The following is a 56,863-nucleotide window of genomic DNA, read 5'->3' as shown; positions in this document are numbered from 1 at the left end:
GAGCGGCGGTCTCCGCTCCCCCGCCGGTGTCACCCCACTGAGAAGAGTGAGGGTTGAGACCCAGGACGAGCGTCATCTGCATGACGTCCATGACGTGCTGCTTCGCCTCATCGTACCGGCCGGCGTCCAGCAGCGCATTCCCCGACCGGATGCTGGTGTGGATCGCCGCGAGCGCCCGGGGAACCGAGAGGTCGTCGTCCATCGCTTCGACGAATTCCTCGGGCAGCCCCTCCTTCGCCTCGGGCCATCCCGGCTGCACGTGGCGACGAGCCCGATCGAGGAACGTGCGGATGCGCCCGAGCGCGGTCTCGGCCTCGGCCCACGACGCCTCGCTCAGGTCGAGGTTCGAGCGATAGTGCGCCGCGGCGAGGGCGTAGCGCACCACGAGAGGGTCATGAGCCTCGAGGACGTCGGCCGCGAGGGTGAAGTTGCCTAGGGACTTCGACATCTTCTGGCCGTCGACCGTCACGAGGCCGTTGTGCACCCAGTAGCGGGCGAAGGCGTCGCCCGCGGCGGTCGACTGCGCGATCTCGTTCTCGTGGTGGGGGAAGCGCAGGTCGAGACCGCCGCCGTGGATGTCGAACTCGGCACCGAGGTAGCGGCGCGACATCGCCGAGCACTCGATGTGCCACCCCGGCCGACCCTCGCCCCACGGGGAGGCCCAGGTCGCCGACGCTGGCTCTCCCGCCTTCGCGCTCTTCCACAGGGCGAAGTCGCGGGGATCGCGCTTGCCCCGGGGATCCGCGTCGGCCGCGGGCTCCATGGCATCCAGGCTCTGTCTCGTGAGCTCGCCGTAGGCGGGCCACGAGCGCACGTCGAAGTACACGTCGCCGGCCGCCGCGTAGGCGTGTCCGCGCTCGATGAGCTCGGCGATGAGCTCCTGCATCTGCGTCACCGACGCCGTCGCGCGGGGTTCGTAGGTGGGGGGAAGGATGCCGACGGCGTCATACGCACGCGAGAACTCGAGCTCCATGCGATAGGCCAGCGCCCACCACGGCTCCCTCTCGGTGGCGTTCGCGAGCACCTTGTCGTCGATGTCGGTGACGTTGCGCACGAAAGTGACCCGGCCGTACCGGTGCGTGAGCCAGCGACGCAGGAGGTCGAAGGCGAGGGCGGCGCGGACGTGGCCGATGTGCGGGCCCGACTGGACGGTCGGACCGCAGACGTAGACCGTGACGTTCGAGGGGTCGAGGGGGACGAAGTCGCGGAGTCCCTGCGTCTTCGTGTCGTACAGCCGAACAGTCACCGCCCCAGCCTACCGGCCGGTCTTCGACGCGACCCGTGCGTGAAACATGGGGTCGTTAGGGTGCGGGGGTGCCTCTTCTGATCCGCCCCGACGACCTCTCCGCAGACGCCACGCGCGCCCTCGTCGCCGCCCACCTCGCGGGCATGCTCGAGAACACCCCCGCCGAGAGCGTGCACGCCCTCGACGTCGATCGGCTCACCTCCGACGGCGTCACCGTGTGGTCCGCCTGGGTCGACGACGAGCTGGCCGGCATCGGCGCCTGCAAAGACCTCGACGCCGGTCGGGCCGAGCTGAAGTCGATGCGGGTCGTTCAGGAGTTTTTGGGCCAGGGCATCGGGCGGGCCGTTCTGCGGCACATCATGGACGACGCGCGGGAGCGCGGTATCCGGAGCCTGTGGCTCGAGACGGGCAGCACCGACGACTTCGTGCCGGCCCGGCGCCTGTACGCGAGCGAGGGGTTCGTGGAGTGCCCGGCGTTCGCGCCCTACGCGCCCGATCCGCTGTCGACGTTCATGACGCGCGAGCTCTAGGCCGGCAGCACGAGAGCCGTCGCGAAAGCGGCGACGCCCTCGCTGCGGCCGGTGAAGCCAAGACCGTCGGTCGTCGTCGCGCTCACCGAGACGGGGGCGCCGCCGAGGGCCGCGGACAGGGCCTGCTCCGCCTCGACGCGGCGCGAGGCGAACCGCGGACGGTTCGCCTGGACCTGCACCGACACGTTGCCGATGCGCCATCCCGCCGCCGACAGCAGCCCGACGGTGTGCGCGAGGAAGGCGGCCGCGTGCGCTCCGGCGAACTCGGGCCGGTCGGTGCCGAAGTGCGTGCCGATGTCGCCGAGACCCGCCGCGGCCAGCAGCGCGTCGACGATCGCGTGCGCGACGGCGTCTCCGTCGGAGTGGCCCGACAGGGCCTGCTCCCCCGGCCATTCCAGACCCGCGAGCCACAGGGTGCCCTCTCCCCCGAAGCCGTGCACGTCGGTGCCGATGCCCACGCGTGGTGCCGAGCGGGCCGGCGGGGCGAAGACGGATGCCACGGCGCCCGCCGTGAGAAGAGCGCGAGCGCGGTCGAGGTCGGGGCCGGTCGTGATCTTGAACGCCACGGCATCACCCTCGACCGTGACCACGGAATGCCCGGCCGCGGCGACGACGGCCGCGTCGTCGGTGTGGTCGGCACCGGCGGACGCGAGGGCGGTCTCCAAGACGGTGCGGCGGAAGCCCTGCGGGGTCTGGGCAGCCGCCAGCTCCGAGCGGTCGACGGGAGCGACCACACGCCCCTGGTCGTCGACGCGCTTGATCGTGTCGACGACGGGCAGAACGGGGATGACGGCAGCGGCTCCCGCGTCGACGGCCGCGACCACCCGGTCGAACACCGCGGGCGGGGTCAGGGCTCGCGCCGCGTCGTGCACCAGCACGGTCTCGACGTCGGCCCAGAGCGCACCGAGGCCCGCGGCGACGGACTCCTGCCGGCTCGCCCCGCCGACCACGACCGTGACGAGGTCGGCGCGATCGCCCGCGGCATCCCTCGCGTCGGTCAGCGCCTCGCCCTCGTACCCCTCGGGCACCACGACGACCACCTGCGCACTGGTCGCGGCGAAGACCCCGCGCAGCGCGTGGTGCAGGATCGACCGGTCGTCGATGCCGACGAACGCCTTTGGCGCGCCACCCTTCAAGCGGGTGCCGGAGCCGGCGGCGACGACGATGACCGCGAGACGCGGGACGGGGGTGAGAGTCACCCGTTCACGCTAGCGCGCCGCCGAAGCGGCGACGCGCCGAGCGGGATCAGGACGCGAGGACCTCGTCGAGCACGACGCTCGCGCGGTCTTCGTCGGTCTTCTCGGCCAGAGCGAGCTCCGACACCAGGATCTGACGGGCCTTCGCCAGCATGCGCTTCTCGCCCGCGGACAGACCACGGTCCTGATCCCGGCGCCACAGGTCGCGGACGACCTCGCTGACCTTGATCACGTCGCCCGAGGCGAGCTTCTCGAGGTTCGCCTTGTAGCGGCGCGACCAGTTGGTCGGTTCCTCGGTGAAGGGTGCGCGCAGCACCTCGAACACGCGGTCGAGACCCTCTTTGCCGATCACGTCGCGAACGCCGACGAGGTCGACGTTGTCAGCCGGGACCTCGATGACGAGGTCTCCCTGGGTGACGTTGAGCTTCAGGTACTTCTTCGTCTCGCCCTTGATAACGCGTTCTTTGACCTCGATGATCGTGGCCGCGCCATGGTGCGGGTAAACGACGGTCTCGCCAACCTCAAAAAGCATGGAGTTATGTCCTTTCGGCAACATCCAGGATACCACAGGCCCGCATGCGCTAAGGTTCCGCCCTCCCCCGGCGCCCTCGCGCGCGCGAGGGCGCGCCGGAAGGCGGTGACGCACCCCGTAGGATGAGGAGGGAATGCCGTCCGTCGATCTTGGAGGATCCGTGAAAACGCGCCTGATCGCGTCCGTCGCCCTGGGTGCCGCTGTCCTGTTGGGCACGACGGGGTGCAACCTCATCGCTCCCCAGGCGACGACCATCGACTACTCGGCCTCCGACGGCGTGAACGTGCCCGCCTCGGCCGGCCCGCTCTCGGTGCGCAACGCCCTCATCGTCGCCAACGACGACGGCACCACCGGCAACTTCGTCGCCGCGATCGTCAACGACACCACCGAGCAGCTGACGCTGAACATCGAGGTCGGCGAGGGCACCTCGGCCGTCCGTGAGACGGTCACCGTGCCGGCCAACCGCACCCTCAGCCTCGGCGACCTGGCCAACGACGTCGAGCCGCTGCGCCTGTCCGACATCGACGCCGTGCCCGGCAGCACCGTCCCCGTGTACTTCCAGTCCGGCGACGGCGAGGGCTCGCTCATGCAGGTGCCCGTGCTCGACGGCGCCCTCGAGTACCTCGCTCCCCTCGCGCCCACGCCCGAGGCGACGGTCACGATCACCTCGACCCCGACGCCCGTCGCGACCCCGAGCCCCACCGCGACGCCCGCGGGCTGACGCCCACACGACGAAGGCGCCGACGATGATCGTCGGCGCCTTCGTCGTTCCCGGCGGCGTCAGGCCTCGAAGCGGTAGCCGAGCCCCCGGACGGTGACCAGCATGCTCGGCTCGCTCGGGTTCTGCTCGATGCGCGAGCGGATGCGCTTGATGTGGACGTCGAGCGTCTTGGTGTCGCCGAAGTAGTCGGTCCCCCACACGCGGTCGATGAGCTGGCCCCGCGTCAGCACGCGACCGGCGTTACGCATGAGCACCTCGAGCAGCTCGAACTCCTTGAGGGGGATGCCGATCTCCGCCCCGTCCACGGCGACCGTGTGACGGTCGATGTCGAGGACGACCCGGCCGCCCGAGAGGACGCGCTCGTCGAGATCGCCGTCCTCGGGGGTGCGCCGGCGCAGCACCGCCCGCATCCGGGCGAGCAGCTCGCGCGTCGAGTAGGGCTTCGTCACGTAGTCGTCGGCACCGAGCTCGAGACCCACGACGATGTCGACCTCGGAGTCCTTCGCGGTCAGCATGATGATCGGGACCTGCGAGGTCAGGCGCAGCTGACGGCACACCTCCGTGCCGGGCATGCCGGGCAGCATGAGGTCGAGCAGGAGGATGTCCGCACCGCGCTCGCGGAAGGCGGTCAGGGCGAGGGCGCCGTCTTCGGCGATCTCGACCTCGTAGCCCTCCCGGCGCAGCAGGTAGGCCAGCGGGTCGGCCAGATCGGGCTCGTCCTCGACGATCAGAACGCGGGTCATGCGGTGTCTCCCTTCGCGGGTACGGGGGTCGTCGCGGAGCTCTTGCGGCCCTTGCGGCGGGGTTTGGGGCGGACGCTCTCGAGATCGGGAGCCTCCGACATCGGCAGGCGGATGGTGAAGGTCGAGCCGCGATCGGGACGCGACCACAGCCGCACCTCGCCGCCGTGGCGCTGCACGGCGTGCTTGACGATCGACAGCCCCAGGCCCGTGCCGCCGGTCCGCCGGGAGCGCGCTTGGTCGGCACGGTAGAAGCGCTCGAAGACACGGTGCTGGTCGCCCTCGGGGATGCCGATGCCGCGGTCGGTCACCGCGATCTCGACCACGGTGTCGTCGAGCTTGACCCCGACGCCGACCTTCGATCCCTCCGGGGAGTAGGCGATGGCGTTGGCCACGAGGTTGCCGACGGCCTCGGTGAGGATCTGGGGCTCCCCGCGCACCCACAGGCCCTTCGTACCGCCGCGGACGACCGTGACCTGGGCCGCATCGGCCTGGACCGCGTACCCCTCGACGGCCGCCGCGACCACCTCGTCGATCGAGACGTCTCGCACGTCGCGCAGTTCGTCGGAGGCCTGCAGACGCGACAGACTCAGGATGCGATTGACCAGGGCGGCCAAGCGCGTCACCTCGGCCTGCAGCCGGGTGGAGAAATGGCGGACCTGGGCGGGGTCGTCGGCGGCGGACTCGATCGCCTCGGCGAGCAGGCTCACCGCTCCCACCGGCGTCTTCAGCTCGTGGCTGGTGTTCGCCACGAAGTCGCGCCGCATCTCCTCCACCCGCTCGCGCTCGGTGATGTCGCGCAGGACGAGGAGCGTCAGGCGGCCGGAGATGGGCGTCGCGCGCACGGCGACGAGGCGCGGCTCGGCGGGAGCAGCTCCCCGGCGCAGGCGCAGGTTCTCCGCGATGCCGGCCCCGGTGTCGCGCGCCACGCGGGCCACCCGCTTGAGCTCTTCGCTGGCGATGACCTCTCCGGACTGGACGCCGAACACCTCGGCGGCCGGCGAGAGCGCCAGCACCGTCGAGGAGGTGTCGCACACGAAGGCGGGGTCGTCCATCGCCCCCAGCATGGCCTCGACACCCTCCGGCACCTCCGCGGAGGTCTGGGCCAGGGAGCGGTCGCGAGCGCGTAGGGCTGCGACCACGAGGCCGACCACCGCCGCCCCGACCAGGAGTCCTGCGAGGAGCGCGAGCAGCACGAGCTGCGGTTGTTCCATGCCTCCAGCGTAGGGGCGCCCCTCGGGCGTCACCGGCCGTTCACCCCCGGGAGAGCGGCAGCAGCGGCTACTATTCACTGTCACAGCACCACTCGTTAACCTTCGCTGGGAAGAATCCCGGAGGGTTGCGGGACACCTATGTGCCGTGCCGCCGACGAGGAAGGTACCCGCCATGCGCGAAGTATTCCACCAGTCCCTCGAGGACGTTCAGAGCCGACTGGTCGAGATCGCCGACCTCGTGACCATCGCCATCGACCGCGCGACGCGCGCCTTCGGGACGAGCGACGTCGCCCTGGCCGAAGAGGTCATCGAAGCCGACGCCATCATCGACGAGAAGGCCGTCGAGCTCGACGAGCTCGCGATCGAGATCCTCGCCCGCCAGCAGCCGGTCGCGCGCGACCTGCGTATCGTCGTCACCGCCCTGCGCGTCAGCGCCTCGCTCGAGCGCATGGGCGACATGGCCGAGCACATCGCGCAGCTCGCCCGGTCGCGCTTCCCGGAGCGCGCCGTCCCCAAGGGGCTGAAGACCACGTTCACCCGCATGGGCGAACTCGACGTCGAGGTGGCCCGCCGTCTGGCCGAGCTGCTGCGCACGCAGGACCTGCGCATCGCAGAGTCGATCCGCGACGCCGACGACGACATCGACGAACTGCACGTCAGCGTGTTCGAGAAGGTCCTCGGCGACTCGTGGAAGGGCGAGGCCACAGCGACCGTCGACGCGACCCTGGCCAGCCGTTACCACGAGCGCTTCGCCGACCACGCCGTCTCGGTGGCCAAGAAGGTCATGTACCTCGCCACCGGCGACTGGGCCGGTGCCGACGACGAGACCGCGCACGAGCCCAGCCCGGTCATCTGACCGCACCGCGCAGAAGAGGGGTGGATGCCGACCGGCATCCACCCCTCTTCTCGTCTCGGTGTCAGTGCTTGTTGCCCTGGGCGGCCACGGCCGCGGCTCCGGCGGCGGCGGCCTCGGGGTCGAGGTACTCGCCCGGACCGAGCGGCTTGAGCTCGTCGTCGAGGCGGTACACCAGCGGGATGCCGGTGGGGATGTTGAGCTCCGCGATGTCGGCGTCGCTGATGCCCTCGAGGTGCTTCACGAGGCCCCGCAGCGAGTTGCCGTGCGCGGTGACCAGGACCGTCTTGCCGGCCTGCAGGTCGGGGACGATGTCGCTGTGCCAGTACGGCAGCATGCGGTCGATCACGATGGCGAGCGACTCGGTGTCGGGCACCTCGCCGTCGATGCCCGCGTAGCGGGGGTCGCCGACTTGGCTGAACTCGTCGTCGGCGGGCAGCGGCGGCGGCGGCACGTCGAAGGAGCGACGCCAGAGCATGAACTGCTCGTTACCGAACTCCTCGAGGGTCTGCGCCTTGTCCTTGCCCTGCAGGGCGCCGTAGTGGCGCTCGTTGAGGCGCCACGAACGCTTGACGGGGATCCACAGGCGGTCGGCCGCGTCGAGCGCGATGTTGGCGGTCTGGATGGCACGGCTGAGCACCGAGGTGTGCAGCACGTCGGGGAGGACGCCCGACTCGGCGAGCAGCTCGCCGCCGCGCTTCGCCTCCGCCTTGCCCTGGTCGGTGAGTCGCACGTCGACCCAGCCGGTGAACTGGTTGGTCTTGTTCCACTCGCTCTGCCCGTGGCGGAGGAGGATCAGCGTGTGAGGCATGACTCCATGCTATCGACGCGACGACCGCCCGCCCGAGCCGCACCTGGCATCATGTCGGGGTGAGCTCCTCCCCCGTCGGCCGCCCCACGCGCGGTACGACCGGGGTCAACCGCCTCCGCCGGATCGACCGCTGGATCGCTCGGCATCCGGTCCTCCGGCGCACCGATGACCCCCTCGTGGTCGACCTCGGCTTCGGGGCGAGCGCGGTCACGCCCCTCGAATTGCTCTCTCGACTGCGAAGGCAGAGACCGGATGCCGAGGTCCTCGGCCTCGAGATCGACCCCGACCGCGTCGCGCGGGCGCGCGAGCAGGCCGCGGGCGTGGCGGGGGTCTCCTTCGCACGCGGCGGCTTCGAGGTACCGGTCGCCGGTGGGCGACGGCCCGCCGTCATCCGCGCGATGAACGTGCTGCGACAGTACGACGAAGACGACGTCGCCGGCGCGTGGGCTCAGATGTGCGACCGCCTGCAGCCCGGCGGCATCCTGGTCGAGGGCACCTGCGACGAGATCGGACGGGTGGCCACCTGGGTGGAGGTGGGGGCGGATGCCGTGGCGCTCAGCCTCACCGTCTCGCTCCGGCTGGCCGAGCTCGACTCCCCCGCGATCGCCGCCGAGCGTCTGCCCAAAGCCCTGATCCATCGCAACGTCGAGGGCGAGCGCGTGCACGCGTTCCTGGCATCCGTGGACCGGGAGTGGACGCGGGCGGCGGCCCTCGCGCCCTTCGGTGCGGTGCACCGCTGGCGCACGGCGATGCAGGCCCTCGATGACGCCGGGTGGCCGCTGGTCCGGCGCGAGCGCTGGCGGCTCGGGGAGGTCGGCGTGGCCTGGGGCGCCGTAGCGCCGGGCTAGATCAGAACGGAGAGCCCGCCCGGCGGGCCTGGGACGCGATCGGGCCGGCCTGGACGCGACCCACGCCCCGCGTCCGGTCAGATGCGCGGGAGCAGGGCGCGGGCGTCGGCCGACGGCATCCCCGCGGCGACCAGCAGATCGACCGCGAGTGGGCGCAGCGCGGCGATGAGATTGAGTTCGCCGACCCTGCCGTCGGGCAGGATCGCCGCCGGGTCGAGGCGGCGGGTGATGGCAGCGAGGGTGTCGCGCGCCACGGGTTCGAGGGAGATGTCGTCGAGACCGTCGCGGACCAGCTGCGCACCGCGGGAGAGCTCGGCGAGCAGATCGGCCGGGACGGGACGGCTCTCGCCGTCGGCGCACAGATACGCCGCGCGGCGGGCCACCACCCGGAGGTTTCGTGTGGCCAGGTCCAACGCCGCGCGGACGCGCTCGTGCCGCTGCAGTTCGGTGCGCTGCCGACGCAGGAACGGCGAGATGCGCGCCACCTCCCGTCCGGACTCGAGAGAGCCGCTCCACGCGTCGACGTAGGTCTGCAGCGAGCGGGCCCGCTCCAGTCCGCGCTCGGCGCGCGCCCTGTCCCCGCGCCGCAGCGCCCGCACGATCGTCTCGACGGCGACGTCGAAGGCGTCGAAGAGCTCGTCGGCGTCGCGCAGCTCGGTGCGGCGCAGCGTCCGCGGGATGAGCGCGGTGACGATGAGCGCCGCCACGCCGCCGATCGCACCGTCGGCGAGGCGCAGGAACGGAGCGCCCGTGACCACCACCAGCGCGATGAGCGACTGCACCACCGCGGCGAGGGCGAAGCCCGGTTGCGGGGAGAGGAACCGCGCGATCACGAGCGTCACCGTCATCGCCACCGCGATCTGCCACCAGCCGCTGCCGACGGTGACGAGCACGACCTCGGCGATCAGGATGCCGACGAGCATCCCCACGACCGTCTCGGCGACGCGCCACGGGCGGGCGTCACGGACCAACCCGAGACTCGACACCGTGACCGTCGCCGCGAGCAACGGCACCGGGTGCCCGAGCACGAAATGCGCGAAGGCGTACGCCGCGGTGGCGGCCACCACGATCTGGGCGATCGCCGGGATGGATTCGCGCACGCGCACGACGCGACGCGACAGCGTCGACCTCAGTCGCGATCGCGGGACGACGACCCCGACGGTCGTCGAGGACTCGTCGTTCGTCATTCCGCGGCGCGGCGGCGGCCGAGGCGCGGCAGGCGCGGCACGGCGGCGGTGGCGCCCGCATCGGCGGGGACCACCGTCTCGGCGGCGGCGGCGAGCGGGCCGTCGGCGGTGTCGACCACCAGCGGCACTCCCTCGGGCGCGGTGCGCTTGACGAGCGCGAGGGCGATCGGCCCCTCCTCATGATGCACGGCGACCGACGTGACGGCGCCGATCACGGTGTCGCCGGCGCGGACCTCGTCGCCCCGGGCCGGCAGCACGTTGTCGCTGCCGTCGAGCTGCAGAGCGACGACCCGGCGTGGCGGGTGGCCCAGATTGTGCACCTTGGCGACGGTCTCCTGACCGCGGTAGCAGCCCTTCGACAGGTGCACGGCGGTGCGCAGCCAATCCATCTCATGCGGAAGGAGGCGCTCGTCGGCGTCGACCCCGACGCGGGGACGCCAGGCGGCGACGCGGAGCGCCTCGACGGCGTCGAGACCGGCGAGAGCCGTCTCTCCGCGTACCGCCGCATCGATCAGACGCCCGAACTCCTCGGCATCCACGATCGCCTCGGCCCAGTCGCGGTCCGCACCCGGGTGCGGATCGACGCGGGCGTAGGCCCACCCTCCGGGGCTGACGTCCGGCCACGGATCGATCCAGACCGGGGCCGCGGTGCGAAGCGCGGCCACCGCCGCGCGGGTGCCCCCGACGACGAAGAGCTCGCCGGAGCGGTCGCGGACCTCGACGCGCAGGCGGAAGCGCATGCGCGTCAGCCAGCCGACCAGTCCGTCGGCGTCGGTCGCGTCGACGATCAGCCAGGCCGTCTCGCCGTCGTCGACGATGGATGCCGCGTGCTCGACGCGCCCCTGCGGATCGAGGATGAGCAGCTCGGTCGACACCCCCGGCGGGAGGCGGGTCAGTGCCTGGGAGGAGAGTGAGTCGAGCCAGCTCAGACGGTCTTCGCCGCCGACCGACACGACGCGCCGATCGCCGAGCGGGGCGACGGCGGTGCCTGCTGCCAGGCGTCTCTGCTCGGCGACGGGTGAGCCGACGTGACGCAGGCCGCGGTCGTCGACGACCGCTCCGGGGACGTCGGTGAGGGCGGCCACGGTCACTCCGCCCGGGCGAGACGAGCCGAGGCGTGCGAGCCGAGCTCGCGCCCGAGAGCCGCGATGTCCCAGGCCCACAACAGGTGGTTGTCGACGAGACCGTACAGACGCGTCGCCGCGGTGTAGGGCTTGGCGCCGGCGGTACGGACGACCGCGTCGGTCGCCAGGTCGATGCGCGGCCCCTTCACCTGTCCGACGTACAGCTCGAGGACGCCGTCGGCGTGGACCAGGCTCACCTCGATGTCGAAGCCGCCGTCGGCGTTGCGCAGCGCCTCGACGTCGTCGGCGGTGCGCACGACCGCGGGGGCCGTCGCCGGCAGCAGCGCAGGGCCCGCGTCGGCGTCGCCGACCGGGCGCGCGAGGCGCCAGTAACCGATCTCCGAGACGAGCGGACGCCGCTCGTCACCGTCGAGCAGCCAAGCGTCGGCGGAGTAGTTGAGGAACCCGCCCCCGTCGTGGCTGAAGCTCACGCGGTGCGCAAACTCGCCCGAGAAGGATCGGCCGTCGGCCTCGTAGTCGATGACCCCGGTGCCCTCCCAGACCCCGACGAGCCAGGAGAGCGGGACGAGGTCGGCCGGGAGGTCGGTCGGAATCTCGATCACGACGCGCTCAGCGCTGGCCGCGGTAGAGGTTCCAGACGACTGTTCCCGACACGAAGGCGATCGCCAGCGAGGCGAGGCCGAGAAGTCCTACGAAGAACATTTCGAGCGCGAAAAGGTCCATGCCGTTACTCTAGCCCGCCAGCAGCGCCGCCAGCCCGAACCCGGCCGTGATCACGCCGAGGACGACGAGGGCGCCCAGCGTCGACAGCGCCATGCGCTGGATGAACGCCTGCGACCGGCCGTACCAGAGCTGGACGGCGAACGAGAGGATCAGGCACGCCCCCATCGCGACGGTGATCCACTGCGCCCGCCACCCCGCGGGGACGAACACACCGATGACGACCCCGGCGACGGCCGCCAGCACCCAGACGGCGACGATGCCGCCGAACGTGCGGCGCGGAGCGAGGTCGGGGGTCGACATGCCCCCATCATCGCCCAGGAGGACGTGCGCGCGCACGCGAAGCGCCGCGAATCGAGGCGGGCGGCGCCTCGCCCTAAGATGATCGGTGCGCGGCAGGACTGCGCTTGGAGGTCGATGTGGCTCAGCTTCTGGTACTCAGCTCCGCCCCCGGCGGCGGCGCGGCGCTGCCCGCGCTCGAATTGCTGAGCCACCGCGTGCGGCAGATCCCTGCCGAAGCCGCACAGCTGGTGAACGCCCCGAGCGCCGACGTCATCTTCGTCGACGCCCGCTTCGACCTGGTCGGGGCCAAATCGCTGTGCAAGATCATGTCGACCACGGGGGTCGAGGCCCCCCTGGTGCTCGTGGTGACCGAGGGCGGGCTCACCGCGGTGTCGACCGACTGGGGCATCGACGACGTCGTGCTCGTCGGGGCGGGCCCCGCCGAGATCGACGCCCGCATCCGTCTGGCCATGGGTCGCCGCACCGTCGACCAGGTGTCGACCCGCATCCAGACCTCCGGCATCACGATCGACGAGTCGTCGTACTCCGCGAAGGTGCACGGCAAGCCCCTCGACCTCACCTACAAGGAGTTCCAGCTCCTCCACTTCTTCGCGACGCACCCGTCGCGGGTGTTCACGCGCGAGCAGCTGCTCAGCGAGGTGTGGGGCTACGACTACTTCGGCGGCACCCGCACCGTCGACGTGCACGTGCGGCGCCTCCGCGCGAAGCTCGGCGACCTCGAGCAGCTCATCGGCACCGTGCGCAACGTCGGCTACCGCTTCAACGTCTACGAGGACGATGCGGCGCCGGCAGCGGCATCCACCCCCTCCTGAGGGCGCGCGCACGACGAGTTCACTCGCGTGTCACCGACCCCTGCAATGATGTGGGAATGATCGAACACGACGCGCTGGATGCCGGCCTCGGCGATGCCGACGACGACGACTTCGACGAGGCTGTCGAGGCGGCGGACGACCAGCTGCCCGATCACCGCTACCTCGACCGCGAGCTGAGCTGGCTGGCGTTCAACCAGCGGGTGCTGGAGCTCGCCGAAGACCCCACCGTCCCGGTCCTGGAGCGCGCGAACTTCCTGGCCATCTTCGCCAGCAACCTCGACGAGTTCTTCATGGTGCGCGTCGCCGGTCTCAAGCGCCGCATCGTGACGGGCCTGGCCGTCCCCACCAATGTGGGCCGCGCCCCGCTCGACGTGCTCGCCGACATCTCGGCCGAAGCGCACCGCCTGCAGCTGCGCCACGCCGCGGCCTGGACCGAGAAGGTCCGCCCCGCCCTCGCCGAGGCGGGCATCGAGGTCGTCTCGTGGGACTCGCTCGACGCCGACACGGCGGCACGGCTCACCGAGTACTTCCAGCGCAACGTCTTCCCCGTGCTCATGCCGCTCGCGGTCGACCCCGCGCACCCGTTCCCCTACATCTCGGGGCTGTCGCTGAATCTGGCGATCCGCATCCGCAACGCCCGCACCGGGCGCCAGGAGTTCGCGCGCTTGAAGGTGCCGCCCATGCTGCCGCGCTTCGTCGAGGTCGCCGGAGACGGGCCGGGGGTCCGCTACCTGCCGCTCGAAGAGCTCATCTCGAACCACCTCGAAGACCTCTTCCCCGGGATGGAGGTGCTCGATCACCACGCCTTCCGCCTCACCCGCAACGAAGACATGACGATCGAGGAGGACGAGACCGAGAACCTCATCCAGGCGCTCGAGGCCGAACTGCTGCGCCGGCGCTTCGGTCCGCCGATCCGCCTCGAGATCACCGACGACATGGACGACGTCACGCGCGCGCTCCTGCTGAGCGAGCTCGACATCACCGAGCAGGAGGTCTACCGTCTCCCCGGCTCCCTCGACCTGCGCGGCCTGTTCGATCTGTCGCGCATCGACCGGCCCGACCTGCACTACCCGCCGCACGTGCCCAAGACCGCGCTGGCGTTCCAGCCGCCCGAGCAGAACGGCCGCGCCGACCTGTTCGGGGCGATCCGCAAGGCCGACGTGCTCGTGCACCACCCCTACGAGTCGTTCGCGACGAGCGTCCAGGCCTTCCTCGAGCAGGCCGCGCGCGACCCGCACGTGCTCGCCATCAAGCAGACGCTGTACCGTACGTCGGGCGACAGCCCCATCGTGCAGGCACTGATCGATGCGGCCGAGGCCGGCAAGCAGGTGCTCGCCCTCGTCGAGGTGAAGGCCCGCTTCGACGAAGCCAACAACATCGTCTGGGCGCGCAAGCTCGAGAAGGCCGGGGTGCACGTCGTCTACGGACTCGTCGGGCTCAAGACGCACTGCAAGCTCGCCCTCGTCATCCGTGAGGAAGAGGGGCGGCTGCGCCACTACAGCCACGTCGGCACGGGCAACTACAACCCCAAGACGAGCCGTATCTACGAGGACTTCGGGCTCTTCACCGTCGACGACCAGGTCGGCCGCGACCTCACCCGCCTGTTCAACGAGCTCAGCGGGTACGCGATCGAGAAGAAGTTCAAGCGCCTGCTCGTCGCTCCCCTGCACCTGCGCAAGGGTCTGCTGCGCCACATCGACAAGGAGCGCCGTCATGCCCTCGAGGGCAAGCCCTCGGGAGTGCGCATCAAGGTCAACTCCATGGTCGACGAGCAGATCATCGACGCGCTGTACCGCGCCAGCCAGGCGGGCGTCCCCGTCGAGGTGTGGGTGCGCGGCATCTGCTCCATCAAACCGGGTGTTCCGGGCATGAGCGAGAACATCACGGTGCGCTCGATCCTCGGTCGTTACCTCGAGCACTCGCGCATCTTCTCTTTCGCGAACGACGGCGACCCGCAGATCTTCATCGGCAGCGCCGACATGATGCACCGCAACCTCGACCGTCGCGTCGAGGCGCTCGTCCGCGTCGTCGACGAGAACCAGCTGCGCGAGCTGACCGCGCTGTTCGACCTCGCCATGGACGACGGCACCAGCTCGTGGCACCTCGGCCCCGAGGGCGAGTGGACGCGCCACAGCGTCGACGCCGCGGGCGCCCCGCTCATCGACCTGCAGGAGCACACCATGGCGCAGGTTCAGCGGCGTCGACGCACGCGGACGGCCCGGTGACGCCTCATGCGGGTGGCGCGGTCATGATCCGCGAAGACGGCGAGGTGACCGCCTCCGGCAAGGAGACGGCCGTCTACGCCGCGGGCGGTGTGGTCTGGCGACGGGTCGACGGCAAGCTCCGCGTGCTGATCATCCACCGCACGAAGTACCGCGACCTCACCCTGCCCAAGGGCAAGGTCGACCCCGGCGAGACGCTGGCCGAGACCGCCGTGCGCGAGATCCGCGAAGAGACCGGCATCCGTGTCGCCCTCGGGGTGCCGGTCGGAGTCTCTCGGTACCGGATGCCGAACTCGCGCACGAAGATCGTGCACTACTGGGCCGCCGAGGCCACCGACGCCGCGGTGCGCACCTCCTCGTTCGTCCCGAACAAAGAGGTCGCCGCGATCGAGTGGATGAGCCTGAAGAAGGCGCGCAAGCACCTCAGCTACCCCGTCGACATCGAGATCCTCGACGAGTTCACGCGGATCGTCGAGGAGGACGCGCTTCCGACCTTCCCCATCGTGGTGCTCCGCCACGGCAAGGCGCTCTCCCGCGACGACTGGGACGGCGCCGACGGCGCGCGCCCGCTCACCCCCCGCGGACGCCGGCAAGCGGCATCCATCGTCGGCCCGCTCCTCGCCTTCGGCGTGCGACGGGTGTACTCCAGCCCCGCCGAACGGTGCGTGCGCACGGCCACCCCGATCGCCCAGGCGCTCGGACAGCGCCTGCACCTCTGCCCCGAGATCAGCCAGGACGCCTGGGAAGACGGACGCGCCGATGCGCGCACGGTCGTCGGACAGCGCGTGCGCGCCCGCAAACCCGTCGTGCTCACCAGCCACGGCCCGGTGCTGCCCGACATCCTCCACGAGCTCGCCCTGGCCACCGGGACCATGAGCGGCTCGTACCTCGGCAGCGCGTCGGCGTTGTCGCCCGGCGCGTTCTCGGTCGTGCACGTACCGGTCGAGCACCCCGGTGCCGGAATCGTCGCGATCGAGACGCACGAGCCACGGGTGTGACCCCGCCCGCCGGGATCCGCGTCGCGTGGCGTCGGATCCCGCCGGCGACCGCGCGTCGCGAGACGTCTCGCGCTCTGCTCGCCGAGCTGTTGCCCGGCGCCGACATGGTCTCGCGCTGCCCGGCGTGCGGAGGCGAACACGGCCGCATTCGGGTGCGTGGCGGGGATGCCGCCGTGTCCGTCTCGTACGCCGGAGGATGGGCCGTGGCCGCGGTGTCGACCGTCGCAGGACGAGGCATCGGGGTGGATGCCGTTCCTCTCGGCGCCATCGGCTTGGATCGCGTGCTGGGCTCCGCCGTCTCTGAACGCGCCTGGGCTCGAGTGGAGGCGGTCCTGAAGGCGGACGGGCGCGGACTGACGGTCGATCCGCGGCGGGTCGAGGTGCACGACGGCACGGACGGATGGACCGCCGCGATCGATGGGGTCGGCGGATGGGCCGGCTGGGACGTCGACGGACCGGAGGGCGTTGTGATCGCCGTGGCGGTGGATCAGGGGGTCGCTTCGGGTGAGGGGTGAGGGCTGGGTGTTCGCGTTCAGTCGGGTGACCGGGGTGGGTGGACGCCTGGGGCGCGGGGCTTGATGCATGGGGGTGGGGCGTGGGGTTTGGGGCGAAGGGCATGGGGGTGGAGCGAAGCGCGCGAGGCGTGGCACATGGACACTGGGTGGGGCACGGGGCGTTCGGCGCGCGGATCGTTGAGCGGTGAAAGGCGCCAGGGGCGGGACGTAAGACGCGGGGCGCGGGGCTGAAGCGAACGGCGCGGGGCGCGGGGCGTGGGGCGCGGGGCGTGGGGCGTGGGGCGTGGGGCTGAGGCGAGCTGCGCCGGGGTGAGGTGGGAGGCGCGCCAAAGGGATCCGGTTTCGCGCGCCATACGTGGCGGCGACGGCTTCTCCACAGTCGCCTTTCCGCTCGGCTTATGCACAGAAAGCCCCGGTCAGCGCCCCAATGTCGGAGGTGTGGGCTAGCATGCCTGCATGAGCTTTCCGACACCTCCGCCACCACCAGCCGACGAGCGCGACCCGCTTGCTGTCGTGCTTGCCGAGGTGCTCGACGCGGATGCCGCACTCGCGGCCGCCGAAGCCCGCAAGACGCGAGCGCTGGCCCGCGCGGGACGTCTCGCTCTCGACGTCATGGCGGGGCAGCGGGCGTCGTCTCGGGAGGCGGAGATGGCGCTGCGGGAGGTGGCGTCGGAGATCGCGGCCGCGGGGTGCCTGTCGGATCGGAGCGTGCAAGCGCAGATTGGGCGAGCGCTGACGCTCGTCGACCATTTCCCGGCGACCGTTGACGCGTGGGAGGCGGGGGCGTTGTCGCGGGCGCATGTCCAGGCGATCGTGGATGCCGGCACCCCGGTGCCGCTCGACAAGCGCGGGGAGTTCGATGTTCTCGCCGTCACCACCGCGGAGGGGTTGAGTCCCGGGCGGCTGCGTGCACGGTTGGCGACTCTGGCGGAGCGGTTGCAGCCCACCACCATCACCGAACGTCACCGGCGGGGCCGTGAGGAACGATGCGTTCGGGTGGTGCGGGGCGAGAACGGCATGTCGGATCTGATCGCGACGCTTCCGACGGTGCTCGCGGTGGGGATCTATGACCGGTTGACGCAGCAGTCGCGGGTGTTGATCGATGCGCGGCAGGACATCGACGCGCCACCGCCTGTATCGGAAGTGCCGGGCAGCCCGGTTCCCAGCGGGGGGAGGAGCTGCGATGCCGAGCCGGATACTCGCAGCGCGGATCAGGTGCGCGCCGACATCCTCGCCGACCTGCTCCTGACTGCCGCGCCCGACGCCGACCCCACCCGCACCGAGGACGGCCCCGGCGCACTCGGCGCCATCCGCGCGCGTGTGCAGGTCGTCGTCCCGGCGCTGTCCGTCCTGAATCCCGAGCGGGAGAACATCGACCCCGCCGAACTCGTCGGACATGGCCCCATCGATATCGACACAGCCCGGCGCCTCGCCGAGGCGACGAGGGTGCCCTGGGATCGGGTACTCACGAACCCCGTCACCGGCGCGGTGCTGTGCACCGACACGTACCAGCGCACCGCCGCGATCGACCGGTACCTCCGCGCCCGCGACCGACACTGCCGGTGGCCCGGCTGCACGGCCCCCGCCATCCGGTGCGAGGTCGACCACAACCTCGATCACGCCCTCGGCGGCAAAACCCACGTGTGCAACCTCTGCCACTTCTGCCAAAGACACCACACCCAGAAGCAATTCACCCGATGGCAAGTCCGACAACTCCCCGGCGGGGTCATCGAGTTCACCTCACCCACCGGACGCACCTACACCGACCACCCCCTCCCGTACTCACCCGCCGTCCGCTTCGTCGGTGACGATTCCCCTCCGTCCGGGATCCCCGGACGACAACCCGCACCCTTCTGAGATGGGGAGGCCGCCTTTCGGGTGCGCGGGCACGGCCAGTACGTTGCTTCGAAAACGCCCTTGCGCGGCCATCTGCACTCCGCTCGGCGCGGAGGACGCGGCGCGACCTCCACAAAGCACCGACCCGCGTCGCCACCTCGACTCACCACGCCCCGTGCTTCGCCCATCCGGTCGCGCTGATCTCGGTGGGCCAGCCCGCCGACCCGGGCCCGCAGCCCAGGCCGGGGACCAAGCCCGCCAACCCACGCCCTCAGCCCGCGGCCCCGGCCACCAGCCCAGCCCGCCAACCCACGCCCTCAGCCCGCCCAGCCCGCCAGCCCAGCCCGCCGGCTCTGCCGGCCCGCCTGCCGCGCCCCGAACCCCTGCCGCTCAGACGCGCGGGGGCAGCTCGACGTGATCGATCCAGGTCGAGAGCAGCGCCATGGCATCCTCTCCCCCGGCTCGTCCCACGGCGGAGCGGAAGTCGTCCGTCGTCACGAGGCCATGCCGATGCTCGGCCACCCACGAGCGCAGCAGCGCGAAGAACGCCACGTCACCGAGGTGCCCGCGCAGCGCGTGCAGGGTCAGCGCACCACGCTTGTACACCCGGTCGTCGAACATGTCGTCGGGTCCGGGATCGACCACGCGCAGGTCCTGTGGTTGCGCGGCCACCCGCCCGTAGTGGCTTGCCGCGCATGCGTCGACGGTCATCCCGCCCGACGCCTCCGACCACAGCCATTCGGCGTAGCAGGCGAAACCCTCGTTGAGCCAGATGTCGCTCCACCGACCGATGCCGACGCTGTTGCCGAACCACTGGTGCGCCAGCTCATGCGCGACCAGGCGCTGCGCGGCGGGCACGAGGTGGTTCATCCCGAATACGGCGAGTCCCTGTGCCTCGAGGGGGATCTCGAGTTCGTCGGCGGTCACCACGAGCGTGCAGGCCTCCTGCGGGTAGGCGCCGAAGGCTCGGTCGAACAGCCGCAGCATGTCGGGCACCGCGGCGAAGGCACGATCCGCACCGGGCGTCAGGGCGGGCGGCGCCGTGACGTGCACCGGGGGCACCACGTCCACTCCGCTCCCCGCGAGCGCACGGGTGCGATACCGCCCGACGTGCACCGCCGCGAGATACGTCGCCGTCGGCACCTCCGACGTGAACGTCGTCGCCGTCCGTCCCCCGCGCCGCGTCACCCCGGACGCGACGCCCGTGGCCGCCACGGTGTAGCCGTCGTCCACGGTGATCTCCATGCGCATCCGCGCCCGGTTGTCGGGCCGGTCGTTGCAGGGGAACCACGTCGGGGCACCGATCGGCTGTCCGGCGACGAGCGCTCCGTCGGTCAGCTCCTCCCAGCCCACCGTGCCCCAGCGGGAGCGCCGCGGCGAGGGAGCCCCCGCGTACGTCACCTCGACCTCGAAGCGGTCGCCGGCGACGAGCGCCCGAGCCGGAGTCACCCGCAGAATGCGCGGACCGGCCGCGAATCGCGCGACCTCTCCGTCGACACGCACCCGCGACGTGCGCAACCCGACGAGGTCGAGGGCGAACGAGGTCGCCGACTCGCGCGCGACCGCCGTGATCCGGGCCACGCCCTCGAGACGGTTCGTGCGCACCCGGTAGCTCAGGGACAGATCGTACGATTCGACGTCGTACGACGTGTCGCCGCTCTGCGGGGCGTAGGGATCGGCCGCGCTCACGTCGTCGACTGGTACGCGCGCACTTTGACCGCGCGCCACGGGCCGATGGGGTTGCCGCTCCAGCGCGAGCCGACCGGCACGGTCTCACCGCGCATGACGAGCGACGCGGGCCCGACGGTGGCGTGCGCTCCGAGCGTGGATGCCGGCAGCACCACGCTGTGCGGACCGAGGGTGGCGCCCGGCTCGAGCTCGACGGTGTCCATGCTCATGATTCGATCATGGAACAGGTGCGTCTGCACGACGCACCCCCGGTTGACGGTCGACGCGTCGCCGAGCGTGACGAGATCGGGCTCGGGCAGCCAGTAGCTCTCGCACCACACGCCGCGACCGATCCTCGCCCCGAGCGAGCGCAGCCACACGGCGAGCGCCGGAGTCCCCGCGGCAGCTCGCGCGAACCACGGCGCCGCGACCATCTCGGTGAAGGTGTCGGACACCTCGGTGCGCCACACGAAGCTCGACCACAGCGGCTGCTCCCCGGCGCGGATGACACCGACGATCGCCCACTTCGCCGCGGTGGACACGCCCGCCGCGACCGCACCCGCGGCCAGCATCACGATCCCCGACAGCAGCAGCGCCCACACCGGCCCCCACGCCGACCAGAGCGCGGCGAGGGTGAAGAGCACGCCGAGCCCGATACCGCAGGTCACCACGACCGGCACGAACCGGCAGAGCTCCCACACCGTGCGCGCGAGACGCAGCGAGGCGCTGGGGCGATACGTGCGCGACTCGTCGCCCTCGGCCGACAGGCGGCGCAGGCGCACGGCGGGCGAACCGAGCCAGGACGACCCGGGCTTCGCCTTCGCCGGCGCCGCCGACAGCACGGCGACCAGGCCGTCACGGGGAACGCGATGGCCCGGAGCCGCCATCCCGGAGTTGCCGAGGAACGCGCGTTTGCCGATCCGCACGGGACCGATCCGCATCCATCCGGCGTGCAGCTCGTACGAGGCGACCATGGTGTCGTCGGCGAGGAACGCGCCGTCCTCGATACGCGTCATCGACGGCAGGAGCAGAACCGTCGACGCCTCGACGTCGCGTCCGACGCGCGCACCGAGCAGACGCAACCACACGGGGGTGAACAACGAGGAGTACAGCGGGAACAGGATCGTGCGCGCAGCGTCGAGCAGGCGCTCGATCGTCCACGCCTGCCACGCGACCCGGCTGCGCACCGGGTGGGTGCCCTCGACGAGACCGATCGACAGCGCCCGCACGAGAAGCACGACGGATGCCGCGAACACGAGGCCCGTGACCGCGACGGCCGGCACGAGCCAGACGAACCCCGTCCCGACGGCCCCGGCGAGAGAGGCGGCGCCGCGCATCCCCTGCGCCAGGACGAGACCGCCCACCGTGAACGCGGCGAGCGGCAGCAGAGCGAGCACCACGGCCGACGCGGCGTACGCCCACAGCCAGCGGGTCGGCGCAGCGGGACGCTCCGCGGGCCATCCTCCCGTCGCCCCTCCCACGCGCACCGCCGGCGACCCGGCCCACGACTGATCGGCTTTGACACGACCGAAGACGGCGGAGCCGGGCGCGATCTCGGCGCGACGGCCGATGCGCGTCCCGGGTGCGAGCGTCGAACGGGACCCGACGGTGGCCTCGGCGCCGATGCGCACCTCGCCGATGCGCACGAGATCACCGTCGATCCACCAGCCGGTCAGGTCGACCTCCGGCTCGATCGACGCCCCGTCCCCCACGACGAGCATGCCCGTCACCGGGGGCAGGGCGTGGAGGTCCACGTTGCGCCCGATCCGCGCACCCAACGCGCGGGCGTAGTACGACACCCAGGGCGCTCCGGCGAGGCCGACGGCATCCACCTGATCCGCGATCTGCTCGGCGAGCCACAGGCGCACGTGCACCCACCCGCCGCGCGGGTAATCCCCGGGTCGCACCCCGCCCAGGAGCAGACGAGCGGATGCCACGGCGATGGCCATGCGTCCGAACGGCGTCGCGAAGACCAGGAGCCCGAGCACGAGCACAGCCGGGGACACCGCCGGCAGAACGTCGAACCCCGGCATCAGGCGCAGGATCGCCGACGCGGTCAGCAGGTACAGCAGCCAGCGCACGCCCGAGAGGATGAACAGCGGCGCACCGAGCAGGGTCTGCACCCACTGCGTCGCGCGCGGGGTCGGCGCGGCACGATGGAACGTCGCCGGCGTGTCCTCGCGCAGCTGCGGCCCGAGGGCCTTCGCCATCGCGCCGAGGCGCGGCACGTCGTAGATGTCGGCCACGGAGAACTCCGGCACCCGCGCCCGGATGCGCGACACGAGCTGTGCGGCGGCGAGCGATCCCCCGCCGAGGTCGAAGAAGTCGGCCTTCCTCTCGGTCACGCTCAGGCCGAGGACCGCCTGCCACTGCTCGGCCAACCACGCCTCGTCGGGTGAGAAGTCGGTCGCGGCGGGAATGTCGGCGCCCGGCAACGGCCACGGGAGCGCATCCCGGTCGACCTTTCCCGACGTGCGCACGGGAAGGGCGTCCACCACCCCGAGAAGGGGGATGGTCGCGGCGGGCAGACGCTCCGCCAGCGCCGCCCGGGCCGCGTGCCGGTCCAGCTCGACACCGTCGTCCATCACGAGGTATCCCACGAGCACGGGCACCCCGGCGTCGGTGGTGCGCACCGCGACGGTCGCCGCGCTCACCCGGTCGAGGTCCTGCAGCGCCGACTCCACCTCGCCGAGCTCGATGCGCCGCCCGCCGACCTTCACCTGGTCGTCGGCGCGTCCCTGGAACACCAGTCCCGCGGAGTCGAAGCGCACGAGGTCGCCGGAGCGGTACGCCCGCTCCCACCCGAGGGAGAGCATGGGCGCGTACTTCTCGGCATCCTTCGCCGGATCGAGGTACCGGGCCAGCCCCACGCCGCCGATGATGAGCTCGCCGACCTCGCCCTCGGCCACCGGTGAGCCGTCCGCGTCGACGACGGCCAAGGCCCACCCGTCGAGCGGCAGACCGATGCGCACCGGGAGGGAACCGTCCAACGGCGCAGCGCACGCGACGACGGTCGCCTCGGTGGGGCCGTACGTGTTCCACACCTCACGTCCCTCGGCCACCAGACGCGCCGCGAGCTCGGGAGGACACGCCTCGCCTCCGAAGATCAGCAGACGCACGTTCTCGATCGCCTCGGCCGGCCACATCGCCGCGAGCGTCGGAACGGTCGAGACGACGCTGATCCCCTGCCGCAGCAGCCAAGGGGCGAGGTCCTCGCCCGAGCGCACGAGGGAGCGCGGAGCCGGCACGAGGCACGCCCCGTGCCCCCAGGCGAGCCACATCTCCTCGCACGACGCGTCGAAGGCGACGGACAGTCCGGCCAGCACGCGATCACCCGGACCGAGCGGCTCGCCCTGAAGGAAGATGCGCCCCTCGGCCTCGACGAACGCCGCGGCCGAGCGGTGCGTGACGGCCACACCCTTCGGCACACCCGTCGACCCGGAGGTGAAGATGATCCACGCGTCGTCATCGATGGTGGGCGGAGCGACGATCGGCACCGCGTTCGTGCTCGGGTGGGGCGCCGCACCGTCGTAGAGGGGGACGAGGTCGGCATCCGGATCACGGGGGACGTACTCGCCCGCACCCGCGATGATGCCACGCACCCCGGCCTCGCCGAAGACGAGACGCGCCCGCTCGTCGGGATCGTCGGCGTCGACGGGGACGTACGCGGCTCCGGCGGCCATCACGGCGAGGATCGAGACGTACAGCTCCTTCGATCCCGAGGGCATCCGCACCCCCACACGGTCGCCCCGACGCACCCCGGCCTCGTGCAGGGCCGCCGCGGTCCGCCACACGCGTGCCAGCAGCTCCCGGTAGCTGAGAGCCCCGGATCCATCGTCGATCGCGGACGCTTCCGGATGCCGTGCGGCCACTCCCGCGAGGAGGTCGATGAGCGTGCGCGCGGGCGGCGCGGCATCCGTCCGATCCAAGGGAGCCTGCGCGCGAGAAGCAGAGGTCGTCACGGGGGTGAACAGTACAACGCCCAGGAAAACACCCCGGAACGGCCGCCCCGGTTCACCTTCCGTTCACCCGTGCAACGCAGACTCTTAAGAGTCGATGTTTAGCGTTCCGGTCGAGCCCTGCACCGGGTTCCGTCCCCAAACATGCGAAGGATTCACATCGTGAAGCTCTCCCGACTCGCCCAGCTGGGCACCTTGGCCGCCGTGGCCTCCCTGACTCTCGCCGGCTGCGCCGGCCCCTCGGGCTCCGGCGACGCCGCGGGTTCGTCCTCGTCGCCCTCGTCGTCCGACGTGGCGTTCGCGATCGACCCCAACCTGTCGGGCACGATCACCGCCGGCGGCTCCAGCGCCCAGTCCAACGCGCAGGCCGCGTGGACCAGCGCCTACAACGCTCAGGCCAAGGGCGTCACGATCAACTACGACAAGTCGCAGGGCTCCGGCGGCGGTGTCACCAACTTCCTCAGCGGCGCGTACGACTTCGCCGGCTCCGACGCCCCCCTGAACGCCGACCAGACCACGCAGTCGGCCGCGCTGTGCACCGAGGGCGGCGTCAACATCCCCGTCTACCTCGACGGTGTCGCCATCATCTTCAACATCCCCGGCGTGACCGAGCTGAAGCTCTCGGGCGAGACCATCGCGAAGATATTCGCGCTGCAGATCACCGACTGGTCCGACCCGGCCATCACCGCCGACAACGGCACCGAGCTGCCCGCCGGCGCCATCACCACCGTCGCGCGTTCGGACGGCTCGGGCACCACCCAGAACCTCACCAACTACCTCGCTGCGACCCAGTCGTCGGTGTGGACCGCCCCCGCGGGCAAGGACTGGCCCATCGAGGGCAACGTCTCGAAGCAGAAGGGCGGCTCGGGCGTCGTCGAGGCCGTCAAGGCCGGCTCCGGCACGATCGGCTACGCCGACCACTCCGCCATCGGCGACCTCAACGCCGCCGCGATCGTGACCGACGGCACCGCCGTCCCCTACAGCGCCGAGGCCGTCACCGCGACGTTCGAGGCCGCCGCGGTCGACGCCAGCAACGGCGTCGCGGGCGACCTGTCGAAGAAGTTCGACTACTCGAAGCTGACCGCCGAGTCCTACCCGATCCCGCTGGTGTCGTACGCGATCACCTGCTCGACGTTCAAGGACGCGGCCCAGGCGGAGCTCGTGAAGTCGTACCTCGGCTTCGTCACCAGCACCCTCGGCCAGCAGGTCGCGGCGAAGAACGCCGGTTCGGCCCCGCTGCCGGACTCGGTGCTCGAGGCCGCCGCCGAGACCCTCTCGGCCATCAAGTAAACATCTCTTCGGACTCGACGCGACCCGCACGCACCGTGCGGGTCGCGTCGGGCTGATCGGAACGGTCGACCACCGTCGAACGCTCCGCTGAGCCGAATTCCTCAGAGAACACCCGATCGAGGAGCATCCATGACACGTGCCGAGCGCGAGGTCCCCCGTGACTGACACCGTCGCTGACACCGAGACCGCCCCGTCGTCTCCGCCCCCCGCCCGCACGAGCATCGTCGGGAAGCGTCGCGTCGGCGACAGCGTCTTCCTCGGTCTGTCGACCACCGCCGCCGTGTCGATCATGATCATCCTCGCCGGCGTCGCCATCTTCCTGATCCTGCGGGGCCTGCCGGCCATCACGGCGAACTGGAGCGAGGGCGACCTCGCCGGCTACCAGAACGGCAACTGGTCGAGCTTCTGGGAGTACGTCGGTCCGCTGCTGTTCGGCAGCATCTGGGCGGCGCTCATCGCCATGGTGATCGGCACGCCGATCGCCATCGGCATCGCGCTGTTCATCTCGCACTACGCCCCGCGCCGCATCGCCGGAGCGCTCGGCTACATCGTCGACCTGCTGGCCGCGGTCCCCTCGATCGTCTTCGGCCTGTGGGGCATCATCGTGATGCGCCCGCTGCTGCTGCCGGTGAGCCAGTTCCTCAACGACTACCTCGGCTGGATCCCGCTCTTCCAGGGCCCCGTCTCCACGACCGGATCGACGATGTTCACCGGTGGCGTCGTGCTCGCCGTCATGATCCTCCCGATCGTCACGTCGATCACCCGCGAGATCTTCCTGCAGACGCCCCGTCTGCACGAGGAGGCCGCGCTGGCGCTCGGAGCGACCCGCTGGGAGATGATCCGCCTCGCGGTGTTCCCCTACGCCCGCAGCGGCATGGTCTCGGCCACGCTGCTAGGGCTCGGTCGCGCGCTCGGCGAGACGATGGCCATCGCGCTCATCCTCTCCCCCAGCCTCATCTACTCGGTGCTCCTGCTCACCGACGGGTACAACTCGCAGACGATCGCGGCCAACATCGCGCTGAACTTCCCCATCGCCACCGATCTGCAGCGCTCGGCGCTGATCGGCACCGGCCTGATGCTGTTCGTCGTGTCGCTCGCGGTGAACATGTTCGCCCGCTACATCATCGGCGCGACCGGACCGGGCGCCAAGGGCCGCAAGAAGGGCAAGCGCTCATGACCGTCACCGCACCCTCCGCGCCCCTCGCGCTGACCAGCGGCCAGCTCCCCCGCTACATCGAGCCGATGCTGCTCGCCGGGGTCGCGGTGGTCGTCGCCGGCGTCCAGCTGCTGATGGGCGACTTCAACCTCGCCGTGTGGCTGATCCTGACCGCCGTGCTCTACCTGATCGCCGTCGGCGTGGGCTCGTCGATCGTCGAGAACCGCCGCAAGGCCGTCGACCGCGTCGTCCGGGGACTGGTCACGGTGGCTTTCCTGCTCGCGGTCGCGCCGTTGATCTCGACCCTGTGGACCGTGGTGTCCAAGGGGCTCGAGGTCGTCAACTGGCAATTCATCACGCAGGTCGGCGGCACCGCCTTCGACCCGAACACGCTCGAGGTCGTCGCGACCGCCGGCGCGTGGCAGGCGATCACCGGAACGCTCATCATCACGGGCATCGCCGCGCTGATCTCGGTGCCGATCGGCATCCTCGCCGCGGTCTACCTGGTCGAGTACGCGCAGCCGAACAACCCGCTGCGCCGGGCGATCACGTTCCTCGTCGACGTCATGACGGGCATCCCCTCGATCGTCGCCGGTCTGTTCGCGTTCTCGCTGTTCAGCCTCATCGTCGGACCGAAGGCGTTCAGCGGGTTCTCGGCATCCATCGCCCTGTGCGTGCTGATGATCCCCATCGTCATCCGCTCCACGGAGGAGATGCTGCGTCTGGTCCCCGCCGACCTGCGCGAGGCGTCCCTGGCGCTGGGCGTGCCCCGCTCGGCCACGATCATCAAGGTCGTGCTGCGGACGGCCGCCTCGGGCATCATCACCGGTGTCGTGCTGGCCGTGGCCCGCGTCGTGGGCGAGACCGCGCCGATCTTCATCGCCGCGAGCTTCACCGACAACTTCAACGCCAACCCGTTCGAGGGTCCGATGCAGACCCTGCCCGTCATGGCGTACACCGCGTACAGCTTCCCGGGTCAGGACATCGACGCCTCCCAGGCCCAAGCCTGGGGAGCCGCGTTCCTGCTCGTCGTCCTCGTCGTCATCTTCAACCTGATCGCCCGTATCGTGGCGGCGGTGTTCGCGCCCAAGGCGCGCTGAGCCCAGAAAGGCACTCTCGTGTCCAAGAGCATCGAGGTCCAGGACCTCAACGTCTACTACAGCGACTTCCTCGCGGTCGAGGGCGTCTCGATCGACATCGAGCCCCGCTCCGTCACCGCGTTCATCGGCCCCTCCGGCTGCGGCAAGTCCACCTTCCTGCGCACGCTGAACCGCATGCACGAGGTCATCCCCGGCGGTCACGTGAAGGGCCGCGTGCTCATCGACGGCGACGACCTGTACGGCCCCGGTGTCGACCCGGTGCTCGTGCGCCGCCACGTCGGCATGGTGTTCCAGCGCCCGAACCCCTTTCCGACGATGTCGATCCGCGAGAACGTCCTCGCCGGCGCGCGCCTGAACAACAAGCGCCTGTCCAAGGGCGACGCCGACGCGCTCGTCGAGAAATCGCTGCAGGGCGCGAACCTCTGGAACGAGGTCAAGGACCGCCTCGACAAGCCCGGCGGCGGCCTCTCGGGCGGTCAGCAGCAGCGACTGTGCATCGCGCGCGCGATCGCGGTCTCCCCCGACGTGCTGCTGATGGACGAGCCCTGCTCCGCGCTCGACCCGATCTCGACCTTCGCGATCGAGGAGCTCATCTCGGAGTTGAAGAACGAGTACACGATCGTCATCGTGACGCACAACATGCAGCAGGCGTCGCGCGTGAGCGACAAGACGGCGTTCTTCAACATCGCCGGCACCGGCAAACCCGGCAAGCTCATCGAGTACAACGACACCGCCACGATCTTCACGGCCCCCACCGTGCAGGCCACCGAGGACTACGTCTCCGGCCGCTTCGGATAAGCCGCCCACCCGAAGGCCCCGCTCCGGCGGGGCCTTCGTCGTTCCCGGATGCCGGCGGCACACCGTCCGAACGTGCGAGACGCCCCGGATCAGTCGCGCGGGCTCAGCAGATACGCGTTGAGGTCGTCCGTCAGCGCGTGATCGACCGCCAGGTCGTCGCCGTCGATCACCGACACGGGCGCGGCCAGACGCACGCTCGACAGCAGCCACGCGGCATCCGCGCGACCGAGATCGGCCACCGGTACGGTCTCATAGCCCGTCTCGAAGCCGCGCCTCGCGAGGTGCTCGAACACACTCTGCTGGGTCGTCCCGTGCAGGATGCCGGCGTGCGGCGCCGGAGTGACGAAACGGTCGCCGAACCGCAGGAGGACGGATGCCGTGGGCGCCTCCAGGACGAAACCGTCGCTCGAGACGAACACGGCGTCGTCGGCGCCGCGGCGCTGCGCCTCGCGGATCGCGGCCATGTTGACGGCGTACGACAGCGTCTTCGCGCCGAGCAGGAGCCACGGCGCCCGAGCGGGGACGTCGAGGGCGTAGCCGCGGTCGAGCGTCACGACGCGCACGCCGTCCCGACGCGCGCGGGCGTTGTCGGGGGCGGTCGCGAGGGTGACCCACGCCGTCGGCGCGGGACCGCCCTCGACGCCGCGGCTGTACAGGAGCTTCACGACGGACTCCCCCGGCCCGGCCTCGGCCGCGACGCGGGCGATCGCGGCCCGCCACTGCGCCAGGTGCGGAACGGGCAGGTCGCACAACTCGGCGGACCGGGCGAGCCGCGCGAGATGAGGCTCGACCTCCTGCACGTGTCCGTCGACGACACCGAGCGATTCGAAGACGCCGTCGCCGCGCTGCGCGCTGAGCTCGCCCACCACGAGGGCCGGCGCGGCCGGGTCGATCACGCGAAACGACCCCTCGAAATCTGTGCGTGGATCGTCGGATGCCGCGGGGTCGATCACGAGAGCGAAACGCCAAGCCATGAAGCGAGCCTACGCGCCCTTGCCGACACGCCCGGGGCGTGTCAACGGGGCCGACCGAGGGAATGTCCTGCGGGCTCGCTTGTTACACTTCTACAGCCGGGCCGCAGTAACCCCGGGCTCCATCTTCTGCCGCTATGAGCGGCCTTGCGCCGAGAGGCGTTCTGCGGTCCGGCACTTCTCTTCTCCGCCCCGCGTAGGTCAGGTCAGCGCGTCTCGACGCCACAGGACAGCGGATGCCGCGAGGTCGTCCGCGTAGGTGGCCAGACGCAGGGCGCGGGTGGTGAGCGCGGACGCCCGCTCCGACTCGGTGTTCTCGTAGTCGTCGGCCAGGTGCGTCGATCCGGCGGCCTGCACGCGACAGAACGCGGCTGCGCGTTCCAGCGCGACGGCGAAGTCGCCCTCGAAGAGGCCGCGCAGGATCGTGTCGATCAGCTGCACGAGCTCCTCCGGTCCCGCAGGCGCGGGGGCGCCCGCGACGACCGCGTCGACGGTGCTCATCTCGACACGGCCGCGTTCGTACAGCAGGGCGGCCGTGGCGGAGTCGTCGTGGATCATCAACTGCAGCAGGTAGAGCCGCCACAGCGAGCCCGGCAGGGATCGAGCGGGCGAACGCGACCACAACTCCGCGATGTCGTCGATGCCGTGATCGTCGGTGAACGCCACCAGCCGCTCCACGACCCCGGCGCTCGGGTCCGCGCGAACGCGCGAGAGCAGCGCGTGAGCGGTGCTGTGCGCGACGCGCGACACCTCTGCCGGGTCGTCGGCCGAGAACAACCGGTCGAAGAGTTCGGCGGGACGCCGGACCGGCTTGTGGAACTCGCGAGGAGAATCGCTCATCGTTCCAGGCTAGGCCGTGCGCCCGCACGAGCGGGCCGCACTCCCCGGCTCAGGCGGTGGCGACGGCGACGATCGGGGCGGTGCTGGGCGTACCGTCGGGCGAGCCGCCGTCGGGTTCGACGGTGACGGCGATGATGTCGCCGACGTGCATCTCGCCGACGAGCTCCGCTGTCGCGTTCCCGTCGGGACCCGGCTTGAAGGTGCCGGCCGCGATCGGCGTCTCGTCCCGGACGAACCAGAGCTCGTACGTGGTCCCGTCGGCAAGCTCGGGCATCCCGTCGGCGACGAGGACGCTGCGTCCCGTCGAGGGCGACCAGTGCGCGGTCGCGACGGTGCCGTCGGCCATCGTCGCGGAGGCCTGCTGGGCGTCGGGAGCCTTCTCGATCTCCTGCAGCGCGACGACGGCGGCCGGGGGCGTGAACAGCTGGCTGGCGGTCACCGCACCGAATCCGAGGACGAGCACCGCGGCGAAGGAGGCGGCGAGAGCGAACCAGCGCTTCGCCCCCCATCCTGATGCCGCAGACGCACGGGTCGACGCGACCTCGCGCTCCGGCTCGATCGGAGCGGGGCCCGCGGCGGCGTAGTCCTCGTCGTCGTGTCCGCCGCCAGCGCGGGAATCCGTCTTCGGAAGGTCGGAGATGCGCGCCAGCAGCGACGCACGGATCGACGGGGGCGGTTCGACGGGTTCGACGGAGGCGCTGATCGCCGAAGCGGTGTCAGCGGCATCCCGCACGTGGTGGTCCCAATGCGGATTACCCGCCAGAGCCTCCTGGTACGCGCGTTCATCTGCCTCGGATAGCGCGTTGAGCGCATGTCCGACGGCGAGGTCGGCGAAATCCCTCTCGTTCACTTGTCCACCCCCATTTCCATCCTCAAACGCGACAGTCCGTCGCGCATCCTGGTCTTGACCGTACCGAGCGGCGCTCCGACGAGGGTAGCGATCTCACTTTGGCTGTACCCCCCGAAATAGGCCAGCGTGAGCGCTTCCTTCTGAGCGTCGGGAAGCGTCGCCAGTGCATCGACGACGCGCCGCCCTTCCATCTTGAGCTCTACTTTTTCGGAGACGTCGTCATAGGCGACGTCCATATCGCGGAATCCCGCGCGCACATCCCGATCCACGCTCGACTGCGACGACCGCACGCGGTCCACCGCTCGTCGGTGCGCGATCGTGAGAACCCACGATCTTCCCTGACCTCTGTTCGGAGTGAAGCGCTCAGCGGATTGCCAGATCTCAAGAAAGACCTCTTGGAGCACTTCCTCGCTCTGCGAGCGGTCGACGAGCACCCGCAGGATCAATCCGAACGCCCGCGCGGACAGCGTGTCGTAGAGCTCGGCGAAGGCGGCGCGGTCACCGCCGGCGACGCGCTGGAGCAGAGCACCCACGTGATCCACGTTCTCCGTCCCGTCGTCGGGGAGGTCGAAGCCGTCGATCACCATGGCATCCATCATTCCCTACGTCCGCCGCGCGTCCTCGCGTGCGCGCGCGAAGAAAGGCGAGAGCGCAAGCAAACCGTTATCTCCGGCCCCGCCGACCGCTCGCAACCGTGGTGATCCAACGGATCGAAAAATATTCGCAAGAATATTTAGGCCCCGCTGATCTGGGTTTTTTCACTGACCGGATGCCACCTGAGCCCCCGATCCGCAATATTTCGCAATCCGATACCGAGGGGGTCCCGAAGACCCTGTGTAAGCCGCTCCACGGCGAACCGCCCCTCGCACCGGGGTGTCCCTGACGGGTCGCAGCCGCGATCCGAACGATTTCGGAGGAATGTCATGCTCACCAACAAGAAGCCTGTCGTCGCCGGTCTCGCCCTCGTTCTGGGTTCGGCCTTCGCTCTCACCGCATGTTCGGGTGGCTCGACCGCCGGCGGTTCGACCGAGGAGACCACCGCTCCCTCGATGGCTGCGTCGCCGTCGATGTCGGCCTCGTCCGGCACCATGGACCCCGCCGCCAACCTCGTGGGCCCCGGTTGCGCCGACTACGCCGCCGCCGTCCCCTCGGGTGCCGGTTCGGTCGAGGGCATGGCCGCTGACCCGGTCGCCGTCGCCGCCTCGAACAACCCGCTGCTCACCACGCTCACCGCGGCGGTCAGCGGCCAGCTGAACCCCAACGTGAACCTGGTCGACACGCTGAACGGTGGCGAGTTCACCGTCTTCGCTCCGGTCGACGACGCGTTCGCCAAGATCGACTCGGCCACCATCGACACGCTGAAGACCGACACCGACCTTCTGACCAAGATCCTCACGTACCACGTGGTCCCCGGCCAGATCGCTCCGGACGAGATCGACGGCACCCACACCACGGTCGAGGGCCAGGACGTCACGGTCGCCGGCTCGGGCGACTCGATCACCGTCAACGGTTCCTCGAACGTCATCTGCGGTGGCGTCCAGACCGCCAACGCCACGGTGTACCTCATCGACTCGGTGCTGATGCCCCCGATGTAAGTCCTCGGTGCGTGAACTCCACGCAACCGATCGGTCGATGATCGACCGAGAATGACGGCGAGCGCCGGACCCCAGGCGAGGGGGTCCGGCGCTCGCTCCTTTGTGCCACCATCTGCACGAACCGCTCCGCGCGGCCCGGTAGGCTGGTGGTCACGGGCCTCTAGCTCAGTCGGTAGAGCATCGGACTTTTAATCCGCGGGTCGTGGGTTCGAGCCCCACGGGGCCCACCATGTCGCGCTTACTAGAAAAATCGTCCAAAGCGATTTTTAGGATTTCGCGCGATCCATCCGACATTGAAGCACCCTCGTCATCAGCGGGGGTGCTTTGCTGTTGGAACGCGGCGTCGGCCTTCGGGAGCGCGTCGAATGGCGCGTTGAGTTCCGCTCCCGTCACCTCGTCAACTTCGACATAGATGCGGCGGAACAGGGGACTGCTGAGGGTTTGGGTGACTCCTGATCTGTGGTGATTCGTCACCGCTGGAAGGATGTCATCATGCCTAAGCCGTTCCCTAAGGAGTTCCGGGACGACGTCGTTGCGATCGCGCTCAAACGGGAGTCGTCGTTTGCTCAGATCGCGAACGACTTCGGGATCTCGGAGTCGTGCGTGCAGCGATGGGTGAAGATCGCCGAGGTCGACGGGGGCCGGCGGCCCGGTGCCAGCTCGAGCGAAGCGGCCGAGAACCGTGAGCTGCGCAAGCGCGTGAAGCTCCTCGAGCAGGAGGTCGAAGTTCTTCGCCGAGCGGCGGCGTATCTGTCGCAGGCAAACCTGTCCGGCCCAAAAGGCTCTACCCGCTCGTGAGCGAACTCGCCACCGACGGTGTCCCCGTCGCGGTGACGTGTCGGGTGCTGAAGTTCGCGAGACAGCCTTACTACCGGTGGCTGGAGGATCCTGTCTCGCGCCGGGACTGGGATGATGCGCACCCGATCAACGCGGCGATCGACGTGCATGCCGACGATCCCGCGTTCGGGTATCGGTTCATCGCCGACGAGCTCGCTGAGGCTGGCTTCATTGCATCGGAGAGGCGGGTGTGGCGGGGGTGTTCGGAGAACGAGATCTTCAGCGCGTTCGTCCGCAAGCGGCGCGGCAAGGGGCGCCTCGTCGGACCTCCCGTGCGCGACGATCTCGTCCGGCGCGAGTTCACCTCGGCCTGCCCGAACCGGCTCTGGCTCACTGACATCTCTGAGCATCCGACCGGTGAGGGCAAGGTCTATCTGTGCGCGGTGAAGGACGTTTGGTCGAACCGGATCGTCGGGTACTCGATCAACGAGTGGATGACCTCTGAGCTGGCCGTCTCCGCCTTGCGCATGGCGATCCAGCGGCGCAACCCGACCGGCACGACCGTTCACAGCGATAAGGGAAGCCAGTTTCGTTCACGGCGATTCCAGTCCGAACTCGATAGGAACGGGCTCGTCGGATCGATGGGTCGCGTCGGCGCTGCCGGTGACAACGCGGCCATGGAATCGTTCTTCGCACTGCTCCAGAAGAACGTGCTCAACAGCCGTCGCTGGGCGACCCGCGACGACCTCCGCCTCGCGATCGTGACCTGGATCGAACGGACCTACCACCGCCGACGCCGGCAGCGCGTCCTGGGCAAGTTGACGCCCGTCGAGTTCGAAGCCATCATGACCACACCAGCCGCGTCCGCGGCCTAACGAGAAGAGTCACCAAGACCCTCAGCAGTCCCGTTCCTGTGACCACACGGCTCGAACGCATTCGCTCTTCGATGATGTGGGGCGCATGGGCAGACGCCCTTGGATTCATCTCCGAGCTCACCACGGCAGAAAACCTGCGCCGCCGCACACAGGGACGGGACCTGGTCCGCCCGATGCCGTGGTCGAGGATCGTCGGCGGACGGATGGGGGTGCGCGTCGGCCTCCCGGAGGGCTGCTACTCCGACGACACACAACTGCGCCTATCGACATCCCGAGCCATCAGCAACCACGGCTTCGACGTCGAAACGTTCGCGCGAGTGGAACTCCCAGTCTGGCCCAGCTACGCACTCGGAGGGGGCCGCGCCAGCAAAGCTGCCGCCGCCGCCATGACTAAACAGCAAGCAAACTGGGCCAACAACTTCTTCGACGGGTGGGAAAACGCCGGCGGAAACGGCGCAGCCATGCGCATTCAACCGCACGTGTACGCTGCGTCGGAGCTCAGCTCCTTCGCGCACATTGACGACGTCATCCGCAACACCATCGTCACCCACGGCCACCCCCCGAGGAATCGTCGGCGCCGTCTTTCACGCGGTCACCTTGACGTTCACTCTCGACCGCGGAACCGTGCCGTGCCCTCGCAGCTTCGGGTCGCTATTAGCGGCGACCCGTGACGCGTTCGACGGCTTCCTTCGCCAGCCCGAACTCGCCGGATACTGGCTTCCCCAGTGGGAGCGCAAACCGCAGACCTCCTTCCAGCGCGCGTGGTTCGACACCGTCGACGAAGTCGGCGAGATCCTCTCCTCCGCGGCTCCAGCGTGGGCGCTCATGTATGCCGCCGGTGGGGACCGCGACCAAGCCATCCGCGGCTACGGCGAACTCGTGCGGATTCTGCGTCTAGACGACAAAACAGTGCGGGGAAGCGGAACGCTCACAGCAGCGACTGCACTTTTGCTGGCATCAGCGTTCCCTGACCATCCCGCGCAGTCCGCGCAAATAGCCGCCGCACACTTGCACACCGACACCGACACGATTGGCACCATGGCAGCCGCGATCGTCGGTGCCGCGGCCCCCCGCGACCTGTTCAGCCCTGTCCTTGATGCCGACTATCTCGCCAGCGAAGCCCACCGACTCCACGCCATCGCCATGGGGCGGCCCGTCGACGTCTTCCCCTACCCCGACCTGCTGCGCTGGGAACCACCGCGGTCTGCTATCGACGCTGTCGGACTCGATCATGAGGGACTCACCCTCGCCGGACTCAGCAGGCTGCGGATCACCAGAGAAGCCGCCGCGAACAAGGACGGAATCTGGGTATGGGCGCGGACATCGTTCGGGCAGTCCGTGCTCGTCAAACACCGTCTCCAGCCGCGCCCTCTGCCGCCCGGGAACGTCCCGCTCAGCCGACAAGACCGCGAGGCTTCGCGTGGCATTTCCCCTAGCGCCCGCGTCTCAGATACGTCCAGCTCCGCCCGACCCGCGACCGTCTCGACTCAACCCCGGCTGTTCGACGACCTCCTACTTGAGCCCGTGCAGACGGGCGACCCGTCCCCGGAAAGCGCTGCGCACACTGTCGAAGAATTACTAGAGCAGCTGGAGCGCACCGGCTATCGCAACGCCGATCTCGGCCAAGCGCTGCGCACCCTCGCCACCCGTCCCGACACGGACGCGATCAACCGCTTCGTCCTCGCGGTCACCGAACGTCTTCGAAGCCCCCGCTGACCGCGCGCGCCCCCGGCGGCGGGCCTCCGACATCGAAATCGATAGCGCCTGACTTCCTGGTCTCAAACCAGAAGGTCGTTCACGCGCCGCGAGAAGATCGCGGGAATGGCTCGCCGACGGGCCAGCCCGCCGGTAGGTCGAAGTGTTGGTCCGGGAGAACGGCGGGGTCGGTGTACTCCATGCCTTCAGACGCTGCGCGGGCGACTCGCCAGTTCGGCAGCGGCGCAATCGCTTGAGCAGCGTACGGGTGCAGCCAGAAGGTCGGCGCATACCGAGCGACGCGGCTGTAGTGCATGCTCCCAGCAAGGAGAAGGCCGGCCACATGCTCGTGAGCTGGTCGCCCGGGCCAGCCCCAGTAGCCCGGATCGGTGAGCACAGGCGTCGCCTCGGCATCGGGATCATCGATGTTGATTCGCCAGCCAACTCGACCATAGAGCGCCTGCTTTGTGTCCTCATCATCGTGGAAGCCACTGCCGATATTGATCGCGATCACGAGCGGGTGGTTCAGCTTCCCGTACTTGGAGCCTTTCTCAGACAGCGCCTCGCGGAGCGGAGTGATGTCATCGACAAACGAGGCGGCGTCCGGGATAAAGGCGCCCAGCGCGCGTCGGACAGGGGTCATCCGTGCGTTCACGGACCGTGGCATCGGACGAAAGAGGAGATGCCAGTCATGCCAGACCCACTCGAAGCGACGCTCTGGACGCTCGTCACTCAGCGAGAAATCGCCTGCGTCGGGGTCGAGCGTCGACAGCCACGTTTCGAGTGCCCGGCGGAGCTTTGACGTCGGCGGCGCCTGAGTGCCGACGCGAATCGACGTTACTGCGAGATGGAACGCACCGCTGTCCATGCCGTTCAACAAGTCGTAGACCGTCTGGAGCCTGGCTGTCGCACCGCGATCCTCTCCTTCGAACGTGCACCTCGCCTCGACGTAGTAGCTCACGCTGTCCTTCGAAACAAGGAAGTCTGGACGAGTTGCAACGCCTTCCACGGCTGGCTCGATGTCGATCGCCCAACCATCGCGTCTGTACATCTCGTATAGGTACAGCTCCCAAAAGGCCGATGTGAACACTCGGTCATCGGATGATCGCAACCGTGCAGCTAACGCAACACGATCGTCGGCAGGGTATTCGGCGAGCCACTCATCGATGAGCGCTCGACATTGATCCCAGACAGGCCCCGCCACACGACGAAGGAAGGCGTAGATGGACTCCGTGTGCCTAGACGGCGCCGTGTCCGTTCGTGCGTGCGTGCCGAAGACGGAGGTCGGGCGCGTCGTCGGTGAGGGATGATCCGAAGTCATGGTGCCCCTCACTATGCACGCACAGACCAGACTTCAGAAGACGCGGAAATCACAACAACCGGATTCAGTTCACGGTGCGGACAAGCACAAGATCAGCGCCGCAAATAACTCAGACTCGATTGTGCGTGGGCGGCATTGGGTTCTCGCGAAGCCCCGCGAACACTGCGTCCACGCTAGGCCGAGCTTGCGGCGAGGAGTACACGACCTGGGTGTGGTCTGACGCAGGGGACCCCGACCCCGAGCGACACCCAAGCCAGGAATCGATGAAGTCCTACGGGAACTTCTTGACTATCACGAGGTTTGCTGCCACTATCGACTTCCCGACCGCAATGAGTAGAGGAGCCACCTTGCAACGGAGACCATGATGCGCCGTTTGACTGATCCCGGGAGATTCCCGGTCGGTCGGCGTTGGAGTTTCCCGTGCAAGATCCGCTCAGCCTCCTCGGCGAGGTTCTCCCCCACACCCCTTGGTTGGCTGCGCTCTTCGTTCTGCGCTCCGTCCTCATCCACCTGCGTGCCCACCGGTTCGTCACTGACTGGATCGACCGCGCGCGGCTCGTTTCAACCATTCGTCGTCTGCGTGAGCACGGTGCGTCCGGCAAGGAGATACGCCGTGTCATCATCGCGGATCACGATGCGCGAGTAGGTCGGTCACCCTAGCAGCACCGGGCACGTAGGGTGGTACCCGAGGCGCTGGCGGACAACAAACCGTATCCGGGATGTGCGGTCGGACTAGGAACCGCGTAGGTGACGCGGCTTGTCGTGTTGGTCGGCATGAACCTGCTTGAAGTCCGGACTCACGTCGGGACGTGGCTTGGCAGGCTTCTCATCAGTCATTCGTCGGCCTTGAAGCTCACGCCCGACTCGTCACCATGGGTGAGCGGCTTGAAATCTTCGGCCACGTCAGGCCGAGACGACGGCTTCGGATTGGACTGGGGTTTCGATTCGTTCTTGGTCATGCTGGTCACTCCAAAGTGGACTTATGGCGTTAGCGGCGGCAACAAGTAGAGCGGTGAGGAGACTGAGCAGCAGAAGCTTGAACCCACGCTTGGTCCACTTCATCCGCAACTCGTTCTGATCGTCGCGAAGCTCAACCTCATGGGCTTTCACTTCGAGTAGGTAGTCATCCAGTTCCGCGACGGATTTGCTGGAGTCGACCCACCGGTTCACGATGCTTCGGGCGGAGGGCACGTCGAGCTTCCTAGGCCACAGGGCGACTGTCGAGACCACGACTGTCGCGATAGTCAGCCCAAAAGGGAGCAATCCGACGAGCCACGTATCGGTGGTGATGAGTTCGATCCCGGCTGCTGATGCGAGAACACCAGCGGCTACCACGATGAATGAAGCTTTTGTCTCAGTCTGTCGGGTGCGTTCGAGGGAGGCCGCGCGGAGCACCTCTAGGTCCGCGTTTAACAGCCGGATTCGAGCGGCGCGCTCCTTCGCCTCTCGACGCGAACCGCACCACCTACTCATGGGCCAAGAGTAAGTGCGGCCTCCGACACCGCGCGCGCGGCGCTCCGTGGCACCTTCCTGAACACGAGGCACTCCAGCACCGATCCGACATCACAGGCAAGGAGCCCTCGCTCCCTGCGAGGGCCGGCAAGAGCGTTTGTACGCCTTTTTACTGCTCTGACATCTCCTCGACCGGCCCTGTTCACGAAGCTCAAGGGAGTGGAGCAGGGCTACCAAGTACACGTCGAGGGTCTCGTGAGGCCCGGTGTCGACTTCGACAAGCTCTCACGCGCATTGCTCGCCTTCGCCGCGGACATGGTCGGGCGTGAGTGTGAGCGTAGTAGCCGACGACTCACCGGGCACCGCCGCGTGCCCGAAGCTGCACACCAGCACCTATGAGCTGCTTGCGTACGCATGCGTAGCTCACACCGAATGCCTCCGCGATATCTCCCATCGCGGACCCGAGCTCGTACCGATCCACGAGGTCCCGTACCTGCGCACTCGTCAGCCGGGAACCTTGCGGCCCACGAGATCTGATCGGCTCCCCCACCGCGACCAGCAACCGTTGCACCTTGTTCGGACTGAATCCATGCCGGCCGCCAATGGCCGCAAGCTTCTCCCCTGCTCGATATGACGCAACGACCACACCCTTGACCGCCGGAGCGACGGCGTCCGGATCCTCGCGCGATAGCTCGACACGCTTGACCAGGTTGTCGAGAGTTGTCCGATGGACGCCGAGCTTCGTGGCCAGATCCGCGATCGGCTCGCCCCGTTGGGAGCCCTCAACGAACGCCATCTTCTCGTTGTCAGTCAGCTGTCGCGCCTCCCGAGGCAGACTTCGCTGCGCATCCGGGCGCCGGCCACGTCCCGCAGCTGCCAACTTACGGAGGTGGGAAGCCCTTCCCGATTTATTCGAGTACCACTGAACGAGCCCCACCAAGAATGATTAACATTTACAATGACCACCCCTTTGACAGGGGTGGTTTTATGCTCAAGGCGACGGATCGGTACATTTCTGCGCAGGAACGAAATTTCATTCACCCCTGTTGGAAAATTTCGAGTCATCCATGAGGGGTGTCATCGGTGCATCAAGTTTGACAATCACTCACACCTGTAGGATGTACCGACGCCGTTGTACACGTTGCTACGCAGTTACTATTTGATCGGGATCCAGGTTACTTGCAGTTGAGCTTGACTATCAAGGCTGCTCAGCTGCCTGAATTGGGAATTAAGTGCGACAACCTCCATTCGAGCAACACTTGATTGGAATTTGTCGATCGAGGTTTTATCTACCCTGTCCGGCGTTCCATATGCAAGTACGTACGAGCGGGTTTTTTCGAAAAGGCGTAAGAAATTCGCTTGGCTCATCTTAGTTCTCCCTCTGCTAACGAGGTGGCTATGATGCTCTTTGAGTTTAACCCCGCCCGTTCGCAAATCGTTTTCTATGATTTGCGCTGAACTCACGATCTGAGAGCGGACATCCCTGACCTTCACATCGAATCCACGCTTGACGTGGACGATATACAGGTCCGTCTTATCCCAGACGAGGGAGTCGAACAGCTCTACGTTATCAGTTAGGACTCGATCACCATTGATAAAATTAGCAGAAGTAACGGAGTTCTTGTTGTATGTACCTTCTGAGTCAGCTTTCGCCCAGACGTTGAGACCTATGTTTGACGCTGGCAGGTCTAGAGTGTCGAAGAGGTGAAGGAAGTCCTTCTTTACCTCATCGATATAGCTCGCGTCGACCTCATACCACTTTCCGGCCAGGAGATAGTAGGTATTTGTCCCGCTCTGTATCTCACCGTGCAAGTGGTTGAGAAGTGTTCCTGTAGTTCCAAAACCAGGACCATAGTCGTCATTCGACGTCGAGATACGGACCGAATCGAAGTTCGCCACAACGTCTGAAGTGTTTACCTTCATCTTTGCGACGATCTCTCTTAGTTCTGGCCGCTCGCTCGTTTCCAGGAACTTCTCGCTACCCTGCGTCAGAGCATATGTAGTTGCGTTGTCGTACAGCGACGCTTCAGTGTGGGATACAGCTATATTCTCGAACTTCTTGTCGACGAAGATTCGAGTTGCTAAAGTGCGTCGCAGCTGCGCAATCAAATCGTTTTTCTTGCGTGGACTCAATACCTTGATGGCGTCGAGCCAACCCCATCCATCATCAGTAGGAAGTGGTCCCTCTGCCTTCTTTGCAAGCCACCGAATAAGAGCCACCATCTTCTCAGGCGTCTCGACTTTGGGTCCTAATTTGACAGCGCTTGTCACGTCTAAGCGCATCTTTGTCTTGACGTCGAATATCTGGACTAGCGCCTTCTCATCAAGGACCCCAGGCTGGAGTTGACCGCTCAAGGCAGTCCAGACAGTGTCAAGAGACTCGGTATAAGTGATTCGTCGCGCGTCACGGAATTGCATGTTACTAGCGAGAGTGCTACCGGTAATCTGACTCGCTTTTGCACCCTTTACCTCAGCCATTGCGATACGTCGCCCCACATCGATCGGGAAAGAAATATCGGTGAACCGTTCGAAGACCACTGCTGACTGACCCGCTGTGTACGCGTAAAGGTCGTCACCTAATTCGACAAAACACACCAGGTGCTGCATCTCGTTCTTAATACTCTTGAGCTTGATGCCTGACCCCTCGAAGAACGAGACCCATCCGCTAGTGTTTGGGCGAGCTTTGTCATTTCGATAGAGGTGTAGGGTTGCGCCATCGATCTTGGCGGTCCCCTCTAGCTTGTAAACGATCGCACCTTTTTCTTTGTTGTAAAGATCGACTAACGCTTTCGATAGTGCTGAAATCTTGACGTTGGCCCCCACGACGTCAAGAGCAGCATCTACGTCGATCTTGTAAATTGGTGCGGTTATACCTTGCTTCGATGCCATCATTGGCCCCCCGTGTTTAAGTGTCTCCAATTGTAACAGGATTGTTTGACAAACACCATCAGACATTTTACCGTAAGCGAAATGCTCTTGACGAGATGATGCAACGAGAGCATATTAGGCCGCACAACTAAAAGGAGGTAAAGAATGAACACAAAATTGATCAGCTACGACCTGAGCAAGACGGGTAAAGAATATGAGAGAGTGATTACTTACATCAAGTCACTTGGTTACTGGGCAAAGCCTCTAAAAAGTCAATTTCTCGTGAAGAGCGCCTTACGGACGCGCAGATTGTCGATGGATTGCTCGCAAACGGCGCCGATGCGGACGATCCGATCTTCGTCGTAGATGTAACGGGCCGTTCGGCCGCTTGGTCGCACATGCCCAAACTGTCGCGGATTGGATGAAAGAAAATCTGTAAGTCCAGATGCCACGTACAACCAACGGTGCTTATTTGAAGCGAAGGTCAACTCTGACTGACTCGTGGACGCGGCATGAATACGGCTGGTCTAATCTCAGTTTCGAAGACCAGTGCACCCGGCACGACTACTACCAACCCAGCATGGACCTCACGGAAGTTCAGGCCATCAGGTATCGCCAGGCGGTCACAGCGAAGTGGCCAAGCCTCCCGCAGCGTGCGGGCAAGGCGTTTGCGGAGTTCATCAAGGTGATTGAGCAGCTGGGCGCGACACCACCCCCACCGAAGAGGCCTGCCGGTCGGAGGCGCACCATTAAGTCATACGTCATCCGCGCCGAAGGACTCGTCCGGACAGACGTTGATTTCGACAAACTAGCCCGGGTCCTGCTCGCCGTTGCGCAGGACCAAGCAGAGAAGAATGACGCGGCCTAAATCACTGCACTCCCCCACGCGGCCGCATACTCACGCCCGCGTCGAGCAAGCGGCCTCGAGCCTGGGCGTAGCTCACACCAACCGACACTGCGATGTTCGCGATCGCTTCGCCCTGCTCGTACTGCAAGACCATTCGCTGAACCTGCTCGTGCGTGACCGCTGGCTTCTTCGGGCCGCGCGGGCGGATCGGTTCACCCATCGACACGAGCAGCCGCTGCACCTTGTTTGCGCTGAAGCCGAACCGTTCACCAATAGCCGCCAACGACTCCCCTACACGGTACCCATCTACGATCGCAGCCCGAACGGTTGTAGGCACCTCCTTGGGGTCAGCGCGGCTCAGCTCGAGACGAGGAACCAGCGTGTCGAGTGTTGTCCGGTGTACCATCAACCGCTTGGTGAGGACGGCAATCTGCTCTCCCCGCTTGTAGCCCTCGACGAACGCCATCTTCTCGTCGTCAGTCAGACGTCGAGCTTTGCGAAGTACAGGCCGACTGACAACTGCGACTCGGCTTGGCTCCAGACTTGCTAGCTGGCGGAGCCTCGCCACCCCTGTCGAATTATTCGAGTACCTCCGAACCAGCCCCACCCCTTCCTGTTTCTCGCACGCTGCCTCCGCGCGCAGCGGAGCGAAGCGTCACCTGTCCCGGAAGTAACGAAGCGCTCGCCGAGAACTGATCGACGCGATTCCTCCGAGTACCCCGCAGACGACGCCGATTCCGCCCGCCAGCAAGGCGACGACGGAGAACTCGAGGGCCGAGGGAAGCAGCCCGCCCGTCATCGCCACGGACGCCGCAAGGGTGAGAACGAGGGAGATGATCGAGGCCGCCGCGATCCACGCTCCCGACTCCATGAGGAGCATGACGCCCTGATCGGACGGCCGGATGCCGATCAGCCGCGCCGCCGCGAGTTCGAGTCTTCGCATGCGCACGGCGAGGAACCCCAACGAGACGCCGACGAGGACGAGCGCGCCCGGCAGGAATGCCGTCGCCCGATTCCGATACGAGGCCTCACCGTCGAAGGTGCGTCCGAGCGAGGAGTTCAGCTGCCCCACGGTGGGAGGCCCCTGCCCCGCGTCCTCGTCGACGACCACGGCCGAGCCGGCGATGGACTGGACGCGCGGCGACTCCGGCCACACCTCGACCCAGCACTGGTCGAAGGTTCCGGCATCGGGCACGGTCTCGACGACGGAGTATCCCAACAGAGGTCGACGGCCGTCCTCCGGGTACGGGAACGTATCGGCAATATCGACGGAGCGGTCCCCCAGCGCCAGCGACGTCCTGCCCGCACCGAGGGCGTCAGCCGCGGCATCGGACAGGAAGATCCCGTTCCGCTCGCGCGCGTCGGGGAGCAGGATGCCGATGAGGCCGGGAGTCGCTTCGAAAGTCGGCAGTTCGACGCCCGGGGTGACAGCGGGAGTGAGAGGAGCCGGATCAGCGCGGAGCGCGCCCGCACCGCGCACATTCGGGAGCGCTGCCAGGCTGGCGCACTGCTGCCCGTCGATGCGCCCCGCGGCATCGACGACGGTCACCGATGCCCCTGCGTCCTGATATCTCCGGGCCGACTCGAGAAGATCGACCGTCACGGCGACGTTCCACACCAGCAGACCGGAAAGCAGAACGCACCACACCATGCCGAGAAGGAGTGCCCGCGTGGTTCCCGTTTCGAGGTTGCGCCTCGCTTCGGAACGCAACGACCGCGCGGAGATCGCGGATCCGAGGTCGTTCACGGTTGGAAGGCGGCCAGGTCGACAACGTCGGTGCAGGAATCCCGCGTCCCGGCATCATGGGTCGCAATGACCACGATGCACCCCCGACCGGCCATCCTCCGAAGAAAATCGTTGACCGTGTGCGCGGTTCGCAGATCGAGCTGGGCCGTGGGCTCGTCGACGAACAACAGGTCGGGTGCCGCGGCGATCGCACGCGCGAGCATCAGTCGCTGGGCCTCGCCGCCGGATAAGTATCGGAACGCTTCGTCGGCGACCGCCTCCAGACCGAACTCCTCGAGGAGACTCATCGCCCCCTCCTCCGCTGCGGGCCGTTCGTGACCTCGAGCCAGGAACGGCAGGGCGACATGATCGAGCGCGGTCCTGCCCGCCACCCCGTGCGGGTTCTGGAACACCCAGTTGGCTGATGACGAGTCTGGACGTCGGACGCACCCGTGGGCGGGGTGGATATCGCCCGCCATCACGCCCAGCAGGGTGCTCTTCCCCGCCCCCGAGGGACCCACGACCGCGTAGCTGCGTCCCGGGATCAGCGTCAGGTCGATCCCCGCGAAGAGCCGCCGGCCGGACTCGTACTCGTGCCCGACGTCCTTGAGGATCAGGGACATGTCCGCCCCGCCCCCGGTGCGATCTCGACCTCGGAGGGCGGGTCGTCGTCGAACGTCATCAAGGTGTACCCCAACTGGCTGCTGACGATTGCGCCTGCGTAGGCGACGTCGCCGTCCCAGACGCATCCTCGATCGCCACTTGCTCCGACGATCGCCGACGGAGGTACTCGGACGGTCTCGATCGGGTCGACCAACTGCACTTCTCCCTTGAAGGCCACCGACTTCGGGTCTGCCACGAACGCCCGGAAAGAGGGCGTCGATGCGAGAGCCGGCCACGCCTGTCGATCCACGTTCCCCTGCTCATCGATGCCGGCCGGGACGCCGTCGACGGATACGACCCGCGGCCGGGCGGGGAGCGTCCGCGGCATGGTGCCCAGTCGGAGCGCGGAGATTCGAGGTGGCAGCTCGACCAGAGCATCGCCCGGTTGGAGCACGGCGCCCATGTGAGAGAGGCACGTCCCGCCCGTGACGGCGTCGCTCGGCAGCCACACCACGCTCGACGGCGCGATCGCGTCGACGAGGGGCGCATCGGGTACCGCCGCACGTCGCAGGCCGTTGAAGAAAGCGATCGTGCGAGGACCCATCACCCCGTCGATCACCCCCTCGAAACCGAGGAGCGCGAGCGACTCCTGAAGTTCGCGAACATCGGTGCCCTTCGCACCGACCTCGAGAGTGCGCCACAAGGGATGCGCCGTTGCCAGGTCGACGAGCGGGGTGCCGTCGATAGCGAATGTCGAACCGCCGTGCTCGATGACGGCATCCGGCGAGCAGGTGCTCGAGGTGAGCAGCCCGCCGGACGGGGAGGTCACCTTCGCGCTGGGCTCGAGGGTGATGCTCAGGTCGACCGTCCTCCGATCGGAGAACTCCTCCACGCTGACGCCGGAACGCTCGATGGCAACAGGACGCTCCAGTTCGGCGGGAAGGGCGATCCGCCCCACCGACCATCCGACGATCGCAGCACAGCACACCGACAGCAGGAGGGCGCTGCCGAGGATGATCGTCCGCTGGCGCCCTTCGCGGGAACGGCGTGTCATCTTGTCCTTCTCTGGTTCACGGCGCGTCGAGAACGCCGAGAGGATCCTGGGCGCACCGCCGCACCTCGATCGCGGACCAGTTCAGCCCCGTCTGATCGGCGACATCCTTGTTGTACTGCGCGACCGTGTACGCGTCGGAGACGATTCCCTTGCGTTTGAAACAATCGACGACGATGACCGCCTCGTCTCTCTCCTCGGGATTCCGCCGGATGTGTTCGTACAGCATCGCGACAGCGCCGACGGTCTTCTTCTCGCACCCGGGCACGGCGTCCCCGGTCACCTGCGACTCCGTGAGCTCGCCGTCGGCCTCCACGGCGTATCCTCCGTCGGCGTACAGCTCCACGGAGACGCCGAGATCCTCGAGACACGTCTTGAAGGCGGCGCGAAGACCGGCGTACTCGGCATCCGTGACCACTCCGTCAGCGAGGATCGCGCGCTGGGGTTCCGTGGTGTCGTTCGACTCGTAGATGCGCGTGAACCAGTCGGACCAGGGCCCGTCGAAACGGGGTGCGGTGCCGACGTTCTGCGAGGTGTCCTGACCCAGAGGCACCTCCGGGGCTGTGCCCGCATCGGCGCACCCCGAGAGGGCGCCGATGCAGGCGATGCCGGCCAGCACTGCTGCGAGCAGCCGCCTATTCTGCACGGCCTGACTCACACCGTGTGGAAGGCGTACGTGTACCACTCGACATTCGCATAGCTCGCCCGTTGCCAGGAGGTCTCGCCCTTCCGAGCCCAGGGCCCGTAGTTGATTTTGCCGCCCGCTTTGACCTGACTCTGCACGACCTTGTTGGCGCAGAACGAGGTGCTGTTCACAGCGCGCGACTCCGAGTAATACCCGCATGATCCGTTGTCCGCGAGAGCCGCTGGTGCCGCAATCAACGTCGCTCCACCGAGTGCTGCCGTGACCGCTGCTGCAATCACCAACCTCTTGATCGACGTACGCATGATGTTCCCTCTCGTCGCGATGAAGTAATGACGGCATGCACACGGGGCAGCCGCTGGTGAGCAAGCCTGGCCGAGCGGCTGTCCACCGTCCGGTGTGATGAGGGGCCAGCGGAAGAGCGTCGTCACCCCACGTCGCCGACGAACGGCTAGAAGACCCGAGGCCCCCAGGTCCGCAGGAATCGCTGGTGACGCGCCCAGTTCTGCGTTTTCATTCCGCGACGAGAACCTCCCACGCGCTCACGCCCGTTCCGAAAAGACCCAAACTCAACTTCCTCCCGCCATTCACCCGCTCGCGCGACGAAGTCACCCGGGCGCGCGGGACCGGGCCGCTAGTCGAGGAGTTCCACTCCGAAGCCGGCGACGACCTCGCGCACCTCGGCGAGATAACGCTGCGCCTGCTCGGTGAGGGGCACGGCGGTCCGGCCGATCCAGCCGATCTCGATGCGCTCGTCGACGTCGAGGGGCACGGCGACGATCTCGGGGTCGAGGTCGTCGCTGATGATGCCGGTGGAGATCGTGTAGCCGCCCAGACCGATCATGAGGTTGAAGATGGTCGCCCGGTCCGAGACGCGGATCTCCTGGGCGCTCGACAGCGTGGAGAGGATCTCCTCGGCGAAGTAGAACGAGTTGTTCGCCCCCTGGTCGAAGGTGAGGCGGGGCAGGTCGACCAGGTCGTCGAGCGTCGCCCGCTTCTGAGCGGCGAGCGGATTGCGGCGGGAGACGAAGATGTGAGGCTCGGCCAGGAAGAGCGGATGGAACGCCAGCCCCGAATCCCGAAGCAGCTTGTCGATCACGTTGCGGTTGAAATCGTTGCGGAACAGGATGCCGAGCTCACTGCGGAGCGTACGGACGTCTTCGATGATGTCGAAGGTGCGCGTCTCCCGCAGAGAGAATTCGTATACGGGAGCGCCGGTGCTCTTCACCATGCGCACGAACGCGTCGACCGCGAACGAGTAGTGCTGGGTGGACACGCCGAGCAGCCGCCGCGACGGCGGACGTCCGAGGTAGCGCTGCTCGAGGAGTTCCGCCTGCTCGACCACTTGACGCGCGTAGCCGAGGAACTCCACCCCGTCGGTCGTGAGAGTCACACCGCGGGCGGACCGCGTCAGCAGATCACGGCCGACCCGCTGCTCGAGATCGCGCATCGCGGCCGACATCGTCGGTTGAGCCACGTAGAGCAGGTCGGCGGCCGCGGAGATCGACCCCTCCGCCGCCACCTCGATGAAGTACTGCAGCTGCTGGAGGGTGATGCCGCTCGCCCGTTTTGCCATAGGCAAACGCTATACCAAGGCATAGTCGACCCGAATTACCCGATGACCTTCACTCGGCAGGACGATGAGGGCACCGACTTCCGCGGGATCGCACGGGTCCCGCCCTTCCGGATTGGCATCCTCATGGCGAACGAGATCACGTTCAGCATCACCACCACCCGTTTCGACGAGGACTACGCCCCTGCCGAGGGGTCGCGGATCACGACGAACTTCGCCAACCTCGCGCGGGGCGAGGGGCGCCGGCAGAATCTGCGCAACGCGCTGACCATGATCACGGAGCGGCTGAACGCCCTCGCTTCGACCGACAACCCGAACGGTGACCGCTACTGCGTCGAGCTCGACATCGTCTCCGTGCAGCTGCAGTTCGGCGACGGCGCGGACGACGAGGAGTTCCCCGTCATCGAGGTGCTCGACGTGCACATCGTCGACGGCGTCACCGGGAACCGCCACCAGGGCATCGTCGGCAACAACTTCTCGTCGTACCTGCGCGACTACGACTTCAGCGTCGTGCTCCCCGCCGCCAAGGAGGCAGCCGGCGGCGTGTTCACCGTCCCCGAGGACTTCGGCGACCTGCACGGCAAGCTGTTCCGCCACTTCCTCGACTCCGCGGCCTACCGCGAGCGCTACCCGCAGTCGCCGGTCATCTGCATCAGCGTGTCGACGAGCCGCACCTACCGTCGCAACGGCGTCGTCCACCCCGTGCTGGGCGTCGAGTACGTACAGGACGGCACGCACTCCCTCACCGACGACTACTTCGGGAAGATGGGCCTCGAGGTGCGCTACTTCATGCCGCGCGGAAGCGTCGCCCCGCTGGCGTTCTACTTCCGCGGCGACCTGCTGAGCGATTACACCGACCTGCAGCTGAGCGGCACGATCAGCACGATGGAGACGTTCCAGAGGATCTACCGCCCCGAGATCTACAACGCCCACACTCCCGCCGACGAGGTCTACCGCCCGAGCCTCGAGGCCAGCGACTTCTCCCCGACCGAGGTCACCTACGACCGCGAGGAACGCAGCCAGCTCGCCGTCGTCCAGGGCCGGTACGCCCAGGAGCACTTCGTCGAGCCGCACCGCGCTCTGCTCGAGCAGTGGGCCGCCGACGTCGACGCGGTCCTCCGGTGACCGCCGTGACGACCGCCCCGACCACCCTCCCCGTCCCCGCCGAAAGGACCCCCGTGCCCGCCCTCCTGCCCACGGCCATCGTCGGAAGCCTCCCCAAGCCGGCGTGGCTCGCGAAGCCCGAGGTGCTGTGGTCGCCCTGGGAGCTCGAGGGCGACGTCCTCGTCGAGGGTCAGCACGACGCCCTCCGCGCGGCGGTGCAGGAACAGGAGCTGCGCGGCATCGACATCGTCAGCGACGGCGAGCAGACGCGACAGCACTTCGTGACGACCTTCATCGAGCACCTCGACGGCGTCGACTTCGAGAACCGCGAGACGGTCCGCATCCGCGACCGCTACGACGCGAGTGTGCCCACGGTGGTCGGCGCGGTCAGCCGGCGCAAGCCCGTCTTCGTCGACGATGCGGCCTTCCTCCGCGCGCAGACCGATCGACCGATCAAGTGGGCCCTTCCCGGCCCCATGACGATGATCGACACCCTCGCCGATCGGCACTACCGCAGCCGCGAGAGGCTCGCGTGGGAGTTCGCAACGATCCTCAACCAGGAGGCGCGCGAACTCGAAGCGGCCGGCGTCGACATCATCCAGTTCGACGAGCCCGCCTTCAACGTCTTCTTCGACGAGATGAAGGACTGGGGTGTCGCCACCCTGGAGCGCGCGGCCGAGGGCCTGCGCGCTGAGACCGTCGTGCACATCTGCTACGGCTACGGCATCAAGGCCAACACCGACTGGAAGGCCACCCTCGGCTCGGAATGGCGCCAGTACGAGGAGTCCTTCCCGTTGCTGCAGCGTTCGAGCATCGACACCGTCTCGCTCGAGAGCCACAATTCGCATGTGCCGATCGATCTCATCGAGCTCATCCGCGGCAAGAACGTCATGCTCGGCGCGATCGACGTGGCCAGCCACGAGGTGGAGACCCCCGAAGAGGTGGCCGCCACCCTGCGGAGGGCCCTGCAGTTCGTGGATGCCGACAAGCTCATTCCCAGCTCGAACTGCGGCATGGCGCCCCTGCCGCGCCAGGTCGCTTTCGACAAGCTCAGCGCACTGTCGGCGGGTGCCGGCCTCCTCCGCGAAGAGCTCGCGCGCGCTTCCGCCTGAGCCGCGCCTTCCGTGGCAGAGTCGACGGTGTCCCCCTTCACCGCCGAGGAGAACCATGCCCATCGCCGCCGATGACCCCCGCCTGACGTCCGCCTTCACGGCATCCTCCACCCGATACGACGACGTGCCGTTCGCGCGGGCCGGGGCGAGCGGCATCCCTCTCCCCCGCATCTCGCTGGGGCTCTGGCAGAACTTCGGCAGCGGACGCACGCTCGACTCGCAGCGCGAGATCCTGCGCCACGCGTTCGACCGGGGCATCGTGCACATCGACCTCGCGAACAACTACGGCCCGCCCTACGGCGCCGCCGAGACGACGTTCGGCACCGTGCTCGACAGCGACCTGCGTCCGTACCGCGACGAGCTGTTCCTCTCGACCAAGGCCGGGTACGACATGTGGCCGGGACCCTACGGCGACGGCGGATCGCGCAAGTACCTCGTCCGCTCTCTGGAGCAGAGCCTCACGCGCATGCGCACGGACTACGTCGACGTGTTCTACTCGCACCGCGTCGACCCCGAGACGCCGATCGAAGAGACCGTCACCGCCCTCGCCGACATCGTGCGCAGCGGCAAGGCGCTCTACGTCGGCATCTCGAACTACCCGGCCGAGCTCACCCGTCGAGCGCACGAGCTGCTCGCGGCCGAAGGCGTGCGCCTGTTCATCCACCAGCCCCGGTACTCGCTGTTCGACCGCACCCCGGAGTCCGAGCTCTTCCCGACGCTGCGCGAGCTGTCGGTCGGCAGCGCCGTGTTCTCGCCGCTCGCTCAGGGGCTGCTGACGGCGAAGTACCTCGACGGGACCGTTCCCGCCGACTCGCGCGCCGCCGACAGCCGCTTCCTCGACGAGTCGGCCCTCACCGACGATTACCTGGAGCGCATCCGCGGCATCGACGGGGTCGCCCGCGAGGCCGGTCTCTCCATCCCGCAGCTCGCCGTGGCCTGGGTGCTGCGCGACCCGGTCGTCACGACCGCGATCATCGGCGCCTCTCGCCCCGGCCAGATCGACGACGCCGTCGAGGCGAGCAAGGCCACGCTGCACGACGACGTCATCGCCGCCCTCGAGCCGTTCGCCGCCCCCTCGGGCGGATCACTGCGCTGACCGACGCATAAGCGGAGCGTCGGCGCAAGCGGCGCGGCATCCGTCACTCCATCGTGTGAGGTGAGAGTCCACACGCGAATCGAGGAGGCGCTATGGGTGTCGCACGTTGGATCGGAACCGGAGCGGTCGGACTCGCCGGAGCCGTCCTGGCCCGCACGGCGATCGGCCGTGCGGCCGCCGCCGGAACGGTCGCCTACCGGGTCTGGAAGGACCCGAAGGTTCAGAAGATCCGCCGCAAGGTGCAGGCAAAGGTGCTGAAGCAGCGCTCGACGCGCTGACGGGCCGGGGCCCGGGTCGCTGATGTCGACCCGGGCCTCACGCGCGCCCGGGCACCGCGTCGAGCGGCAGGGGCGAGACGGGCTTGGTGACCCCGAAGGCGAAGGTCGTGTCAATGGCGGACAACGAGGGGATCGCCCGCAGGTGCTCGCGCAGCAGTCGCTCGTACTCCTCGAAGCTCGGCGTGACGATGCGGACGAGATAGTCCCAGTCCCCCGCGAGCAGGTGAGCCTCGACGATCTGCGGGATGACGCGCAGGCGCTCCTCCACGGCATCCACCGTCGCCCCCTCGTGCGAAGCCAGACGCAGGCGCACGAACGCGGTGATCGCGAGGTCGACCGCTTTCGGCGCGACGACGGCGCGATACCCCTCGATCACCCCCGCCTTCTCGAGGTGGCGCACGCGCCGCAGACACGGCGACGGGGAGAGCCCGACGCGGTCGGCGAGCTCCTGATTGGTCAGGCGTCCGTCCTGCTGCAGTTCACGCAGAATGCGTCGATCGATGTCGTCGAGGGCGTTCATGCGCAAGATTCTTCCAAACGCCGGCGTCCTCGAGCAATCTTCGCAATCCGCTGCGCCGGTCCGTTTCCTACGCTCGATGGGTGACCACGTTCACCCTCGCCCGCCGCACCGCAACCCCGTCCCGTAGCGCCGTCGTCGGGGCCGCCGCGCTGATCGCGGTCGTGTGCCTCTGGTCGTCGTTCGCGCTGTCCACACGCGCTCTCGAGGGGGCCGGCCTCACCGTGGCGGATGCCGCGATCGTGCGTTTCGCCGTGCCCGCGGTCGTGCTGTCGCCCTGGATCCCGCGCACGCTGCGCGTCCTCCGCCGTGAGCGCGCCGGCATCCTGGCTCTCGTCCTCCTGGCGGGACTGCCGCACTTCCTGCTGTTCGCGTGGGGAGCGCACCTCACCTCGGCGGCCCTCACGGGGCTCCTCGTGCCGGGCACCGTGCCGCTGTTCGTCGCGGGGCTGGTCTTCCTCCGTCACCGCCGCACGCCGACCCGGGCGCGAAGGGTCGCCCTCGCCGCGATCGTGGCAGGGGTCGCCTCGAGCGCCCTGTTCACCGGAGGCCCCGCCGGCCCGGCCGGGATCGCGGTCCTCCTCGCCGCGGGGTTCGTCTGGGCGGCCTACACGCTCGGGCTCGCGCGCACGCGTCTCGACCCGATCGGGGTGATCGCGATCGTGTCGCTCACCTCGGTGATCGCCGCCCTCGCGCTCGCGGTGAGCGGGGCGATGCCCTCGCACCTGCTCACCGGCGAGGTTGCTCCCGCCACCTGGGGCGCCTACGCCCTGGTGCAGGGCGTCGGGACAGGTCTGCTGTCGACGGCCTGTTACGTCGTCGCGGTCAAGAACCTGGGCGGAAGCATTCCCGCCGCGGCCGGAGCGCTCAGCCCCGTCCTCACGGCCGTCGTCGCCGTGCCCCTCCTCGGCGAGCCGCTGTCGGCCGGCCTCGCCCTGGCGCTCGCGCTCATCGTCGCGGGCGTGGCCGCCTTCGCCCTCGCGCCGGACGGGGCGCGTGTGGGCCGGGTGACGGCATCCGATTCCCCCCTCGCTCCGAAGAGTTCATGAGGCGGATCGCGCTCGCGCGCCGCCGGAGATGAGGGATGCCATGACGACCGATACTGCGGCACCGACCACGCAGACGAAGCCCACCCGTCGACCGCACGCGTGGCCCTGGGCCGCCCTGGCCGGGATCGTCGCGGCGGCGGCGCTTCTCGCGGTAGCCGAGCTGTTCGCCGCGCTCGTCGCCCGTTCCGCGAGCCCCGTGCTCGCCGTCGGCTCCTTCATCGTCGACATCGTGCCGCGTCCGCTGAAGGAGCTCGCGATCACCCTGTTCGGCGAGTCCGACAAGATCGCGCTCCTCGTCGGCGTCGGTCTGGGCGCCGCGGTCGCCGCCGCCGTGGCGGGTGTGCTCGAGTACCGCTTCCGCTTCGTCGGCGCCGTCCTGCTGCTCATCGGCGGCGTCCTCGCCACCGCCGCGATCCTCACGCGCGCAGGCGCCGGTGCCCTCGCGTGGCTGCCGCCCGTGCTCGGCACCGTGGCGGGCATCGTCGTGCTCGTGTTCGCCGTCGAGCGCCTGAAGCACTGGATGGATGCCGCGCGCGCCGGCGACCAGGAGACCGCGGGCGTCGACCGCCGCCGCTTCCTCGTCTTCACGGGCGTCACGGCCCTGGGCGCCGTGGTCGTCGGCGTGGGCTCGCGCATCTGGAACGCCACGACCGCCTCGGTCGCCGCCGCGCGCGACGCCCTGCGCCTGCCGGCCGCGCGCACCACGGTCACGGTGCCCGACGGTGCGAACTGGGAGATCCCGGGCCTCTCGCCGATCATCACGCCCAACAGCGATTTCTACCGCGTCGACACCGCTCTGACGGTGCCGAACGTCGACCCCACCACCTGGCGCCTGCAGATCGACGGCATGGTCGACACCCCCATCGAACTCAGCTTCGACGACCTCGTGAACCGCGGTCTCGACGAGTACGGCGTGACGCTCACCTGCGTCTCGAACGAAGTGGGCGGCAACCTGGTCGGGAACGCCATCTGGACCGGCGTCCCCATCCGCGACATCCTCCGCATGGCCGGACCGCAGGCGGATGCCGACATGGTGCTGTCCGAGAGCGTCGACGGCTACACCGCCTCCACCCCCCTCTCGGCGCTCGTCGACGACGATCTCGACGCGATCTTCGCCGTCGCCATGAACGGCGAGCCCCTGCCCTTCGAGCACGGCTTCCCCGTGCGCATGGTCGTACCCGGCCTGTACGGCTACGTCTCGGCGACGAAGTGGGTCACCAAGCTCACCGTGACGCGGTTCGATAAGGACGAGGCGTACTGGACGCCTCGCGGATACTCCGCCGAAGCCCCGATCAAGATGTCGTCGCGCGTCGACACCCCCAAGATCGGCTCACCGGTCGCCGCGGGTGCCGTCACGGTCGCCGGCATGGCCTGGGCCCAGCCGGTGGGCGTTCAGAAGGTCGAGGTCAGCATCGACAACGGGGAGTGGCAGGAGACGCAGCTGTCGACCCCCATCAACGACCAGTCGTGGGTGCAGTGGAAGTTCGACTGGACCGCCGAGGCGGGGACGCACTACATCGCCGTCCGCGCCACCGACAAGCAGGGCAACCTCCAGATCCAGGACCAGGCCCCCATCGCTCCCGACGGTTCCAGCGGCTGGCAGCGCACGCTCGTCACCGTCACGTCGTGATCGGTGCCCCGCGCCACCGGTGATGTCAATCTCTGTCTCACCGGCTTCTCCGCGGGGCATCATCGGGGAATGGTCTCCGCGCGCAATCCGCACCGTCGTGGTGCTCTCGCATGAGCACGGTTCCCGATGAGTCCATCGCCCCGTCGGCCGCGACCACCCATCCCGTGACCGGTATCCGGCGATCCATCCCGCGCGACTGGGACGAACAGGTCGACCTGTTCGCCATCGTCAAGCTCGACAGCGGCGGGTTCGTGCGCGGGTGGAATCTCGGCGCCGAACGCATCAAGGGTTACACCGAGCACGAGATCCTCGGCTCGCATTTCTCGCGCTTCTACCGCGAGGACGCGCGCCGCCGCGGAATCCCCGACCAGCTGCTCGCGGCGGCCCAACGCGACGGGCACGTGGAGGACACGGGATGGCGCGTGCGCAGCGACGGCACGGAGTTCTGGGCGCGTGTGACGATCTCGGCCATCCGCAGCGATCAGGGGCAGGTGCTCGGTTTCGTCAAGATCGTGCGCGACCTCACGAGCGAGAAGCAGGCCGCCGACGAGCGCGAAGCGCTGCAGCGCACGTTCGCCCACGACCTCCTCTCCCCCGTCACCGCCCTGCGCGGCTATCTCGACCTCCTCGGTGAGGAACTGCCCGCCGATCACCGGCTGCTGCGCCTCGCCGGGGAGGCGAGCGACCACATCGTCGCGATGGCGGAATCGCTCATGGCGGACGCGAACTCCCGCACCGAACGCGGCCGCCGACGAGCGAGCGTCGACCTCATCGCGCGGGGCGCCGTCGCGCTCGTCCTCCCCGGGGACGGCCACGGACGCGTGGTGTTCGGGCAGATGGATGCCGTTCCGATCTGCGGTGACGTCCTGGGGCTGCGCCGCGCCGTCTCCAACGTGCTCGAGAACGCCGCGAAGTACTCCGACGACCTCATCCGGGTCGAGACGTTCGAAACCGACGAGGGCGCCTCCGTCCGCGTGAGCGACAGCGGGCGCGGCATCCATCCCGACGACCTCGCGGCCATCACGCAGGAGGGTCAGCGCGGGCGGTTCGCCAACGACGCCGACGGCGGGCGGGGCATCGGCCTGTCCAGCGTCCAGCGCATCGTGAGCGCGCACGGCGGGACCCTGCGGATCGCGAGCACGCCCGGGGAGGGCACGCGCGTGACGATCACCATCCCTCGGGCCGACGACGAGCCCGATCCCGCTCCGGGAGTCTGAGGGCGCCCTCAGTCGTCGGAGGTCGCGAGCTCCGCTCCGGCCGCCTCGATCTCGCTCAGGGCCGCCGCGCTCGAGTCGGGATGCACTCCCGCGACCAGGTCGGTCAACACGCGGACGCGCCGCCCCGCGCCCAGCGCGTCGAGAGCGGAGGCCCGCACGCAGTAGTCCGTCGCGATCCCGACGACGTCGATGTCGCGGATGCCGTGCGCCTCGAGAAGGGATGCCGCCGTCTCACCGTCGTCGGACACGCCCTCGAACAGCGAGTAAGCGGGCTTGCCCTGGCCCTTCTTCAGGTGATGGCTCACGCGCGCGGTGTCGAACACCTCGTCGTAGTCGGCGCCGTACGTGCCGCCGACGCAGTGCACCGGCCACGTGTCGACGAAGTCGGGGGTGGCTGAGAAGTGACCGCCGTTGTCGCCGTCGCCGTCGTGCCAGTCGCGGGAGGCGACCACCAGCGCGTAGTCGTCGGCGTGCTCGGACAGGAAGCGCGAGATGCGTTCCGCGACGGCGTCACCGCCCTCGACCCCGAGCGCCCCGCGCTCGGTGAAGTCGTTCTGGACATCGACGATGAACAGGGCGCGCGTCATGCGTCGAGCCTACGCGTCGATCCCCCGGTACCGGCCCGTCAGCCCCGCGCGAAGAGCACGACGATCGAGACGACGAACGCCACCGCCCCGAGGCCGAGCACTCCCGCGGCCAGGCGGGACACGAAGCGGACCACGGGCGAGTGATGCGTGAGCCGCATGCGATCCGGCGTCCCACGACGGTAGAAGATGTCGGCCATGTCGGCTCGACCCACCTCGACCTCGTCGTCCGCCGACAGCGGCGCCTCG

General features: G+C 68.5%; 55 protein-coding genes and 1 tRNA gene (2 of these 56 only partly in view). 26 read left to right on the top strand and 30 right to left on the bottom strand.

Features of this window, described 5'->3' with window-relative positions; genetic code table 11:
• On the bottom strand, positions 1-1,246 hold the 5' portion of the coding sequence (gene cysS, locus Q9R20_RS11205) for a cysteine--tRNA ligase (protein ID WP_311249414.1). 155 nt of this gene lie to the left of the window's left edge; the window shows 1,246 of its 1,401 coding nt (coding positions 1-1,246); the start codon lies at positions 1,244-1,246; the stop codon falls past the left edge of the window.
• Between the two features lie 68 nt (positions 1,247-1,314).
• Here cysS and Q9R20_RS11200 point away from each other — a divergent pair, with 68 nt between their 5' ends.
• Positions 1,315-1,776 (top strand): GNAT family N-acetyltransferase, encoded by a 462-nt coding sequence (locus tag Q9R20_RS11200; protein ID WP_311249413.1) that lies wholly within the window; start codon positions 1,315-1,317, stop codon positions 1,774-1,776.
• On the opposite strand, the gene ispD is transcribed toward Q9R20_RS11200, so the two are convergent.
• The gene (gene ispD, locus Q9R20_RS11195) at positions 1,773-2,975 is read right to left on the bottom strand and encodes a 2-C-methyl-D-erythritol 4-phosphate cytidylyltransferase (protein WP_311249412.1); all 1,203 of its coding nucleotides are present in this window, start codon (positions 2,973-2,975) and stop codon (positions 1,773-1,775) included. The two genes, Q9R20_RS11200 and ispD, sit on opposite strands and share 4 nt — an antisense overlap.
• A 46-nt stretch (positions 2,976-3,021) precedes the next feature.
• Entirely contained in the window at positions 3,022-3,504 is a 483-nt protein-coding gene (locus Q9R20_RS11190; protein ID WP_056229249.1) for a CarD family transcriptional regulator, read from the bottom strand.
• 160 nt (positions 3,505-3,664) lie between these two features.
• Here Q9R20_RS11190 and Q9R20_RS11185 point away from each other — a divergent pair, with 160 nt between their 5' ends.
• Positions 3,665-4,225, top strand: a complete 561-nt coding sequence (locus tag Q9R20_RS11185) for a DNA modification methylase (RefSeq protein WP_311249411.1) — start codon at positions 3,665-3,667, stop codon at positions 4,223-4,225.
• A gap of 59 nt (positions 4,226-4,284) precedes the next feature.
• On the opposite strand, the gene Q9R20_RS11180 is transcribed toward Q9R20_RS11185, so the two are convergent.
• Both Q9R20_RS11180 and Q9R20_RS11175 read right to left on the bottom strand, forming a co-directional pair.
• On the bottom strand, positions 4,285-4,968 hold the full coding sequence (locus Q9R20_RS11180) for a response regulator transcription factor (protein WP_311249410.1): 684 nt from the start codon (positions 4,966-4,968) through the stop codon (positions 4,285-4,287).
• Entirely contained in the window at positions 4,965-6,179 is a 1,215-nt protein-coding gene (locus Q9R20_RS11175; protein ID WP_311249409.1) for an ATP-binding protein, read from the bottom strand. The genes Q9R20_RS11180 and Q9R20_RS11175 overlap by 4 nt, the downstream gene beginning before the upstream one ends.
• A gap of 172 nt (positions 6,180-6,351) precedes the next feature.
• Between Q9R20_RS11175 and phoU the strand changes: the two genes are divergently transcribed.
• Positions 6,352-7,035 (top strand): phosphate signaling complex protein PhoU, encoded by a 684-nt coding sequence (gene phoU, locus Q9R20_RS11170; RefSeq protein ID WP_311249408.1) that lies wholly within the window; start codon positions 6,352-6,354, stop codon positions 7,033-7,035.
• Positions 7,036-7,096: 61 nt separating this feature from the next.
• Here phoU and Q9R20_RS11165 read toward each other — a convergent pair whose 3' ends face one another.
• Positions 7,097-7,843, bottom strand: coding sequence for a phosphoglyceromutase (locus tag Q9R20_RS11165; protein WP_295837154.1), 747 nt, complete (start codon positions 7,841-7,843; stop codon positions 7,097-7,099).
• Between the two features lie 59 nt (positions 7,844-7,902).
• On the opposite strand from Q9R20_RS11165, the gene Q9R20_RS11160 reads away from it, so the two are divergent.
• Positions 7,903-8,691, top strand: coding sequence for a class I SAM-dependent methyltransferase (locus tag Q9R20_RS11160; protein WP_311249407.1), 789 nt, complete (start codon positions 7,903-7,905; stop codon positions 8,689-8,691).
• Positions 8,692-8,768: 77 nt separating this feature from the next.
• Here Q9R20_RS11160 and Q9R20_RS11155 read toward each other — a convergent pair whose 3' ends face one another.
• The 4 genes from Q9R20_RS11155 to Q9R20_RS11140 form a co-directional block, all read right to left on the bottom strand.
• On the bottom strand, positions 8,769-9,878 hold the full coding sequence (locus Q9R20_RS11155; protein WP_311249406.1) for an FUSC family protein: 1,110 nt from the start codon (positions 9,876-9,878) through the stop codon (positions 8,769-8,771).
• Positions 9,875-10,963 carry a glycine cleavage T C-terminal barrel domain-containing protein gene (locus Q9R20_RS11150; protein WP_311249405.1) on the bottom strand — a complete coding sequence of 363 codons (1,089 nt, stop codon included), beginning with the start codon at positions 10,961-10,963 and terminating at the stop codon, positions 9,875-9,877. Before Q9R20_RS11150 ends, Q9R20_RS11155 begins: the two co-directional genes overlap by 4 nt.
• Positions 10,964-10,965: 2 nt before the next feature.
• The gene (locus Q9R20_RS11145) at positions 10,966-11,565 is read right to left on the bottom strand and encodes an FABP family protein (protein ID WP_311249404.1); all 600 of its coding nucleotides are present in this window, start codon (positions 11,563-11,565) and stop codon (positions 10,966-10,968) included.
• A 130-nt stretch (positions 11,566-11,695) separates the two neighbouring features.
• Positions 11,696-11,986 (bottom strand): hypothetical protein, encoded by a 291-nt coding sequence (locus Q9R20_RS11140; RefSeq protein WP_311249403.1) that lies wholly within the window; start codon positions 11,984-11,986, stop codon positions 11,696-11,698.
• 116 nt (positions 11,987-12,102) lie between these two features.
• Between Q9R20_RS11140 and Q9R20_RS11135 the strand changes: the two genes are divergently transcribed.
• The 5 genes from Q9R20_RS11135 (at position 12,103) to Q9R20_RS11115 (ending at position 18,390) form a co-directional block, all read left to right on the top strand.
• Entirely contained in the window at positions 12,103-12,798 is a 696-nt protein-coding gene (locus tag Q9R20_RS11135) for a response regulator transcription factor (RefSeq protein ID WP_295837139.1), read from the top strand.
• Positions 12,799-12,854: 56 nt separating this feature from the next.
• On the top strand, positions 12,855-15,023 hold the full coding sequence (locus Q9R20_RS11130; RefSeq protein WP_311249402.1) for an RNA degradosome polyphosphate kinase: 2,169 nt from the start codon (positions 12,855-12,857) through the stop codon (positions 15,021-15,023).
• A 23-nt stretch (positions 15,024-15,046) separates the two neighbouring features.
• Entirely contained in the window at positions 15,047-16,018 is a 972-nt protein-coding gene (locus tag Q9R20_RS11125; protein WP_311249401.1) for an NUDIX domain-containing protein, read from the top strand.
• Positions 16,015-16,533, top strand: a complete 519-nt coding sequence (locus tag Q9R20_RS11120; protein WP_311249400.1) for a 4-phosphopantetheinyl transferase — start codon at positions 16,015-16,017, stop codon at positions 16,531-16,533. Before Q9R20_RS11125 ends, Q9R20_RS11120 begins: the two co-directional genes overlap by 4 nt.
• A gap of 456 nt (positions 16,534-16,989) precedes the next feature.
• Positions 16,990-18,390 carry a DUF222 domain-containing protein gene (locus Q9R20_RS11115; RefSeq protein ID WP_311249399.1) on the top strand — a complete coding sequence of 467 codons (1,401 nt, stop codon included), beginning with the start codon at positions 16,990-16,992 and terminating at the stop codon, positions 18,388-18,390.
• Between the two features lie 369 nt (positions 18,391-18,759).
• On the opposite strand, the gene Q9R20_RS11110 is transcribed toward Q9R20_RS11115, so the two are convergent.
• Both Q9R20_RS11110 and Q9R20_RS11105 read right to left on the bottom strand, forming a co-directional pair.
• A complete protein-coding gene (locus Q9R20_RS11110) occupies positions 18,760-20,058 on the bottom strand; it encodes a M1 family metallopeptidase (RefSeq protein WP_311249398.1) in 1,299 nt (432 codons plus the stop codon).
• Positions 20,055-23,999, bottom strand: a complete 3,945-nt coding sequence (locus tag Q9R20_RS11105; protein WP_311249397.1) for a Pls/PosA family non-ribosomal peptide synthetase — start codon at positions 23,997-23,999, stop codon at positions 20,055-20,057. The genes Q9R20_RS11110 and Q9R20_RS11105 overlap by 4 nt, the downstream gene beginning before the upstream one ends.
• A 159-nt stretch (positions 24,000-24,158) precedes the next feature.
• Here Q9R20_RS11105 and Q9R20_RS11100 point away from each other — a divergent pair, with 159 nt between their 5' ends.
• The 4 genes from Q9R20_RS11100 (at position 24,159) to pstB (ending at position 28,340) form a co-directional block, all read left to right on the top strand.
• Complete coding sequence (locus Q9R20_RS11100) at positions 24,159-25,286, top strand: phosphate ABC transporter substrate-binding protein PstS (protein WP_311249396.1); 1,128 nt, start codon at positions 24,159-24,161, stop codon at positions 25,284-25,286.
• A gap of 157 nt (positions 25,287-25,443) precedes the next feature.
• On the top strand, positions 25,444-26,463 hold the full coding sequence (gene pstC, locus Q9R20_RS11095; protein ID WP_311249395.1) for a phosphate ABC transporter permease subunit PstC: 1,020 nt from the start codon (positions 25,444-25,446) through the stop codon (positions 26,461-26,463).
• Positions 26,460-27,542, top strand: coding sequence for a phosphate ABC transporter permease PstA (pstA, locus tag Q9R20_RS11090; RefSeq protein WP_311249394.1), 1,083 nt, complete (start codon positions 26,460-26,462; stop codon positions 27,540-27,542). Before pstC ends, pstA begins: the two co-directional genes overlap by 4 nt.
• Before the next feature lie 18 nt (positions 27,543-27,560).
• A complete protein-coding gene (pstB, locus tag Q9R20_RS11085) occupies positions 27,561-28,340 on the top strand; it encodes a phosphate ABC transporter ATP-binding protein PstB (protein ID WP_311249393.1) in 780 nt (259 codons plus the stop codon).
• A gap of 89 nt (positions 28,341-28,429) precedes the next feature.
• On the opposite strand, the gene Q9R20_RS11080 is transcribed toward pstB, so the two are convergent.
• From Q9R20_RS11080 to sigK, 4 genes are all read right to left on the bottom strand, one after another.
• Entirely contained in the window at positions 28,430-29,314 is an 885-nt protein-coding gene (locus tag Q9R20_RS11080; RefSeq protein WP_311249392.1) for an aminodeoxychorismate lyase, read from the bottom strand.
• A 198-nt stretch (positions 29,315-29,512) separates the two neighbouring features.
• The gene (locus Q9R20_RS11075) at positions 29,513-30,151 is read right to left on the bottom strand and encodes a DNA-directed RNA polymerase subunit beta (RefSeq protein ID WP_311249391.1); all 639 of its coding nucleotides are present in this window, start codon (positions 30,149-30,151) and stop codon (positions 29,513-29,515) included.
• 49 nt (positions 30,152-30,200) lie between these two features.
• Positions 30,201-31,001 (bottom strand): anti-sigma factor, encoded by an 801-nt coding sequence (locus tag Q9R20_RS11070; protein ID WP_311249390.1) that lies wholly within the window; start codon positions 30,999-31,001, stop codon positions 30,201-30,203.
• A complete protein-coding gene (sigK, locus tag Q9R20_RS11065) occupies positions 30,998-31,588 on the bottom strand; it encodes an ECF RNA polymerase sigma factor SigK (RefSeq protein ID WP_311249389.1) in 591 nt (196 codons plus the stop codon). Before sigK ends, Q9R20_RS11070 begins: the two co-directional genes overlap by 4 nt.
• 336 nt (positions 31,589-31,924) lie before the next feature.
• Between sigK and Q9R20_RS11060 the strand changes: the two genes are divergently transcribed.
• From Q9R20_RS11060 to Q9R20_RS11040, 5 genes are all read left to right on the top strand, one after another.
• Positions 31,925-32,596: a fasciclin domain-containing protein gene (locus Q9R20_RS11060; RefSeq protein ID WP_311249388.1), complete on the top strand. Its 672-nt coding sequence runs from the start codon at positions 31,925-31,927 to the stop codon at positions 32,594-32,596.
• Positions 32,597-32,750: 154 nt separating this feature from the next.
• Positions 32,751-32,826: transfer RNA gene (locus Q9R20_RS11055), tRNA-Lys, on the top strand.
• Between the two features lie 262 nt (positions 32,827-33,088).
• A protein-coding gene (locus Q9R20_RS11050) for an IS3 family transposase (RefSeq protein ID WP_396653680.1) occupies positions 33,089-34,248 on the top strand; the annotation gives its coding sequence in 2 pieces (ribosomal slippage) (positions 33,089-33,377 and positions 33,377-34,248; 1,161 coding nt in all).
• 38 nt (positions 34,249-34,286) lie between these two features.
• Positions 34,287-34,919 carry an ADP-ribosylglycohydrolase family protein gene (locus Q9R20_RS11045; protein WP_311249387.1) on the top strand — a complete coding sequence of 211 codons (633 nt, stop codon included), beginning with the start codon at positions 34,287-34,289 and terminating at the stop codon, positions 34,917-34,919.
• Positions 34,846-35,964, top strand: coding sequence for a hypothetical protein (locus Q9R20_RS11040; protein WP_311249386.1), 1,119 nt, complete (start codon positions 34,846-34,848; stop codon positions 35,962-35,964). The genes Q9R20_RS11045 and Q9R20_RS11040 overlap by 74 nt, the downstream gene beginning before the upstream one ends.
• A 79-nt stretch (positions 35,965-36,043) precedes the next feature.
• Here the strand turns inward: Q9R20_RS11040 and Q9R20_RS11035 are convergent, their stop codons facing one another.
• The 4 genes from Q9R20_RS11035 to Q9R20_RS11020 form a co-directional block, all read right to left on the bottom strand.
• Positions 36,044-36,904: a hypothetical protein gene (locus Q9R20_RS11035; protein WP_311249385.1), complete on the bottom strand. Its 861-nt coding sequence runs from the start codon at positions 36,902-36,904 to the stop codon at positions 36,044-36,046.
• Positions 36,905-38,167: 1,263 nt separating this feature from the next.
• A complete protein-coding gene (locus tag Q9R20_RS11030) occupies positions 38,168-38,737 on the bottom strand; it encodes a hypothetical protein (RefSeq protein WP_311249384.1) in 570 nt (189 codons plus the stop codon).
• Positions 38,738-39,068: 331 nt separating this feature from the next.
• On the bottom strand, positions 39,069-39,512 hold the full coding sequence (locus Q9R20_RS11025) for a helix-turn-helix domain-containing protein (RefSeq protein WP_311249383.1): 444 nt from the start codon (positions 39,510-39,512) through the stop codon (positions 39,069-39,071).
• 359 nt (positions 39,513-39,871) lie between these two features.
• Positions 39,872-41,608, bottom strand: coding sequence for a DUF6119 family protein (locus tag Q9R20_RS11020; protein ID WP_311249382.1), 1,737 nt, complete (start codon positions 41,606-41,608; stop codon positions 39,872-39,874).
• Between the two features lie 556 nt (positions 41,609-42,164).
• Between Q9R20_RS11020 and Q9R20_RS11015 the strand changes: the two genes are divergently transcribed.
• Positions 42,165-42,452 carry a hypothetical protein gene (locus Q9R20_RS11015; protein WP_311249381.1) on the top strand — a complete coding sequence of 96 codons (288 nt, stop codon included), beginning with the start codon at positions 42,165-42,167 and terminating at the stop codon, positions 42,450-42,452.
• A 1-nt stretch (position 42,453) separates the two neighbouring features.
• On the opposite strand, the gene Q9R20_RS11010 is transcribed toward Q9R20_RS11015, so the two are convergent.
• The 7 genes from Q9R20_RS11010 to Q9R20_RS10980 all read right to left on the bottom strand — a co-directional run bounded on the left by Q9R20_RS11010 (position 42,454) and on the right by Q9R20_RS10980 (position 48,030).
• Positions 42,454-42,897 (bottom strand): helix-turn-helix domain-containing protein, encoded by a 444-nt coding sequence (locus tag Q9R20_RS11010; protein WP_311249380.1) that lies wholly within the window; start codon positions 42,895-42,897, stop codon positions 42,454-42,456.
• A 189-nt stretch (positions 42,898-43,086) separates the two neighbouring features.
• Positions 43,087-44,178, bottom strand: coding sequence for a hypothetical protein (locus Q9R20_RS11005; protein WP_311249379.1), 1,092 nt, complete (start codon positions 44,176-44,178; stop codon positions 43,087-43,089).
• Entirely contained in the window at positions 44,175-44,780 is a 606-nt protein-coding gene (locus Q9R20_RS11000; RefSeq protein WP_311249378.1) for an ATP-binding cassette domain-containing protein, read from the bottom strand. Before Q9R20_RS11000 ends, Q9R20_RS11005 begins: the two co-directional genes overlap by 4 nt.
• Complete coding sequence (locus Q9R20_RS10995; RefSeq protein ID WP_311249377.1) at positions 44,771-45,814, bottom strand: hypothetical protein; 1,044 nt, start codon at positions 45,812-45,814, stop codon at positions 44,771-44,773. The genes Q9R20_RS11000 and Q9R20_RS10995 overlap by 10 nt, the downstream gene beginning before the upstream one ends.
• 16 nt (positions 45,815-45,830) lie before the next feature.
• On the bottom strand, positions 45,831-46,457 hold the full coding sequence (locus tag Q9R20_RS10990; RefSeq protein WP_311249376.1) for a hypothetical protein: 627 nt from the start codon (positions 46,455-46,457) through the stop codon (positions 45,831-45,833).
• Positions 46,458-46,465: 8 nt separating this feature from the next.
• Positions 46,466-46,759 carry a hypothetical protein gene (locus Q9R20_RS10985; protein ID WP_295837088.1) on the bottom strand — a complete coding sequence of 98 codons (294 nt, stop codon included), beginning with the start codon at positions 46,757-46,759 and terminating at the stop codon, positions 46,466-46,468.
• Positions 46,760-47,088: 329 nt separating this feature from the next.
• Entirely contained in the window at positions 47,089-48,030 is a 942-nt protein-coding gene (locus Q9R20_RS10980; RefSeq protein ID WP_311249375.1) for a LysR family transcriptional regulator, read from the bottom strand.
• Between the two features lie 123 nt (positions 48,031-48,153).
• Between Q9R20_RS10980 and Q9R20_RS10975 the strand changes: the two genes are divergently transcribed.
• The 4 genes from Q9R20_RS10975 to Q9R20_RS10960 all read left to right on the top strand — a co-directional run bounded on the left by Q9R20_RS10975 (position 48,154) and on the right by Q9R20_RS10960 (position 51,617).
• Positions 48,154-49,152 carry a putative oxygenase MesX gene (locus tag Q9R20_RS10975; protein WP_311249457.1) on the top strand — a complete coding sequence of 333 codons (999 nt, stop codon included), beginning with the start codon at positions 48,154-48,156 and terminating at the stop codon, positions 49,150-49,152.
• Between the two features lie 53 nt (positions 49,153-49,205).
• Positions 49,206-50,243 (top strand): methionine synthase, encoded by a 1,038-nt coding sequence (locus tag Q9R20_RS10970; RefSeq protein WP_311249456.1) that lies wholly within the window; start codon positions 49,206-49,208, stop codon positions 50,241-50,243.
• A gap of 55 nt (positions 50,244-50,298) precedes the next feature.
• Positions 50,299-51,339, top strand: coding sequence for an aldo/keto reductase (locus Q9R20_RS10965; RefSeq protein ID WP_311249374.1), 1,041 nt, complete (start codon positions 50,299-50,301; stop codon positions 51,337-51,339).
• A 92-nt stretch (positions 51,340-51,431) separates the two neighbouring features.
• Positions 51,432-51,617 (top strand): hypothetical protein, encoded by a 186-nt coding sequence (locus Q9R20_RS10960; protein ID WP_311249373.1) that lies wholly within the window; start codon positions 51,432-51,434, stop codon positions 51,615-51,617.
• A 37-nt stretch (positions 51,618-51,654) separates the two neighbouring features.
• Here the strand turns inward: Q9R20_RS10960 and Q9R20_RS10955 are convergent, their stop codons facing one another.
• Positions 51,655-52,137 (bottom strand): Lrp/AsnC family transcriptional regulator, encoded by a 483-nt coding sequence (locus Q9R20_RS10955; protein ID WP_311249372.1) that lies wholly within the window; start codon positions 52,135-52,137, stop codon positions 51,655-51,657.
• A gap of 80 nt (positions 52,138-52,217) precedes the next feature.
• Here Q9R20_RS10955 and Q9R20_RS10950 point away from each other — a divergent pair, with 80 nt between their 5' ends.
• The 3 genes from Q9R20_RS10950 (at position 52,218) to Q9R20_RS10940 (ending at position 56,030) form a co-directional block, all read left to right on the top strand.
• Positions 52,218-53,183 carry a DMT family transporter gene (locus Q9R20_RS10950; RefSeq protein WP_311249371.1) on the top strand — a complete coding sequence of 322 codons (966 nt, stop codon included), beginning with the start codon at positions 52,218-52,220 and terminating at the stop codon, positions 53,181-53,183.
• Between the two features lie 40 nt (positions 53,184-53,223).
• Complete coding sequence (locus tag Q9R20_RS10945) at positions 53,224-54,813, top strand: molybdopterin-dependent oxidoreductase (RefSeq protein ID WP_311249370.1); 1,590 nt, start codon at positions 53,224-53,226, stop codon at positions 54,811-54,813.
• A 110-nt stretch (positions 54,814-54,923) separates the two neighbouring features.
• Positions 54,924-56,030 carry a PAS domain-containing sensor histidine kinase gene (locus Q9R20_RS10940; RefSeq protein ID WP_311249369.1) on the top strand — a complete coding sequence of 369 codons (1,107 nt, stop codon included), beginning with the start codon at positions 54,924-54,926 and terminating at the stop codon, positions 56,028-56,030.
• 8 nt (positions 56,031-56,038) lie between these two features.
• Here Q9R20_RS10940 and Q9R20_RS10935 read toward each other — a convergent pair whose 3' ends face one another.
• Both Q9R20_RS10935 and Q9R20_RS10930 read right to left on the bottom strand, forming a co-directional pair.
• On the bottom strand, positions 56,039-56,617 hold the full coding sequence (locus Q9R20_RS10935; RefSeq protein WP_295837066.1) for an isochorismatase family protein: 579 nt from the start codon (positions 56,615-56,617) through the stop codon (positions 56,039-56,041).
• Between the two features lie 38 nt (positions 56,618-56,655).
• A protein-coding gene (locus tag Q9R20_RS10930) for a hypothetical protein (RefSeq protein ID WP_311249368.1) crosses the window boundary here: on the bottom strand, positions 56,656-56,863 show its 3' portion. Its footprint extends 188 nt past the window's final position; 208 of the gene's 396 nt are visible here — the last part of the coding sequence; the start codon falls outside the window, past its right edge; the stop codon is at positions 56,656-56,658.

Source organism: Microbacterium sp. PRF11, from assembly GCF_031844085.1.
Taxonomy (GTDB): domain Bacteria; phylum Actinomycetota; class Actinomycetes; order Actinomycetales; family Microbacteriaceae; genus Microbacterium.
This window is presented reverse-complemented; position numbering and strand designations above follow the sequence as displayed.

Excerpts from the sequence above, each read along its gene's own strand:
- Q9R20_RS11190 (WP_056229249.1), bottom strand. The coding sequence starts at position 3,504 with ATGCTTTTTGAGGTTGGCGAGACCGTCGTTTACCCGCACCATGGCGCG.
- Q9R20_RS11180 (WP_311249410.1), bottom strand. The coding sequence starts at position 4,968 with ATGACCCGCGTTCTGATCGTCGAGGACGAGCCCGATCTGGCCGACCCG.
- Q9R20_RS11175 (WP_311249409.1), bottom strand. The coding sequence starts at position 6,179 with ATGGAACAACCGCAGCTCGTGCTGCTCGCGCTCCTCGCAGGACTCCTG.
- phoU (WP_311249408.1), top strand. The coding sequence starts at position 6,352 with ATGCGCGAAGTATTCCACCAGTCCCTCGAGGACGTTCAGAGCCGACTG.
- Q9R20_RS11165 (WP_295837154.1), bottom strand. The coding sequence starts at position 7,843 with ATGCCTCACACGCTGATCCTCCTCCGCCACGGGCAGAGCGAGTGGAAC.
- Q9R20_RS11155 (WP_311249406.1), bottom strand. The coding sequence starts at position 9,878 with ATGACGAACGACGAGTCCTCGACGACCGTCGGGGTCGTCGTCCCGCGA.
- Q9R20_RS11140 (WP_311249403.1), bottom strand. The coding sequence starts at position 11,986 with ATGTCGACCCCCGACCTCGCTCCGCGCCGCACGTTCGGCGGCATCGTC.
- Q9R20_RS11130 (WP_311249402.1), top strand. The coding sequence starts at position 12,855 with ATGATCGAACACGACGCGCTGGATGCCGGCCTCGGCGATGCCGACGAC.
- Q9R20_RS11125 (WP_311249401.1), top strand. The coding sequence starts at position 15,047 with ATGATCCGCGAAGACGGCGAGGTGACCGCCTCCGGCAAGGAGACGGCC.
- Q9R20_RS11115 (WP_311249399.1), top strand. The coding sequence starts at position 16,990 with ATGAGCTTTCCGACACCTCCGCCACCACCAGCCGACGAGCGCGACCCG.
- pstA (WP_311249394.1), top strand. The coding sequence starts at position 26,460 with ATGACCGTCACCGCACCCTCCGCGCCCCTCGCGCTGACCAGCGGCCAG.
- Q9R20_RS11080 (WP_311249392.1), bottom strand. The coding sequence starts at position 29,314 with ATGGCTTGGCGTTTCGCTCTCGTGATCGACCCCGCGGCATCCGACGAT.
- Q9R20_RS11075 (WP_311249391.1), bottom strand. The coding sequence starts at position 30,151 with ATGAGCGATTCTCCTCGCGAGTTCCACAAGCCGGTCCGGCGTCCCGCC.
- sigK (WP_311249389.1), bottom strand. The coding sequence starts at position 31,588 with ATGGTGATCGACGGCTTCGACCTCCCCGACGACGGGACGGAGAACGTG.
- Q9R20_RS11060 (WP_311249388.1), top strand. The coding sequence starts at position 31,925 with ATGCTCACCAACAAGAAGCCTGTCGTCGCCGGTCTCGCCCTCGTTCTG.
- Q9R20_RS11030 (WP_311249384.1), bottom strand. The coding sequence starts at position 38,737 with ATGAGTAGGTGGTGCGGTTCGCGTCGAGAGGCGAAGGAGCGCGCCGCT.
- Q9R20_RS11025 (WP_311249383.1), bottom strand. The coding sequence starts at position 39,512 with ATGGCGTTCGTTGAGGGCTCCCAACGGGGCGAGCCGATCGCGGATCTG.
- Q9R20_RS11020 (WP_311249382.1), bottom strand. The coding sequence starts at position 41,608 with ATGATGGCATCGAAGCAAGGTATAACCGCACCAATTTACAAGATCGAC.
- Q9R20_RS11015 (WP_311249381.1), top strand. The coding sequence starts at position 42,165 with ATGGACCTCACGGAAGTTCAGGCCATCAGGTATCGCCAGGCGGTCACA.
- Q9R20_RS11010 (WP_311249380.1), bottom strand. The coding sequence starts at position 42,897 with ATGGCGTTCGTCGAGGGCTACAAGCGGGGAGAGCAGATTGCCGTCCTC.
- Q9R20_RS11000 (WP_311249378.1), bottom strand. The coding sequence starts at position 44,780 with ATGTCCCTGATCCTCAAGGACGTCGGGCACGAGTACGAGTCCGGCCGG.
- Q9R20_RS10995 (WP_311249377.1), bottom strand. The coding sequence starts at position 45,814 with ATGACACGCCGTTCCCGCGAAGGGCGCCAGCGGACGATCATCCTCGGC.
- Q9R20_RS10985 (WP_295837088.1), bottom strand. The coding sequence starts at position 46,759 with ATGCGTACGTCGATCAAGAGGTTGGTGATTGCAGCAGCGGTCACGGCA.
- Q9R20_RS10980 (WP_311249375.1), bottom strand. The coding sequence starts at position 48,030 with ATGGCAAAACGGGCGAGCGGCATCACCCTCCAGCAGCTGCAGTACTTC.
- Q9R20_RS10975 (WP_311249457.1), top strand. The coding sequence starts at position 48,154 with ATGGCGAACGAGATCACGTTCAGCATCACCACCACCCGTTTCGACGAG.
- Q9R20_RS10965 (WP_311249374.1), top strand. The coding sequence starts at position 50,299 with ATGCCCATCGCCGCCGATGACCCCCGCCTGACGTCCGCCTTCACGGCA.
- Q9R20_RS10960 (WP_311249373.1), top strand. The coding sequence starts at position 51,432 with ATGGGTGTCGCACGTTGGATCGGAACCGGAGCGGTCGGACTCGCCGGA.
- Q9R20_RS10955 (WP_311249372.1), bottom strand. The coding sequence starts at position 52,137 with ATGAACGCCCTCGACGACATCGATCGACGCATTCTGCGTGAACTGCAG.
- Q9R20_RS10945 (WP_311249370.1), top strand. The coding sequence starts at position 53,224 with ATGACGACCGATACTGCGGCACCGACCACGCAGACGAAGCCCACCCGT.
- Q9R20_RS10940 (WP_311249369.1), top strand. The coding sequence starts at position 54,924 with ATGAGCACGGTTCCCGATGAGTCCATCGCCCCGTCGGCCGCGACCACC.
- Q9R20_RS10935 (WP_295837066.1), bottom strand. The coding sequence starts at position 56,617 with ATGACGCGCGCCCTGTTCATCGTCGATGTCCAGAACGACTTCACCGAG.